Here is a 46,330-nt window from a genome sequence, read left to right as displayed (position 1 = left end):
AAATATAGATCCTCGATGTCGCTCAGGCTCCTCAAGGATGACAATTAACCTTCAATACTCGCTGTTACGCATAACTCGTAGTACACAATCTCAACAAAAAAACGTCATTCCTGCCGAGCCTCAGCGAGAGTGGGTATCGACTCTCCACACGCGAAATATAGATCCTCGATGTCGCTCAGGCTCCTCAAGGATGACAATTAACCTTCAATACTCGCTGTTACGCATAACTCGTAGTACACAATCTCAACAAAAAAACGTCATTCCTGCCGAGCCTCAGCGAGAGTGGGTATCGACTCTCCACACGCGAAATATAGATCCTCGATGTCGCTCAGGCTCCTCAAGGATGACAATTAACCTTCAATACTCGCTGTTACGCATAACTCGTAGTACACAATCTCAACAAAAAAACGTCATTCCTGCCAAGCCTCAGCGAGAGCGGGAATCTACTCACCACTAGCTGTAAACTATTACGGATTAAACGATTCGACACGCTTTTAGTCGATCCCCTATCTTCTTCGCTTTGGCTCATGTAGGGATGACGACACATTAAATTCCTAATTCACGCTTTCGCTTTTCCGAGCCACAAGAAGCGAAGCGCTCTAGCCACGAGAAACGAAACCGCCTTTTAACCTATCAAACCCATCGTTCAATTCGATTGTCATCTAGACTAATTATTAGGCATAATGCGCTCATAGCTTGAAAATTAGCGCCAGATAAATGTGACACTAAAAGGGTGAGACTAGTTAAATTGATCTTACCCTACAGTTTAGAGCGAAAAATGTAGTAAAATTACGCTCAGTGCAGTTTTTTAAATTAAACGAGGTTTGAACATGTCAAATAAGAAGCCAATGGCTCTAGTGATTCTCGATGGTTGGGGTTACCGCGAAGACAACAGTGATAACGCTATCGCAAACGCAAACACACCAGTTTTAGATGGTTTATTTGCTAACCAACCAAATACCCTAATCTCTGCATCAGGTTTCGATGTTGGTCTACCTGACGGTCAAATGGGTAACTCTGAAGTAGGCCACACTAATATCGGCGCTGGCCGCGTGGTTTACCAAGACCTTACTCGTATTACTAAATCTATCGCTGACGGTGAATTCAAAGACACGCCAGCGCTAGCCAACGCAATTGATAAAGCAGTAGCAGCGGATAAAGCCGTTCACATCATGGGACTTATGTCTCCAGGTGGCGTACACAGCCACGAAGACCACATCTACGCTGCAGTACAAATGGCGGCTGAGCGTGGTGCTAAGAAAGTTTACGTTCACGCTTTCCTAGATGGCCGAGATACTCCGCCACGTAGCGCAAACCACTCTCTGCAACGCTTCCAAGATTTATTTGCCGAGTTAAACCTAGAAGAAGGGCGTATCGCTTCTCTTATCGGTCGTTACTACGCAATGGATCGTGATAATAACTGGGATCGTGTACAAAAATCTTACGACTTATTAACTCAAGCAAAAGCCGAATTCACGTTTGATTCTGCGACCGCGGGTTTAGAAGCAGCTTACGCTCGTGAAGAAAACGATGAGTTCGTTCAAGCAACTGAAATCCGTGCTGAAGGCCAAGCAAGTGCCGCTATCGTAGATGGCGACGCAGTGATCTTCATGAACTACCGTGCTGACCGTGCGCGTGAAATCACTCGTACTTTTGTACCTGAATTTAGCGACTTTAAGCGTGAAGTATTCCCAAGCATCGACTTTGTTATGCTGACTCAATACGCCGCAGACATTCCACTGCTTTGCGCATTCCCACCAGCATCACTAGAAAACACTTACGGTGAATGGTTGTCTAAATGTGGCAAAACTCAGCTACGTATTTCTGAAACTGAAAAATACGCACACGTGACTTTCTTCTTCAATGGCGGTAAAGAAAACGAATTTGAAGGCGAAGAACGTCAATTGGTTGCTTCTCCAAAAGTGGCGACTTACGACATGCAACCAGAAATGAGTGCACCTGAGCTAACCGACAAGCTAGTTTCAGCCATCAAATCTGGCAAGTTCGATACCATCATCTGTAACTACCCAAATGGCGACATGGTTGGTCACACCGGTGTTTACGATGCGGCTGTAAAAGCATGTGAAGCCGTTGATGAATGTATCGGTCGTGTAGTAGAAGCGATTAAAGAAGTCGATGGTCAGCTATTAATTACTGCCGACCACGGTAACGCAGAAATGATGATCGACCCTGAAACCGGTGGTGTTCATACTGCACATACTAACCTTCCAGTACCATTAGTTTACGTTGGTAATAAAGATCTTGAATTCAAACAAGGCGGTAAGCTGTCAGATCTTGCCCCAACGATGCTTGAATTAACTGGTATGGAAATCCCTGCTGAAATGACAGGTCAGGTTATTGTTAATCTAAAATAATCCCTATCAATTGTATGTTTGTCTGATATATCATTAAGATTCATCAGGCTTTCTATACAATTTGTACCCAAAGAATTACCTTAATGTAGGCCTTCTTTCAGGTATAGAACAAGGCTCATCAACACGGTGAGCCTCATTCTTGGGAAATGTTTCGTTTATGACAATGACTTCGTCAATACCTAATTCAAGCGCCAGCTTACGTGTTTCGTTTTCTGGCGCTTTTCTCTACGCTCTACTTAGCTGTTTTTCTCTTTTCAGCACTTCCGCCCATACAGCATCTAAAGAAGAGTTAAAAGGCGTATCGGCTGAAATATCACGCCAAACCTCATCATTAAGCTCTCAGCAAAAAAAGCTAAACCAATTACAAAGCGAACTAAAAAAACATGAAGTCGCCATTTCAAAACTAGGTCAAGAAATCCGCAGTAACGAACGAGAACTATCACAAGTTCAAGCCAACTTAATCGAATTAAAATCTCAAAAGCGTCAGTTAGAACAAACCAAACAACAACAAACTGACACACTCGAGCAGCTCATAAAAACATACTACCTCACCAGTCGTAGCAATAACCTTCCGCAAATTATTCAAGGCGGTGAGGCAGAAAAGATGGATCGTATTAGCCAATACTTCCAGCATTTAGCCCAAGCACGAACTGAAGCAATTGAAGCCCTAGCAAAAACACAAAGTGAATTAACCGAAAAAGAACGTCAACTTTCAGAAGAAGAAAATCGCCAATCCACTCTACTGGCTAACAAAAAAGCCAAGCATAATGATTTGGTTAAAGCACAAAGCCAACGTAAAGGCACCGTTAATAAAATTCAAGGGAATATCCGTAGCAACCAAAGCAAACTGGCCGAACTACGTCGCAACGAAAACCGTTTAAGGGCCGAAATAGCGAAAGCGGCCAAACGTAATATTTCGCCAATGAATGGATTAGGATCATACCTAGGCAAACTTCCTTGGCCACTGAAAGGCAGCATCCTGCATAACTACGGCACCTCACAAAGCGGGCAAATCACCTGGAAAGGTATCGTGATCAACGCCAAACAAGGCGAAGCAGTTAAAGCCGTACATTCAGGTAAAGTGGTCTTTGCCGAGTGGCTACGTGGATACGGTTTAGTACTACTGATCGACCACGGTAAAGGTGACATGACCTTATATGGTTATAACCAAACCTTATTGAAGAAAGATGGTGATGTAGTTGCAACAGGAGAAACCATCGCTCTGGCCGGTAACACTGGTGGTCAATCTCGACCTTCACTGTATTTTGAGATCCGCCGTAATAGTCAGGCTCAGAATCCGAGGCGTTGGTTGAAGTAGAAAGGAAAAGATTGTTGCGAGATCCGAGTGCGCTTCGCTTCGGGTTACGAGTAAAAAACAATCGAATCTCGTAACTCGGGTGCTTCGCTTATCGTGGCTCGAATAGAAAGAAAGCCCCTAGACCCTAGTTTCTGGTCCCGAAGAAAAGCAAACAACGATCGCTTTGCTCTTCCACTCTACACGCAACTCGAAACACACTACCATCTTTTCGGCTCCCGAGTGAAACGTCCCCGTACCCCGGCTCTGCCCCTTAGCTTTTCCACTCTACACGCAACATGCTACTAGATCCTTAAACAAAGGCCGTCACTTTATTAGCAAGGTGAACGGCCTTTGCTTTATATAGGTCCTTTATTTTTTAATGTTTCTATTTCTACCTCATCGGCTTATACTCAAAAGTGCTTTCAATGTTATTCATACTTTAGGTGAATATAACCTTATGCCTCAGCTAGATACGACTTTTGATCATTTAGAAGAAGATGAACTTCAAAACCAACAAGTACAAACTAGCATCTTAAAGCGATTTAGATTTATCTGGACCGCCTTCAGTTTACTTTGCTTGGCGTTAGGAGCCTATTGGTATCATACCTACTCTCAAAACTTAGAACATAAGTTACTCGCCCACGAAGAAGCGTTTGTTGTCACGACTCAAAATGCGCTACAAAAAGAGATGAAGGTGCAACTCACCGTTTTACACATGGTATCTAAATCAAAAGTCATTGCTGATTATATTAATCACCCTACAGAACAAGACAGCAAAGAGGTCGTTGGATTATTTTCTAATTTAACTCAAGCATTTCAATATTATGATCAAATTAGACTTTTTGATCTCCAAGGTAACGAACTGATTCGAGTCGATTATCATGATGGCGTCTCTACACAAACTGATATCAACCAATTACAGAGCAAAAAACTCCGATATTACTTCCAAGAGTCATTATCATTAAAGCCCGGAGAGATCTATATCTCTAAAATGGATCTCAATATAGAAAACGGTGAAATAGAAGTCCCATATAAACCAACATTACGATTCTCTACTCAGGTTTTAGATAAAAAGGGAAAGGCGATTGCTGTCGTCATCCTCAATTACATGGCGAATGACTTACTTAAGAACTTTCGTCACCAAAGCAAATTACGTATCAATGGTCAGGGAATGATTATTGATAGTCAAGGCTATTGGTTAAGCAACCATGACCGAAGCAATGAATGGGGACACAGCCTGGGAGAACCTGAAAAAAATTTCAAGCAACGTTACCCATTAGCTTGGCCAACTATTTCAGCTAATGACAGTGGGTGGCTAAAAACACGCAAAGGTTTATTCCGTTATCAAACGATTGAACCATTAGATTTCAGTGCCATCGAGACCCCAGAACTTAACACCTTTACTACACAAAACTTTCCTGTATCTAAAAATTCAATTTCCAACACGAATTGGAAGTTAGTTATCTTCCTACCGAATGAAACGATTCATGAAAATTCTCTTTTTTATAACTCCATTTGGCAACTGATATTATGTTTATTCTATCTAGTAAGCTCTGTCTTGATCTTTCTATTGATCAGCCATTTTGAACAAAAGAAGTTTCGCCGTAAAACAGATCGTCGTATTAGTGCTGAACTTCACGACTTATATGAAAATGCACCATGTGGCTACCATAGCTTAGATGCAAATGGTATCGTCACACGTATTAACCAAACCGAGCTAAATTGGTTGGGTTATGACAAAAAAGAAGTCATTGGCCAATCATTTGAGCGCTTTCTAACTCCAGCCAGCCAAAAGACATTCCAAGCATTTTTAAAGCTGTTACCTAATGAACCAGAAATTATCGGTGTCGTATTAGAAGTCAAAACTAAGCAAGGGGAAACGTTCTTTATTTCGACTGCTGCTGTTTCACTCTTCAATGAAGGCAACTTTGCCGTCGCACGGACTTCAGCATTCGATATTACAGATCGGATTGAACTAGAAAAACGACTTGAATACATTGCTCATACCGATGTACTTACAGGGATCAGCAACCGACGACATTTTTTCGCACGAGTGACTCCTATTTTTAAACAACACTTGGCAAACCAAGAGCCATTATCATTATTAATGATCGATATCGATCACTTTAAGCAAATCAATGATGGTTATGGGCATGATGTTGGCGATATAGTTTTACAACAAATGTGCCTAACCATACAAGAACATATAAAGGACAGAGATATCTTTGCTCGCTTAGGCGGAGAGGAATTTTCGGTTGTCACCACTAAGACTCAAGAAGAAGCATTAAAGCTAGCCGAAAACATTCGAAAAGTGATATCTGAACAACCTATTGAAATTTCAGTCAGTGCTACATTAAGTGTGACTTTATCGATTGGAGTCGTAACGATGACACCAGAAATATCGAATATCGATGAGATGCTCAAGCAAGCTGATATAGCCCTTTATCAAGCAAAAGAAAACGGTAGAAACTGTGTGGAAGTGGTGGCATAGATTGAGTCAATATAATGAATTAGATCCCGGATAACTCGTCCCTCGTTTCCGGGATGACAAGTTTCTTCACTTTAATAAGTCACGAAAAAACCGTCATCAATAAGTCATGAAAAACCGTCATCCCTGAGGAGCCGAAGGCGACATCAGGGATCTAGCCAACTCAGATTTGGTCATACAAGTCTTTAAGTTCGGGATTAAACTTCTGAATTAATTCGACTTTCCAATCACGCTTCCACTTCTTTAGCCTTTTCTCTCTAGAAATAGCTAAAGATATATCATCAAACAATTCATAATAAACTAAACATGTCGTGTTATAGCGATTAGAAAATCCTTCAACTTGCTTTGTTCTATGTTGCCAGATCCTTTGCTTAAGTTGACTGGTTACTCCTACATAAAATACTTTTCGATTATTTGATGTAAGAATATAAATACATGGTTGCTTGCTCATTAGATATCCCCAAGAAATACCAACAAACAATATCAATAATTAGTATGAGTGAAGACTGAAATTAGATCCCGGATAACTCGTCCCTCGTTTCCGGGATGACAAGTTTCTTCACTTTAATAAGTCATGAAAAAACCGTCATCAATAAGTCATTAAAAAACCGTCATCAATAAGTCACGAAAAAACCGTCATCAATAAGTCATGAAAAACCGTCATCAATAAGTCACGAAAAAACCATCATCAATAAGTCATGAAAAACCGTCATCCCTGAGGAGCCGAAGGCGACATCAGGGATCTACTAACAACAGGCAGAAAACCTATTTACACCTAAAATAGCAAAGCCATGCTTATGTCTAGTAATGGAACCGTTTCTCCATCGCATGAATAAACAGCTCCAGATCCTCAAGAGGAAGCTTATTAATCCCTGCAGCCGCACGTCTTCCACCACCAGTTTCAAATTGACCACACACCTCATCCGCCCCTTCTCGACGATTTAATGGCGCACGAACACTCACCGTATAATCGGTTTGACTTTCATTAAGTGTTAACACCGCAAATGCTTTGTCTGGTTTGTGATTCGCTAATTGATTACCAAAATCACCACTGATACGTCTCGCCCAAGCAGCATTAGGCAATAAGAAAACTTCGTAATCTTCCGCTTTAAAAGTCGCTTTAATATCTTCAAGCTGAGCCAAATCTTGCTCGTACCCCACTTTTAATTGATAAAAAACCGATGAGGTATCTTTTTGTAAATCAAATGGATTGCTATAAGTAAGTAGTGTTTGAAAAAGCTTAGCAGGAGCAATATGAAGATCAGCTAAGCTTGCGCCATAACCATTATAATTAATCAATTTACCGAGTTCTTTTAAGAAGGCAACTTGAGAGCTTGATAAGCCACTTTGGTGAGATAAAGCCATGGCGCGCTTTGTCATATTATCACCAAAGGCACCAGCAATCGCCCAAGTTTGAAATTGGCCTTTCAAATGCAAATTGATCAACAAGCTGGTGCAAACCTCAGCATCAAGGTTGATTAAAGTAGTGAGATATGGAGACTGCGGAATATCACCACTTTGATGATGATCGCAATAAAAGGTAGGAATTTTTTGCTCAAGCAGAGAGTTAAGCGCAATAAGGTTCTTTTGTAGAGATATATCTAAGACTGTCACGGATGTCACATCTCTCTTTCCCACTACCTGAGAAAGTAGTTGAATATCACGCTTCACTCCCGTAATTAACTGAGTTGCCTTTGGTTCAGCTAAACGTAACTGTAGTAGCGCAATGATCCCATCCGCATCACCGTTAAATACATCGTAGTGCATAAAAATCCTTTTAAATGCAAAGAGGTTACTAGTTTCGAGTTCCTAGTCCCTAGAAAAAGCAGTTTTAAGATCGCTTTGTTTTGCGCCTACCCAGAAAAGCATCATTCCTGCCGAGCCTTAGCGAGAGCGGGAATCTACTCACCTAAAAATCCGTCATCCCTGAGGAGCCTAGGCGACATCAGGGATCTACTCACCACTCGTTGTAAATTCAATTGATTCAGCGCGCTTTAAGTAGATCCCGGATAACTCGTCCCTCGTTTCCGGGATGACAAGTTTCTTCACTTTAATAAGTCACAAAAAAACCGTCATCAATAAATCACGAAAAACCGTCATCAATAAATCACGAAAAACTGTCATCCCTGAGGAGCCTAGGCGACATCAGGGATCTACTCACCACTCGTTGTAAATCCAATTGATTCAGCGCGCTTTCAGTAGATTCCAAACAGTTCGTCCCTCACTTTTGGAATGACGGGATTGACTCTCGGCTCCCGAGTGAAACGTCCCCGCACCTCGGCTCTGCTCTTAGCTTTTCCACGCTACACGCAACAATCTTTTTCGCTTTTAGTCTGAACCAAACAAATCTCTGGTATAAACCTTACCCTCAACATCAGCAAGCTCTTCTACCATACGGTTTGAAACAATCACATCCGAGATTTGCTTAAACTCATCAAAGTCACGAACAACGCGAGAGTGAAAGAAATCATCTTCTTTTAAGACAGGTTCATAAACGACAACTTCAATACCTTTGGCTTTCAAACGTTTCATAATGCCTTGGATACTGGAAGCTCGGAAATTATCTGAACCGGCTTTCATAATTAAACGGTAGATACCCACAACTTTAGGGTCACGTTTTAAAATTGAATCGGCCACAAAGTCTTTACGAGTACGGTTGGCATCAACAATGGCACCAATAATATTATTGGGTACAGAATCATAGTTAGCCAACAACTGCTTGGTATCTTTTGGTAAACAATAACCACCGTAACCAAATGATGGGTTGTTGTAATGATTGCCAATACGAGGGTCTAAACCAACCCCTTCGATGATTTGACGCGCATCCAAACCATTGGCTTCAGCGTAAGAGTCCAATTCATTGAAATAAGCAACTCGAAGAGCCAGATAAGTGTTAGAGAACAGCTTCACTGCTTCTGCTTCAGTCGAATCAGTAAACAGCACATCAATATCTTGCTTAATCGCACCTTCAACTAATAAGTTGGCAAAGGCTTTAGCTCGTTCAGACTGCTCACCAACAATAATGCGAGATGGATGTAAGTTATCAAATAGAGCACGACCTTCACGTAAGAATTCAGGTGAAAAGATAATATTTTCACACTGCATTTCTTGCTTAATATTAGCGGTATAACCCACTGGCACAGTAGATTTAATCACCATCACTGCATTTGGATTCATCGCCATGACATCACGAATCACCGCTTCAACGGATGAAGTGTTAAAGTAGTTGGTTTGCGGATCGTAATCCGTTGGCGTTGCAATCACGACAAATTCTGCATCTTGATAAGCGGCTTGTTTATCTAACGTTGCGGTAAGATTGAGATCTTTTTCAGCGAGAAACTGTTCTATTTCAGCATCCACGATTGGTGATTGACGACGATTAATCATCTCCACTTTTTCAGGGATGATATCAACCGCAACCACTTCATGGTGTTGTGACAATAAAACAGCGTTTGAAAGGCCGACATAGCCGGTACCTGCGATAGCAATTTTCATAATACATTCTCATCAATTAATATGTAGATAGTATACTCAACCAACCTTAAGCTGCTAGTTTCAAATAAAAAATTCACATTTAAACAACACGATCCCCTGCTCCCTTTCCTAATATCGTTTGCATAATATAAGAAAAGTAATTATTTACCGTCATATTCTGAATCATCTGTTGATCCCACTCGGCCAATTTTTCAGGTTCAGACATATCTATTTCATTGACCTGAGCTAACCCGGTAATACCAGGGCGCACGCTATAAACATTTCTTTTATTTCTTTCTGCAATAAGCTCTTCTTGATTAAATAAGTTAGGTCTCGGACCAACTAAACTCATTTCCCCTTTCACGACATTAATCAATTGAGGCAATTCATCCAACTTGGTTTTACGTAAAAATGCCCCCAGTTTTGTCACCGAGCCAACACCAACCAAATGGGTTGCAACAGACTGCGTATTAACTGGCATAGTCCTAAATTTAATCAAAGTAAAAGGTTGTTGGTGTCTACCGACTCTAACCTGAAAAAATAATGGTGAACCGGTATCGAAATAACCAATAATCATAATGATCACAAGCACAGGCCAAAGAAACAACAAACCGAAAAAAGCAAAAATAAAATCAAATAACCGCAACATGAATGTCGTTCCTAATAACTACTTTGATTGGAGATGATATTTAACCGTTTCGAGCACACCTTGTTGCCAAGAAACCGGAGGTAGCCAGTTTAACTTTTTTTTAGTGTCAGAGATATCCACTTGAAGAGAACCACATAAACGTTGTGCAATTTGCGGCTTACCTATCAAGCTGGCAGCAAGTCTAAACCAGACCATTGGAATAGGAATTAATACGCAATGAGAATTGGAAGATTGTTTAATCTGCTTTAATAATTGAGTCGTCGAAACATCATAATCATCAGACACTAAAAAGGTTTGATTCGCTGCATTGGGATGCTGGCTACACACCATAATAAGATCGACTAAATTATCCAAATAAACCAAACTTCGCTGATTTTTAATCGCCCCTAATGGCAAAGGAACAGACCTACTCACCCATTTCATCATTGATTTAAAATTGGCTTTTACTTTTGGTCCATAGACTAGAGGTGGGCGAATAATAACAACTTCTAACCCTGTTTTTTGAGCAAGCTCCATCAAGGCCATTTCTGCTTTATATTTACTCAGACCATAAGGATCACTTGGTGGAAATGAGACTGTAGACGTAAAAGGGCTACCCGCCTCAGTTTGTTCTCCATTCACCTTAATCGAACTCAAAAAAAGAAACCGCTTCACACCTGCTTCAACCGCTTGTCTTGCTAAATGTAAAGTGCCGTGAAAATTAACCTCATCATAGACTGCTTGAATATCCTGAGCCTCTTCTTGCATTTGGTGGACACGTGCAGCACAGTGGATAACACATTCAATCCCTTTCAAATGTACTGACCAATCAAATTCAGGAGAAAGATGTCCAACACACCAGTGTATATTCGAATGAGACTTAACATTCTGTACATTGTCAGAACGCATGACAGCCGAAACCTGATGCTTTGCCGTTAATGCAACATCTACTAAGCGACTTCCCACAAAACCAGTTGCACCAGTGATTAATAAATTCATTAAAATACTCTTAATTTAAAAGATAGATCCTAGGTTCGAGTGCGCTTTACTTCGAGAGCCGAGTTATCCAAGATCGCTTCTCGTATCTCGAGCGCAGCGTACTCGCATCTCGAAACTCAAGTAAGCCATCATGCTGAACAAGTAAGGAACGAACGCGATTCAGTATCTCCAATAGCACGTTACTCACATTGTCTATACATTAAGTCTCAACGCGCTTTAGGAGATTCCGCATCTTCTTCGCTTAGGCTCATGTGCGGAATGACGTTTATTTCGTCATCCTCGGGCCGAGTCACAATATAATTCACAACATCAGTTCACTCAAACAAACGAGGAACCGGGGATCGACTCACCACGTGTTGTAGACCATTACGGACTTAACTATTCAGCGCGATTCTAGTAGATTCCTGCTCTCGCTAAGGCTCGGCTGGAATGACGTCCTATGCGTCATGTGCGAAATGACGATTATTCCGTCATCCTCGGGCGACACCTCTCGCTTTTTGTTTTTCGCCTCTCGCCTCTCATCTCTCCCCAAAATCCCATATAGAAAATTCCCACAAATCCGTTTACAATCATCCCTCATATTCTACCTACACAAGTTGCCTTCTTAATGCTCAACATCATCAAAAACTTGTTAAAAATTAATCGTCGTGAAAAGCGTATTATCAATGTTATATACGACATTACAGCAATTCTACTTTCTATTTATTTTTCTATTGTTGTACGCCTCGGACATAGTAACTTTCAAATAGGGCAAGAAGAAATTCTAAGCTGGTCAATCACAACATTAGTCACTGTTTTTATCTTTCTACACTTAGGAATGTATCGTGCGGTAGTCCGTTATATGGTGGTGGCTGCTTTAAGTCATATATTGATTGCTGTGATGGCCTCTAGCATCACTCTTATGATTACTAGCTTTATATTCCATTCTTTCTTACCTAGAAGTGTCCCTTTTATTTTTGCTGGTTTTGCTGTGATGACTCTAGGAACACCACGCATTCTTATACGAAATTATTATCATCAGTTTTATCGCCGCAATAAACCTAACGTCTTTATCTATGGCGCCGGCGCAACTGGTCGAGAACTTGCTTACTCACTGGCTCATGGTGAAAAATATAACCCAGCAATCCTGTTTGATGACGACCCATCTAAAGTCGGTCAGGTTATTCATGGTGTTAAAATTCACTCAAGCTCAGACTTCCACCGCCTTCAACCACTGTATCAACCGGTTAAGTTACTCTTAGCAATTAATAATATTAATAAAGGCGAACGATTACGCTTGGTTGATAGGCTTTCAAACTTACCAATAGAATTACAGTCGGTACCCTCTGTCGAAGACATCGCGACAGGGCGAGCGCAAACTGGCGAGATTAAAGACTTAGATGTCGCAGATTTATTAGGAAGAACCCCGGTAGACCCTGTACCAAAGTTACTCAGTCAAAACATCACCAATAAAAACATCATGGTCACTGGTGCAGGTGGCTCTATTGGCTCTGAACTTTGTAGACAAATACTCAAGCAAAACCCAAACTGTATCGTGTTATTTGAGCTCAATGAATTCAATCTATATAAAATTGACCAAGAACTACAACAAGCAAAAAAACACTTAAAATACGAGACAAAAATTGTCGCAGCACTTGGCTCGGTACAACGTCAAAATCGAGTAGAAAAACTAATGAGAGCTTACAAGGTTGAAACCGTTTATCACGCAGCCGCTTATAAGCATGTCCCCTTAGTTGAAGATAATATCGTCGAAGGCATACGCAATAATGTTTTCGGTACTTGGTGTGTGGCAGAGGCGGCAATCAATACCGGTGTGAAAAACTTCACCTTAATTTCAACCGATAAAGCAGTGCGCCCAACCAATGTAATGGGAGCCAGCAAACGCTTAGCAGAACTCGTATTACAAGCTTTATCTGATAGACAATCTGGTACCAGCTTTACTATGGTTCGTTTTGGTAATGTATTAGGTTCTTCAGGCTCAGTAGTACCACTATTCAAAAAGCAAATTCGGAAAGGTGGGCCTGTTACCGTCACTCATCCTGATATCACACGTTTTTTCATGCTCATTCCAGAAGCAGCACAATTAGTCATACAAGCTGGCGCAATAGGTCATAACGGCCAAGTATTTGTGCTAGATATGGGAGAGCCGGTAAAGATTCTAGACCTTGCTAAACGCATGATCCACCTTATGGGTATGACAGAAAAAGCCACTGAAGAAGGCAATAAAAAAGAAGGGGATATAGAAATTCGCTTTACTGGTCTAAGGCCGGGAGAGAAACTTTATGAAGAATTGTTGATTGGGGAGAATGTAACAGGCACTTGCCACCCTAAAATCATGACAGCAAGTGAAGAAAGCCTAAGCTGGCAAGAAATGGAGGTCGTGATCAAACAACTTGATAGTTGCTGCCACGACTTTGATTTGGAATGTATTAAACGTATTTTGCTGGAAACGCCGACCGGGTATAAGCCTAAACAGCCGTAGTGAGAATCAAAAGACTTCATTTAGGCATATACCCAAGCGACTTCAAGATGCAAAATTCAGAACTATCATCCAAACCTTTAGACAAGGAAGATTGGTGAAGGAATGTAAGCACCTTTCAAACCAATCTGATGCTGACTATCTCTTATAAAAAAGAAAGGGTTGGATGAAGCTCCCAAAAGGCAAGTTAAAACAAGCTTTATACTGCGTTAAATTGAACAGAGATAGAATCACACTATGATCATATTCAATTTGCCTTGCCTAAAGCTTGTTTTATTCTGACTGAAACTCGTAGCTTGAAGTTACTTGGGCATATACTTTTCGTGATACTTAAATCGATATGACATCGCATCCTCTAACGCATCAAGTATCACTCTAATTTTCTTAAACTCGAACCTGACACAACAATAAGCAACGACCAGACAAGCTATCAAATAAGGTCGATTACGTACAAATCTATTTTCACCATAAAGTTTTTGAATTCGAAAGAAGTTACGGTAATTAAAATAGGTTTTCCAACTTGCAACATCGTGACTATTACCACTCTCAACCCAGCGAGTCATTCCAGCCTTAGGTATGCATCGAATTTTAAAGCCTAATTTCCTTGCTCTTAACGCAAAATCTAAATCATCACTAAAAATAAAATAGAGTTCATCAGGCAAACCAGTAAACTTCAATACCGGGATAGGGACAATCGGGCCCTCGAAGGGCATAAAATCTATTTCAAATGGCTCTTTATTATACTTTTCGTGGGTATCTTTAATTGAGTTTCGTTTATGGTTAAGTATCCACACCGATTTTAAATCAACATCCGTTGAAGACTGTTCAGCATTCTGCCCTTTTATATCGTATCGCATCGGTTGTAATATCGTTTTTTTATCTAGATAGGGTGTCAGTTTTTCTAAACAGTCATGGTGAAAGGTCACATCATCATCAGAAAACCACACATGGGTAAACTTCTCTTCCGACTCCAAAGCCAATTTACAACCTAAAGCAAAACCACCCGCCCCACCTAAATTGGCACCAGTATTCACATATCGAACCCGACCTTTCGTCTTGTCAGCCCAAGCTGAAACTACATTATACGTTTCATCTTTACTGTTATTATCGATGACATAAATGGTATCTACGTTTTGTTTTACCAATGAAGCTAATGTTTTTGTCAAAAGGTGACAGCGATTATAAGTCACCACAATCGATGCAATTTTGTAAGGTTTCATAGACATTCACCTAGACAACATCAACAAAAAACGAAGGGATAGATGAACCCGTTCTAATGTTCGCTAGAATCCACTTTGAAGCATGAAGCGCTTCACGAATCGTCACATCCATATCAAGATAACGATAGGTCCCTAACCGACCAATAAAAGTCACTTTAGATTGCTGTTTCGCAAGTTCTACATAATTGGATAATTGCTCAACACCTTCACCACCAGCAAAACGAATTGGGTAATAAGGAATATCATTATCTTCAGCCAATCGACTGTATTCTTTATAGATCACAGTGTCGTCATGCTTTTCCCAAGGAGAAAAGTACTTATGCTCAGTAATTCGTGTATAAGGTACGGATTCATCTCCATAATTCATCACCGCTGTACCTTGATAATCCCCTTCATAAATTTCAGGTTTGAAATCTAAAGTACGGTAACCTAAACGACCAAATCTATAGTCAAAATACGTATCAATGGGGCCGGAATAGAACACATGGTCAAAGTCTTGTTCCATTGATTTATCAAAGCTCGTACTTAACTTCACTTCAATATTATCGTGATCTAAAATCTTCTCTACAATTTCGGTATAACCATTAACTGGCATGCCTTGATATTTATGATTGAAATAATTGTCATCGTAATTAAAGCGAACAGGCAGACGCTTTAAAATACTTGCAGGGAGTGTTGAAGGCTCAACACCCCATTGCTTTTTGGTGTAGCCTTTAAAGAAAGCTTCATAAAAATCTTTACCAACAAAGCGCATTGCTTGCTCTTCAAAGGTTTGAGGATCAACAATCGAAGTATCCGCTTGAGATTCAATAAATTCTTTTGCTTCGGTAGGCTTGAGTGTTTTAGCAAAGTATTGATTAATCGTATGTAAGTTAATAGGTAATGAATACACAGCACCCTGTGAAGTCGTTTTCACACGGTTTACATAAGGCTTAAACTCGGCCCATTGATTTACATAGTTCCAGACCTCTTCATCGTCAGTATGAAAAATATGAGGGCCATATGTGTGAACCAAAATATTGGTACTATCATGCCGTTGAGTATGGCAATTTCCAGCCACATGCTCCCGAGAGTCAATAACCACCACCTTAAAACCCTGCTCGGCAAGTTGTCTTGCAATAATTGCACATGAGAAACCAGCGCCAACACATAAATACATATTACACCTCATCCTTTAAGCTGACTTTTCCCTGTAACTTAGCCGTATAATTCTGGTTCAATTGATGTTCTTGAGATTGAAGAAGAAAGGCAACCTTAAGCACTTGTACCTCTTGCTTTAGTCCATGAGCCTCACGTTTAACATGCTGTAACTCTTTTAATAAACGTCGATTTGATACCCATAAAAAAGAATGCATTTTCAAGTTATATCGGTATTCCAAGTACGCTTTTATTTTTTTTAATAAAGCTCTAAAACCTTCCGTTTTATATGTATGTATAGATTGTGTGAATAGAGAATTTATTGAGGTATTTGGAGGGGGAAATTTATTATTTTGTTGCTTATTATCAAGTTTGAGCTTCTTCCCTTTTGCCACAACACAAAAAGCTTCATAATCATTTTCCAGAGCGGTTCTCACTAAATCAGAGCCGTAACGCCCCAACACTGGTGTATCCAATAAATTGGTTACCCAATCCAATGAATAAAAAGAGGTCTGTTGCTTGAATGCAATAAATAATTCTTGCATAAACTCAGCTTCCATCTTCCGCGCAATCCAGCATGTATTGCCGACTAACCAACCAAAACTTTGCTCATAAAATCGACTAGAATCAGTCGTATTTAAGATACTCAAAATAGTTTGATGATGCTCATACATCGCCAGTAACTTTTTGTCCGCCCTTGCCATTGATTGTCCAGGGCGGTTAATACGATGATAACAACCAATAAAGTCATCAAATACAATCTTGCTTGCTAAAATCGTACTCTGCCAATGAAAGGGGTTATCTTCAAAAAAATAATCGCCGACAGGGAAACGGATTTTGTGGCTTTCTAACCAAGTTCGTCGATAAATTTTTCTCCAAGGAACCGGGTTTAATCGCAACAATTTGCGCTTGAATTCGTCAGAATCATTAACTTGCCCCATAAATGAATGGATATCTGGCCATTTTTTTCCATCTGAAGGCACTTTTTTCTGGTTGTTGCTTTCATCAAACTCTAGGTAATTACAAAACGCGATATCGGCATCACCTGAACTCGCCAACTCAAACAAACGCTCGAACATATCCAGCTCATACCAATCATCACCATCAGCAAATCCAATATACTCACCGGTCGCGATATCAAGCCCAGCGTTCGCCGCACTCGATACCCCACCGATAGTATTTTTTTCAAAGTATATGGTTTTTATTCGATCGTCTTTTTTAGCAAATTCATCAATAATTTTTCGGGTACCATCCGTTGATGCGTCATCGACCACGATAATTTCAATATCACTTAAGGTTTGGTTCGCAATAGACTCAAGACACTGATGGATATAGTTTTCAATATTAAATGTGGTAACGATGATTGATAGTGTCATAGTCCATTCCTAATTTGAGCAACCCGGCTTGTAGAGCCGTAGCAGGATGATGCAAACTGGCTTCCAATACGGTTTGCGATGTGATGTCTTGATATGAATCTTGGATAAGCTGAGATAACTGTGGTTTCAATTCGGGTTGAATACGCTCATAGGCCCAACTTAAAACACTTCGTTTAAACTCTAAAAAAGTAGGATAGAAAACTTTAGAATGGTCTTTATTCTGGTAAAAATAAGCTTGAACTTCTTCCAGCACGGGAATAATGGCTAAGCGTTTCCCATTAAATATGTTGGTAATTTGCTGATTACCAGAGATCACAAAATGATGACAAACAGACTCGGAAAATAAACAGGGGGCTTGAGCATTAAGTAAAATGATCCAGTGTGCATAAATATCGTTATGGACAGGCGTCGTTGAAAATCGCAATTTAATTCGCTTCAAAAAATCATAACGAAGTAGTTTATTCCAAGGGTAATTAATCATTTTAAGAAGCTTGGAACGGTTAGCTTCATTAAATAGTGGCTGCTCAGAGTTAACCAATTGGTTCCAAAGTTTTTCATCGGCCTTATTCATACCAATACTAGCTGTATCAGAAACATAGTATTCATACTGAGCAATAGACACATCGCTTTGATTTTGTTCAAGTGACTCGACCCAACGGGACAATACACCTGCAGGCATAACGTCATCCGCGTCAAAAAATAAGACATAATCTGTATTTTCTGGGATATGAGATATACCTAAATTTCGACAAGCGCCAGCCCCTACCCCAGAAGAGCCATCATTCAATAACACCTTACCTTCAAAATCACCTGATGCTAGAGCGTCATTCGCAATAGATAACGTTGAATCGGTAGATTGATCATCGACAACAATGAAGTAGATTCGGTGAGAGTCACCAGATTGAATAGAACGAATACAGCGTAAAAGCTTATCTTGCTCGTTCTTCACAGGTATGATGATTGAAATGTGTGACATAAAAAAGCCCATTAAAGTTTTTTACAATAATGGGCGTTTTTTGTGTCAGTTATTTTACGGAACAATTAATAAAAGATGACAAACCTCATTTAATGAGTGAGATCATGGATTTATTATTGAAAATTTTTAAATACAGAGCCTATCGTCTACTTATAAAAATCCTAACTCCAGAAATTTTTCAATCATATTTACTCGTACTTGAATTAATATCAATGAAGCCTAATAAGGCTTCATTAATCGTTTACTTACTCTCTAATAACCCATAGAATTGCCCTAAAGCTTTAGCGTTATATTCATCCCAATCAACCTCTGCAGAAAACACACTCCCACCAAGGAAATCATTCATACCTTGATACAAACCATCTGTACTATTTTCTACAATAGTGCCATAACCTTTTTCTAAAAAAGCTCTCGGGGCAGGAATATCTGTAGAAATGACTGGTACTCCTAAAGAAATCGCCTCCAACATCACCAAGCCTAATCCTTCATAATGAGATGATAATAAAAATAGATCACACAACTTAAGAATAGGGAATGGATTCCGAATAGAATGGATAATCACAATTCGGTCACTAAATTCAGAGTTTTTTGCCAATTTTAGAGTTTCATTATAAGTTCTTCCAGGTCCACCTATAATAATTAGATATAAATTATTATCCTCAACACAAGCTTTTTCAAATGCAGATATAAGTCTATCGTGGCCTTTTTCTGGTGAGAACCTTCCTATATTAATGAATTTTTTATTTGAATCATCATTCAATATTAACTCTAATTCACTCTTAGATATATTAGATTTAGTTTCAGGATCAAATATTATAGGCATGCATGATTTATGTACAACTAAATCATGAGGATGTAGATTTTCGACAACAGTTAACTTCGAACGATCAACTTTAAACTTACCAAAACAATCAGCTAAAACCGGATTTACTAATGCAATATTATCATATGAGGTATAAGCATTATCCATCGTCGATTTATGAGCAAAACCTCTAGTTTTATATTCTTTCCACATATCATTATGTACATAAATTGTTTTGGTCATACGTGATGAACCAAATAAATTTATCACATGTCGATCATAACCACTAAACTGAATTAAGTGTGAAAATTCACAATTTGGGTATGCTTTTTTAAAGTTTTTACTGTATATGTTTTTTATCACTCTGCTCAAAAAAGAAAAGTGAAAATTAAAATACAAAAACAATAATAAGGCATCTGTATAAGTATAATTTAACATAGCCCTAAATGGTATGTAACCAATATCGCGATCAAAATTCAATATAATATCTTTGTTATTTTTCACTGCATTTTGAGAAAAAGTTAAAAACACATTAAACCGACTTCTATCAATCTCACCTAACAAACTTAAAATTGAGGTTGTAATCCCATTTTTAGCCAAATTCCCAGGGTAAATTAAAATATTTTCTTTATTATTACATTCTGGATAGCCGAAGGATATAGTGTTTTCTTTATTGTAAAATAAGAAGTCATTTACCTTTTCAGAACTATAAGCTGTTTCCCATTCACAAAATCTTAAATCTAAAGAGCTTTCTATATTGTCAACATTATCATCTTTAATAAAACTGATAACCTCATCAATATTTTTAGATTTAAAAAATGGGAGACTTTCATTATCAATAGTCACACCTCGATATTCATCATACTCATCATAATCGAACTGATACAACGCAATTTTTTTATTTGAATTTATAAAATCAAACATTACAGATGAATAATCCGTAATTAAAACATCGGCAACATTCAAAAAGTCATAGGTTTCAACGTACCCTGGGATATAAAATGTATTTTTAAAATCACCTATATTTATCCCTTTCTTCATTAAATAATGAAAACTGACAAATAAAACCTCATTATCTGAAAGCGATCTTGATAACTTTTCAATAAAAAGATATATGTTGGCCAACGTGTACATGTTATTATTTCGACCTAATTTCCCCCTCCATGTAGGCATATACACAAAAACTTTCTTTTCACTTAAGCCTAAATCATATTTTAATTGTTTGTTTCCAGAGAAAAAAACATCATTTCTAGGGTAACCTTCTAGGATGAATTTCCCTTTATATAAATTAGATAACATATATTCTTTCTCCATAACTCTTTTTGTATGAGCATTAGGAAATAGAATATAATCAGACATCAAAAAGTTTCTTTGTATATTTGTTATCATATGTGGCTCATCTACATCAGATCTGCCCATATTTTTTAATGGCGTACCATGCCAAGTATTCAAATATATTTGGCCTTCTCTTTTAAAGAAGTAATCAGGAAAACTAGTACTATTGATTAGAAACTTTGCGACACAAAGCAGATGGCAATATTCTTTAGAATGTATGCGAACAAGCTTAACATCTTCAATGCCATAATAACTTAATCTTTCTTTAATTCTTCCTTCGGAAGATTTTGTGCACGCAATAAAAATATCTACACTTCTATCGCCTCTAAAATATAAATCCTTCATTAAATAAAATTCATTACTAGATATTTGACTACCATGATAAGATTCAAACAACACAACATTTTCCAATGTTAGGTTTTTATTTCTTTCAATTGTATAAATTATCTTTGCTTTTTTATTTTCTTTTTTTATGACAGATTTAAAAAATTTTTTTATTTTATTATACATAGAAACCAACAATTATTTATATTTATTCATAACTTCATCAACAGAACCATCTAGAACCACTTTCCCTTTATCTAGATATATCGCTCTATTACACATATTTTTTATATCTGAATCCGAATGCGAAACAATAATAATAAGGCGTGATTGCTTCATAATTTCTTGCATTCGTTTTTTACACTTTTCCCGAAAATACTTATCACCCACACTTAATACTTCATCAATGATCAAAATATCGCTGCGATAAGTAGTCGCGATCGAGAAAGCCAAACGTGAAACCATACCACTTGAGTAAGTTTCAATGGGCTTATGAATCGATTCTTCTAATTCAGAGAAATCGATAATTTCTTCAATTTTATCTTCTATTTCTTTTTTATTCTTACCTAATAATGCACCAGCAAGATAGATATTATCTAATCCGCTGAGCTCTTTGGCAAAAAAAGAATTCAAAGAAAGTAACGAGCCTACATCTAACTTTGAGTAAAACTGACCACTGGTTGGCTCAAGCACCCCAGATAACACCTTACATATTGTCGACTTTCCCGCACCATTACGCCCGACAATACCAACAATATCGCCCTCATAAAATTTCAGAGACACATGACTCAAAGCCGCTTCACGATTGGCATTAGAGTTAGATACTACTCGCTGCCTTTCATGTTTCGATAAGAACAATCGCTTTAAATTAAAGCTGGTACTATTTGCATACTTAAGTGTGACATCATCAAGCTCGACGACTAAGTTTTTTTCACTCATGTTATACATTCCTGATGATTTGAGGGGCTAGCTTCTTACACATTCTAATTAATACGACTAAGACTAACGATGAAAAAGCTAAGCCATAAAACATATTATCGTATTGAACTTTATCCGTATAAATCAAAGCATTATTATAATAATCAATTAAGTATGCAAATGGATTCAGATCGACTAAAAAACGAAAGTTCTCTGGTACTCTGCTAGAAGGGTAGATAATCGGAGTAATGTAAAAAAGGATCCTTAGACCAAAGCCCACCAAAAATGCGGTGTCTCTTACAAAGACATTTAACATTGCCAAAAATAAAGACAAAGCCGTCACTGCCACCATTGAGGTTACAAATGCCATTATTAAAGCGAATATGTCAGGAGTAAAACCTAGGTACAAAAGTACAGTTTGCAAAATGACATAAGCAAAGAAGAACATGTAACTCTCACCAAATACTTCAGAGGTTGGTAAGATAGGCAATGGCATCTTCACTTGGCAAACAATCCCTTTATAACGCCTAAAAGAGGTGGTTGCTGTCGACATACTGGAGCTCCACCATTTCCAAAGTGTTACCCCTATTGCAATCATAAGTATTTGATCAGCTCCCCTGTGCCCAAAGATCATTCCTACAACATAACTGTATAAGGCAATGAGCATCATAGGTTCTATGATCCACCATAAATAGCCTAAAAATGTGCCACGAATATTGGCTTTTTTCTTCAAATGCGCCAATGTGTAGAGAATATACAAATTTCGAGAGATGGCTTTTGTATTCAATTGAGTACCTATTTAATCATTAACTCTTCATGAGTTGGAATATTAAGTGTGCATTTTGCTTCGCTTGATCAACTTGCACAGAATTAAGCCAATCATTGGCATCTTCACGCTCTTGCGAGTAATACTCAGAATTAAAGAGTAATTGTTCCACTTCTTGTAAAAATTGTTTCTGTGTTTTTGGCTTTGGCCCTGGCGTGGCTTGTTGATATGGAATGGTAAAACCGATGTTAGATTTATACATTTCATAATCATAAGGCAAAAATAACATCGGTTTTTGCGTTAATAAGTAATCAACATAAATGCTCGAATAGTCTGTAATGAGCAAGTCAAATTGCCCAAGCACTTCATTAATATCTGTAATACATGCACGAGATAGGATATTAACACCCTTTATATTTTGTATTTTTTTAGGCATGTTTGATTCAAAATTCGGATGAACTCTCAAATGTAATATACAGTTATACTTGTGTAAAAATGCTTCGATTTTCTCTTCATTGAAATCTAAAAAAGGGAAAATCACCGTATCATCAAATGGCCGCCAAGTAGGTGCATAGAGTATGTTTTTTTTCGATGAATCAAGCTTTAATACTTCATTGTAATGCTGATAATCACTTCTCAATGCGTCATTTCTCGCTTGACCCGCAATGACGACCTGTTCTTTTCTCAAATTCAAACACGCTCGCCAAGTTTCAGAGAAAGCTTCTGAAGTGGAAAAAAAGTAACTAAAGTTCCCTTTAATTAATCGATAATATAAGGATTTTTTCCAGTTCAAATACTTTTCAGCTCGACCAATCCGTTTTAAAGGTGCACCATGACCTAGATGAAAAACATTTCGTTTATAAGCCTGACAAAACCCACCTATAGGTGTTTCTAAAGAAGATGTAATCCACGTTTTTGCTTGTAAGATGTACCAACGGCTTTTGATGCTGTAGGTGTCTATAAAGTATGGTCCAATCTCTTGATTAAGAGACTCTTTAAGCTCAAGATCATTAATGACAAAACGTACATCATATTCTGGGTGATGTTTTAAGATATATAGAAACAGATACTTAGAGTTATGGTTAAACTCAGTATTAAATTCCGAATTGAAAATAATCCGTTTAGACTTTCTACTAACAAAAAAACCAAGCAGAGAAAAAAGCGCGCCTTTGATGAAGAGCGCACTTCTTAGCTTTAAGTAACGGTTGCGGTTCTTATTCAAAACTGTATACAACCACTAGATATTTTTAGCTATTTCAATGATTTCAGAAGTGGAAATCGAAGGTGTGCGAGGAAAATACACCACTTCGCAAATATCTGAAAACTCATCAAAACGGCCTTTCCAGTCATCTCCCATCGCTAATACATCTGCTTTATAAAATTCAATATACTCACGTTTTTTTTCTAAAGAATGCTCAATGAATACTTCATCAACAAAAGAAAGTGATTGAATGATCTTAAGTCGGTCTTGCTCTGAGTAGATTGGATTACGTTGTTTTTTAGAAAAATTCAGTGCATCACTGGATACTCCAACCACTAAGGTATCTCCCAATGTGGCACAACGCTCAAGAATGTTAATGTGTCCCACATGAAAAACATCGAAAGTACCAAATGTAATAACTCGCTTAGACATAGATTAATTACCTAAAATTGTTTGAATGACACGTTGAGCAGACCGCCCGTTTTCGTGAGGATTATAGATCTGATTAAATTGCTTTCGTTGTACTAATGATTTTTCTGGTTCTGTTAATAGCTGAACTAAATCATCCTGCCGTTCAACAACAGGCCCTGGCATATCTGTTTCGACATTCAGATAAGTGCCCCGTAAGTGATTCAGGTATTTATCTTTGTCGTACATATAAAAGTATAGAGGGCGCTCTAATACTAAATAATCAAAGAATAGACTTGAGTAATCGGTAATCACTTCATCAGAGATAAGTAGTAAATCATTAATACTAGGATAGTCAGAAACATTGATAAAAAAGCCATCTTTAGGCTGTTCTACCTGAGCAAAGTAATGCCCTCTAAATAAAAATTGAACATCTGAACCAAAATGTTTTTTAAACTTCTCGTTATCTAATTGATTCACGGCAACATGCTTACCGGCAATAAAGTCATCATCTCTAAATGTTGGCGCGTATAAAATAACTTTTTTATTCTGCTCTATTCCAAGGCTGTCTTTTATTTGGTTCTGATAAGATTTATCGTCTTTGTAATTAACTAAATCATCATTTCTAGGGTAACCCAGTTCCAAAACTTTAGATTTATCTAAACCAAATGATGTAATGAAACATTGTGATGCATAAGCGCTAGGAGATAAAAAATACTTACAGCGCTTTCCTTCCCAGTGATATGCAAAATGCATAGCCTTTAAACTCGAAGTAGGGTGATTCTCAACTTGAATATCTAAACCTAATTTTTTTAACGGCGTACCATGCCAACATTGTAATAAGGTTTGGGTTTTTCTTGGCAACAAACGGTATGGTAAACGGCAATTTACAATCCAGTATTCGCTTGAAGCGTAAGCATTGAAGTAATCTTTACTCCCTCGTTTTACGCACACTGTGTTTGATTCTTGTGAAAGTTTAGAGCAGTCAGAGTGTTTAAGGTTATCAAATACCCATATAAATTTAGCATCAGGTTTAACTTTCTTAAGCTCAAGATAAAGGGCGTAAGGTGAGTCAGAAGCAGATTTACCTTGAAAACTTTCAAAGACAAACTGATTTGATTGAGTTGCTATGCCAATGTGCTTTAATTTGTATATGTACACCGTTAGATGGATGTAAAGCTGCTTAACATAGAGGTCTAAAGCTCCTGTTCTGGATAAAAACTGCTTTACTAACATCTTAAATTGCTTCATTTCACTTACTAGGTCACCAAAATTGGCCGAAATTCTACCACTAACGAGGGCTCTGCGCGAGCGCACGTAGGACAAATCTTCATCAAGATACTATTCTTACTTATGACATTTTAATAACAATTACTAATAACAAAGGATAACTTGATCGAAAACAATACGCCCTATCCAGACTTTCTAACATTAAGCCTTTAGTATTCATTTAAATCAGCAGGTTAAACTTTATTGATAAGGCTTACTTATGACGACTCGCATGTATCAATTACACGATGAATACCAATATTTTCTTCTCCATCATGGCGGTAAAAATACGGTTACTGGATCATGTCATGAATTGCGTATTGATCAGTATGGCATCTTAATTGATTGTGGGTTGTTTCAAGGTAAAGATGCCGCCTCGGACCCCATTACCGCACTTAATATTGATTTTGATATTCAGCACATTGAAGCCTTACTAATAACCCATACCCATATCGACCACATCGGCCGCCTACCTTGGTTGCTCGCTGCTGGGTTCGATAAACCGATTTATTGCACCAAAGCAACTGCGGCACTTATTCCATTAATGTTGGATGATGGTTTAAAGCTTCAACTGGGGTTGAATAAGAAACAGAGGGCGGTGGTTTTAGAGCGGATTGAAAGGCTTATTGTGCCGGTGGAGTATGGAGAGTGGGGAAAAATAGAGCCGAGATCTGAGGACGTTTCACTCAAGAGCCGAGGAAAAGTGTCTCACTCGGCAAGCGAAGCGCACTCGCTTCTCTTCAGGTTCCAGCCTGCTGGGCATATTCTAGGTTCGGCTTATATCGAGATTAAACTACCAAATGGTGAAATTATTGTCTTTTCTGGTGATTTAGGGCCGAGTAATACGCCATTATTACCGGATCCTATTCCACCGAAACAAGCTGACTATCTAGTCATTGAAACTACTTATGGTGATAAACAGCACGATAATGTAAGTACTCGCTCACAGCGGTTGGAACAGATCGTTCAAAAATCATTACAAGATGGCGGCGTGATTTTAATTCCGGCTTTTAGTGTTGGGCGCACGCAAGAGATTTTATTTGATATCGAACGTTTGATTGAACACAGCATTAAAACCAAAACTACTTCCGATGATTTTTGGCAACAACTGCCTATCATTTTAGATTCTCCACTGGCATTAAAAGTCACCAAAGAGTACGAACGTTTCAAACAGCTATGGAATGATGAATGCACTGAGTTTGATGAGAATATCGATAGGCATCCACTTTCTTTTGAGCAACTCATCACGGTTGATAACCATAAAGAACATACCAAACTCGCCAATCGACTTGCTTCTACGAACGAACCCGCCATCGTCGTCGCTGCCAGCGGCATGTGTCATGGTGGTCGTATTATGAACTACCTACAAGCGCTACTTCCTCACCAACAAACCGACGTGATTCTCACAGGCTTTCAAGCTTATGGAACGCTTGGCCGCGAGCTACAAGAAGGTGACAACTATGTTTATATTTCGAATCAAAAAATAGAGGTAAATGCTCAGATTCATTCGATGTCTGGATATTCAGCTCATGCGGATCAAAAAGATTTACTGCGGTTTATTGAAGGGATTGAAAAATTACCGAAGAAGGTATTTTTAATTCATGGAGAGCCAGAGGTGAAGGATGAATTCAAAGCGTTGCTTAAGGCAAGGTTTACAAGCGACGTTATTGTGTAAATTGAGAATAGATCTTCGATGTCTCTTAGGCTCCTCAAGAATGACGAGTTAATAACAACCTCAAAAAGGAATGATAGCTCTGTGAAGCCTTTACATTACTGTCATAGCCTTAATGAATCCGTCATTTCTGCGAGCTTTATTCCATCCGTCATTCCTGCCGAGCCTTAGCGAGAGCGGGAATCTACTCACCACGCGCTGAATGTAGATCCTCGATGTCGCTTAGGCTCCTCAAGGATGACGGTTAATAACAACCTCAAAGGAATGACGACTTGATACAGACCTCAAAAAGAAATGACGGCTTAATGCAAACCATAAAGGAAAATCAATGATGAAACAGCCTTGTGTGTACATCCTTTCATCCAATAATAAACAATCGTTATATGTTGGTGTCACCAGTCAACTAAAACAGCGTGTATGGCAGCATAAAAACAAACAAGTCAATGGGTTTTCATATAGATATAACACTATCAATCTAGTTTATTACGAAATTCATAATGTAATGGAGTCAGCAATTTCAAGGGAGAAACAATTAAAACATTGGAAAAGACAATGGAAAAACAACCTAATTACAGAACACAATAAAGAATGGGTTGATTTATACTATCAACTGTAAGTTCCCTGCTATCTGTAGGAGATCCTGAACTACACTCGTGACTCGCTATTCAGGATGACGCATATTTTTAGCCTTAGTGATAAAAGAAGCGTCCTCGAGTCTCGGATCTTGAAGTTCGCTTTTATTTCCTCTCTCAACTTATCTTCTGATATACTTCGCCCTGTCTGTTTTTTAAATTCTTTAGGAAGTAAATATGATTATCGTTACTGGCGGTGCTGGCATGATTGGCAGCAATATTGTTAAAGCACTAAATGAAGCTGGTTACAACGACATATTAGTAGTCGACAACCTAAAAAACGGTAAAAAGTTCGTTAATTTAGTCGACTTAGATATCACGGATTATATGGATCGTGATGACTTCCTAACTCAAATCATGGCTGGCGATGATTTCGGCCCGATTGAAGCGATTTTCCATGAAGGTGCATGCTCTGCAACGACTGAGTGGGATGGTAAATATATGATGCTCAACAACTACGAGTATTCTAAAGAGTTACTACACTACTGCGTTGATCGTCAGATTCCATTCCTTTACGCCTCTTCTGCTGCAACCTATGGCGCACAACCTTCTCGTTCGCAAAAGCCAGAATTCATTGAAGAGCGTGAATACGAAGGTGCACTGAATGTTTACGGTTATTCAAAACAGCAATTTGATAACTACGTGCGCCGCCTATGGGCAGATGCAGAAGTGCACGGCGAAAAACTGTCTCAAATTACCGGCTTCCGCTATTTCAATGTTTATGGCCCACGCGAACAACACAAAGGCAGCATGGCTTCAGTCGCTTTCCACCTAAACAACCAATTACTTGCTGGCGAAAATGCAAAGTTATTTGAAGGCAGCGACGAGTTCAAACGTGATTTCATCTATGTGGGTGATGTGTGTAAAGTCAACCTTTGGTTTATGGAAAACGGTGTATCAGGCATTTTCAACTGTGGTACTGGAAAAGCCGAACCTTTCCGCGCAGTTGCTGAAGCGGTAGTGAAACATCACGGTAAAGGCACGATTGAATCCATCCCATTCCCCGAGCATTTAAAAGGCGCTTACCAAGAATACACTCAAGCGAACTTAGATAAACTTCGCGCTGCAGGTTGCGATGTTAAGTTTAAAACCGTTGCAGAAGGTGTGGCTGAGTATTTGGCTGAGATTAATAAGTAAGCAGCAGCCCTTAATCGAACAACACCTTGATTCCAAAAACGAGAATAAAAGCACTGTCATTCCGGAAACGAGGTACGAGTTATCCGGAATCTACTTAAGAATAATGAATTCTTTACGATAACAGACCCTGAACTGCGCTCCTGCGTCGCTTTTCAGGATGACAGATTAACACTTTAACATTGCCTTCATATGATAGATAAGTTGATAGAGTATTTATGACCCAGCAACGTAATGACTTTGATGAGAAAGCGTATAACCCAACCTTTGAATGGTCGTTTCTAGCCCCTAAATATTGGGGAACTTGGGTTGCTCTGTTCTTGGCTTGTCTATTCGCATTTTTTCCTCGTTCAGCCAAATTAGCATTATCAAAATTTGTTGCTAAACAAGCAATAAAACTTAAATCTGGGGCAACTCATCGCGCTCGGGTTAACTTGTCTTTATGCTTTCCAGAGAAATCAGAATCAGAACGTCAAGCTATTCTGTATAAGCTATATGTCACCGCTTCTATGTTTATGCTGACATTCCCGCTTCTTACATTAAGAAGTAAAGAGTGGTTAGAAAAAAACACAACTATTCGTGGTTTTGAGCACCTTCAAAACGTACTCGACAACGATGAAAATGTTATTTTATTGGTCCCTCATACTTGGTCTATTGATATCCCTGCGGTACTTCTGGCCTCTCGTGGATTACCTGTTTCTGCCATGGCAAAAGGCCAAAAAAATAAAGTGGCAGACTGGTTAATGCATAAACAGCGAGTTCAATACGGCGGCCGTGTTTATGATCGAAGTGTAGGGATCAAACCTTTCATTAAATCAGTACGTAAAGATAAGTACCTAGGTTACTATCTACCCGATGAAGATCTTGGCCGTGAACACAGTGTCTTTGTCGATTTCTTTGCAACAAAAAAAGCTACGATTTCAGGGTTAGGTCGTTTATCGAAACTAAGCCAGGCTAAAATCGTTCCTCTATTTGCTATGATCAACACAGAAACAGGTCAGTTCGAATTAGATTTCTACCCTGCCCTACCCTTTCCAACCGGTGATGAATATCAAGATGCTAGAATGATGAATGAGTGTATTGAACATTATGTGACTGAAAGGCCTGAGCAGTATATGTGGATTTTGAGGCTATTAAGAACTCGTCGAGACCCTGATATTAATCCTTATAAAAAATAATACCAAAGAGTACTCGCCGTAATGTCGACTCGCTACCAAGAACAATCCACATTTAAAACTCAACTGGTGAATCTAAGTGTGCTATGTGCCTTTACTTCATTATTAATTATCGGAAAAGGCCATAATGTTTCCGGTGTTTTCCTACTACTTCCTGCTCTATTTTTAGCTTTCCCAATAAAAAAGACTGACCTTCCGAAAAACTTTTGGACTTTGACCGCTATCTTTATTGCCTTTTTTAGCATATCGGTATTATCTTTTTTATTTAAAGGTGGTAATACTTCCGATTTTGATCAGCCTAGTCGTTTTATATTTGTACTCTTAGTAATACTAATGCTGATAAAGTACCCACCAAAAGTAAACTTTATTATCCTTGGTGTCACTTTATCTTCTATTCTCGCCCTTATCGTTGCAATAATTCATACTCAATATTATGGGATGAACCGTGCTTTTACTGGAATAAATGATATAGCTTGGATGAAAGGTTATATGCCGATACAAGATGGCGGCATTGTCATGACCATGGGACTACTTTGTGGCAACTTTTTTATTTATTCACTTAAAAACCAACAATATAAGATTGCCACCTTTACCTTTATCGGCTGTCTTTGTGGCCTTGCTGCAAGTCTTATGTCTGGCTCTAGAGGTGCCTGGATTGCCTTACCCGTAGTATTCATATATCTCGTTTATTCTCATCGTCATTACTTTAGGAATAAAGCCATCATTCTTTTACCCATGTTATTTCTCTCTCTGTTCATCTTTTCGGCTCTGCAATCTGAGCATGTTATGAACAGAGTTAATCAAGCTTCTCAAGATATACAAAAACTAGAGAGTGGCAATCTAAACTCTTCGGTGGGTGTAAGGGTTATGTTATGGAAGAGCGCCATACTAGCCACAAAAGAATACCCTATTTTTGGTTCGGGTTATCCACAAAGATTAGAGATTAGAAAAGAACAAGTTAACACAGGGGTTATGCCTAAATTACTCAATAAATGGCGAAATATACATGCTCATAACCAGTTTTTAGAGTATTTATCTGTTTATGGTATTGTAGGGTTTATCAGTTTGATCTCAGTTTTTCTATATCCATTATACTTATTTAAAAGAATGGAACAGACCTCACCAGAACATAATATTTTAAAAGAATGTGGCGTGATTCATATTTTAGCGACCATGAGTTATTGCTTAACTCAGGTATTTTTCGCTCATAATTCTGGTACTATTTTTTATCCATTAATTTTATCCATATTTTTAATATCAAGTGGTGCAATTAAATTAAACCACTCTCAAGGTAACTGATGAATATCTTAATTTTTAGTTCCTATAAAGATACCTGGAACAGTGTTCGCCCAGAAGCAGAAATGTTCATTGAAATGGCTAACTTAGGCAATAATATCACTATTGTTACCCAAGGAAAATCCGAATACGTTAAGCGCTTTAAAGCAAATGGAATCAAGGTTATCGACTGTTATCCAAGTAAAAAAGTTTGTTGTAAGACTATTAAAACTTTACGCAATGAACTTAAAGCTACGCATTACGACATTGTTTATGCCATGAACTCCAAAACCATACCAAATGCCGCTTTTGCCTGTATTGGATTTAAAAACACAAAGATGGTGACATACCGAGGAACTGTTGGTGGTTTGTATAAACATGACCCAAGTGCCTACTTGACTCACTTACATCCAAGAGTAAATGGCATAAGCTGTGTCGCTCAGGCTGTAACTGATGATGTACAAAAGCATGTTTGGATGGATGCAAATAACGTAGTAACTATCTATAAAGGACATGATATTTCTTGGTATCAAGCCAAGGCGATATCACGAGAAGAATTAAACATCCCAAAAGATGCGATCATCGTAACTTGTATCGCAAATGCTCGCCCTAGTAAAGGTGTTCATGTGCTGTTAAAAAGTGCATCTCAACTATCTGACCTCGACAGATTACATATTTTACTTATTGGCCGTGATATGGATACCGAAGCTAACCTTGCTCTCGCTAACGCGAGTGGGATGAAAGAACGTATCCATTTTCTAGGTTATAGAAAAGATGTCCCTGAAATTCTAGCGACTAGTGATATACAAATTCAACCATCAGTTAGCGGAGAAGGCTTACCTAAAACCATTATCGAAGCAATGGCAATGGCAGTGCCTTCTATCGTCACAACAACTGGTGGTGGTAAAGAATTAATCATCGATGAGGAATCCGGCTACATTATTCCCGTCAATAATCATATGGCTATTGCAGATAAAATCCGCTTACTCTGTGGCTCGAAAGAAAAACGTCAAAAAATGGGATTACTTGCTCAACAACGTATGATTAACAAGTTTTCCGTTCAAAACACAGCCCAACAACATCTAAACTTTTTTCAAACGTTACTCACTAATAAATAGCGACGATCTTCTATTATGTTAAAGATCCTTAAAAACAAAAATCGCGCCTTTAGAAATAAAATCAAAGCTTGGAAATTAGCTCGAACTTCTCAAAAATACGATAAAGATCCACTATCGGGCAGATCTCCTAAAATAGCTCATGTACGCTCATTAGCAATCCTACGCTGGGATAATAAACTCGGTGATGCGATAATGTGTGGTGTATTTATTCAGGCTTTACAGCAATATAGACCAGATATCAAAGTTACCGTTATCTCACCTGACTTTTGTGCCAACTGGCTGAAAAATGCAACCCATTGCGACATACTTTTATGTGGTAAAAGAAGTCAAAAAACAGCTCTAGAGTTTAAACAATATCGTGGACAATTTGATGCAACTATAGAACTGGGTAGTAGTTTTGATTTTAAAGAATTAACTGCGCTATACCAATTAGGATCACCAATAAATATTGGCTACGAAAAATTTTCTCACCCAATTTTTAATATTAATATTGACTCAAGTGCCGTTCACTTTAAAGACCGTTATTTAGCCGTCGCTAAACTATTTATTCCAAAAGCTTCACTGAAGAATATCAAGATTCCGATGATTCCATTTAATGAATCCATCACGTTGCCCAATCTTTCAAATAATAATAACATCGCTATCAATCTTTTCGGTTCCAGTAAATATAGACAATTCTCAGAAATAGAAGCGATAAAACTACTCACTCGCTGGCTAACAGAGTTTCCAACAGATAATCTTTATTTAATACCGGTACCTGATAAAGTCCCTGTTTTAAAAAGCATCGTAAAGAAAATCAATCATGATAGAATTTTACTCGTATCTGAAATACCATCTCTAGAATTGACTCTAAAATTACTTTCTGAAGTTGATCTATGCTTTACTCCTGATACCTCTGTTGTCCATATGGCAAGTGCTTTAAACACACCAATCATAGGCATTTATGCTGATGACCCGATAAACTTAAAAGAATGGCATCCTTTATCATCACGATATGAAGTGCTATTAAACACTAAAGCAAAAGATAACAATGATCGTGTCTATGTGCATGATTTTAAGTGGCAAGACTTAAAAGAAAAACGCCTAAAACTTTTACAAGAATAACTGGATTACATTATGAGAATTCTAATCATCAGCCCTTCTTGGATTGGCGATATGGTGATGTCACAATCACTCTATATCACATTAAAGCAACAATACCCTGAAGCCTTGATTGATGTGCTTGCGCCCGCATGGTGTAAACCCATTTTAGAACGCATGCCTCAAGTTCATCAGGCAATAGAAATGCCGCTCGGCCATGGTGACTTTAATTTTCTAGGTCGTCGTGCATTGGGTAAAGAACTTGCACTACAACACTATACTCATGCTTTCGTTTTGCCTAACTCAGCTAAATCTGCCTTAATTCCCTGGTTTGCAGGGATCCCAGTCCGTACTGGATGGAAAGGTGAGATGCGTTATGGCTTATTAACCGATTTAAGAAGTAATAAAAAGGATTTTCAGTACATGGTCGAGCGTTATGTGGCGCTTGCTCACCCAAAATCAGACATGCAAAGCTCTGCTTCTTTACCTGGTCTCGAACAGCTCCCAAAACCAAAACTGCATATTGATGCTTTTACTCAGTCACGTAGTATCGACAAGTTCGATCTCAACCAAGACCGTGCCATAATCGGGTTATGTCCGGGGGCAGAATTTGGTCCAGCCAAACAATGGCCTGTAGAGCATTATGCAGCCGTTGCAGATGAATTCATCTCACAAGGCAAACAAGTATGGTTATTTGGTTCCGCTAAAGACCAAATAACTACCGATGCTATCAAGCAAAAGATCTCAGTTGAAAATCAAGTTCATACCTATGATTTAGCGGGGAAAACTAACCTTATTGAAGCCGTAGACTTACTTGGCGCTTGCGAAACTGTTATCAGTAATGACTCGGGTTTAATGCACGTTGCAGCCGCCGTTGGTTGCCAGGTGATAGGTGTTTATGGCTCAACGTCACCACAATACACGCCACCTTTGGCTGATAAAGTGGCCATTGTTCATACTGATATTGAATGCCGCCCATGTTTTAAGCGTGAATGCCCATTAAAACACTTAAAATGCTTAAAAGAGCTCGCACCGGAACAAGTTCTGAATGCTTACCGTAGCTTATAGGATAAAGTACACATGATCCGATACGTCTACACGTTTCTATTATGCTTGGCAGCCCCTTTTTTGCTGTTTGGACTATATAAGAAAAAACCGGGGAAACCTGCATTTGGCTCTCGTTGGAAGGAACATTTTGGACGAACACCGCCGCTAAAAGATCAATCTACAGCTCCAATCTGGATTCATACCGTTTCGGTTGGTGAAACAATCGCAGCCACGCCCTTTATCAAGCAATTGAAAGAAAAATATCCAGATACACCCATAGTGATTACGACAACAACAAGTACTGGTGCTGAACAAGCTGAAAAACTCAGTGATATTGCCGAACACCGCTATATGCCACTGGATTTACCTTTTGCGCTCAAAAGCTTTCTGCGCTCTATTCAGCCTAAAATGATGCTAATTATGGAAACGGAACTCTGGCCGAACACGATTCATTATGTCGCCAAATCAGATATTCCTATTACAGTCATTAACGCTCGCTTGTCTCAGCGTTCGGCCGAGCGTTATGCGAAGTTTCCATCTATATTCAATTTACTATCAAATGGTATTACTCGTATATTGTGTCAACATCAAGCTGATGCTGATCGATTTAAACAACTAGGGGTATCAGCTGAAAAGCTTGCAGTCACCGGTAGTTTAAAGTTTGATATCACCATTCCCCCAGCAACGATTGAAGCCGGTAATCAATTAAGAGAGCAACTTGGTACGGAAAGACCTGTCTGGATAGCAGCCAGTACTCATCATGGGGAAGATGAGCAAGTTTTAGCGGCTCATCAAGCATTATTAAAGACTCATCCCAATGCTTTATTAATCTTAGTTCCTCGTCATCCTGAGCGATTTAATGACGTTTATCTGCTATCAAACACATTGGGATTTAACACAGCAAGACGAACACAACCCCAACCTGATTTTTCTCAAACGCAAGTCTACTTAGGCGATACCATGGGCGAAATGCTTATTTTAATGCAAGCTACTGATGTCTGCTTCATGGGCGGAAGTTTATTGGGAGATAAAGTTGGAGGGCATAATGTGTTAGAACCAGCAGCATTGGGAATACCTTGTCTTATTGGGCAGTCTTATTACAACTTTTCAGATATTACTCATCAATTGACTCAGGTTAAAGCTGCCTTTATTTGTCAGGGGGCAGATGACATATATCATAAATTAATTAAACTGATTGAATCTGAATCAATAAGAAAACAATGCCAAGAACAAGCATTAGCTGTGATTAAAGGAAATCAAGGCGCGGTAAAAAAGACAATTAAAAGTATTTCTATTACGTAACTTTTTCTCTTAGAGGTATTTATTGCTGATAACCTAACAACAACTGAGCCCAATTTTGCTCCACCCATTGAATATTACGTTTATTCCTTTCCTTTTTAAAAGAACGTAATAGGCGGTCTAAATTAGACTTTTGCCAAACTGAAATATTGCTTTCAAATCTATTCGACTCTAAATGACACTTATCAAAATCAATGATCCATACCTTATTAGCTTCATCTAGTAAGATGTTATGAATGTTGAGGTCGGTATGATTTACATTCGCTTCATGCAACTTTTTAATTTGCTGGCCGATAAGTTGATACGTCGCTTCACTCAAGCTGCTCTTTTGCAGAACCGACACTAAATCTTGAGCCCCTTCAATTTTTTGGGTCAGAATATCCGCTTGATAACAGATTGATCGTTTGACCGCTCTTGCCGCAATCGGCTTGGGAACATTCACCCCCGCATCAACCAGATGCTGTAATAGCTGAAACTCTTCACAACTACGGGTTTTATGCCATTGTCTAAACCAATAATGGTCTTTAACTAGCTTGCCAAATAACCCACCACGTCGGTAATGACGTAACGCCGCTGGTAATCGCTCGGTTTGCACAAACCACGTCGTGCCGCGGCCTTGTGCCGAACCAATCACTTTTCCTTGAGCGTGCCAATATTCAGGGTCAAACACCTGCTCAACAGAGTTGGTAATTAAGGTTTCGTCATACCAGATGACTTGTTTATGAGATGTGAGTGTTTTCATGTGAGTAGGATACCGTGTCTCGTGTCTCGTGTCTCGTGTCTCGTGTCTCGTGTCTCGTGTCTCGTGTCTCGTGTCTCGTGTCTCGTGTCTCGTGTCTCGTGTCTCGTGTCTCGTGTCTCGTGTCTCGTGTCTCGTGTCTCGTGTCTCGTGTCTCGTGTCTCGTGAAGAAGTTTTTCAGCTATATATTTCACGTCAATATATTTCTTTTTTCTCGGCTCTCGAAGCGAAGCGCCCCCGATTCCCGACTCAATTTGAGTTACTTTTCACAAATATAGGGCTTTGCATTATAATCAGCAGAATTTCTTACAAAAATGAATTCTATATGCCCTTATTTACTTCTGCCCCTGAGTCTCTATGTTTCTTGCGCTTATCCGCTATTGGTGATGTATGCCATGCGGTCGCGGCAGTACAAGCAGTACAAAGGCATTGGCCTGAAACAAAAATCACCTGGATTATAGGCAAAGTTGAAGCTCAGTTACTTGAAGGGTTAGAGGGCATTGAGTTTATCATTTTTGATAAGAAAGCAGGTTATGCCGGCATGAAGTCGGTTTGGCAAAAACTTAGTGACCGTCACTTCGATGCTCTCGTTCATATGCAACTCGCCTTACGCGCGAGCCTTCTCACGCTCGGCATAAAAGCTAAATACAAAGTAGGCTTTAACAGACAGCGTGCCAAAGAAGGCCAATGGCTATTTACCAATAAAAAAATTGATGATGTTGAATCACAACATGTTTTAGATAGCTTTTTAGCATTTGTCGAATATTTAGGGGTTCCCAAGTCTGAGCCTAAATGGAATATGCCAATTTCACAGTTGGAGACAGACTGGGTAAATCACCAGATTCCAACACAGCAAAAGGTTCTTGTTATCAGCCCTGCGGCCAGCAAAGATGAAAGAAATTGGCTGACCGAACGATATGCACAATTTGCAGACTATGCCATAGAACAGGGTTATCACGTTATACTATGTGGTTCACCAAGTGAGCGAGAGATACAGCTTGGTGAGAATATTCGTCAATTTATGTGTCATCAAGCCACCAACCTTATTGGTCAAACATCACTCAAGCAGTTACTCGCGGTTTTAAATCGAGCAGATATTGTATTAGCACCAGATTCTGGCCCTGCCCACATGGCTACAACTCAAGGCACACCGGTTATTGGTTTATATGCTCACAGTAACCCGAAGCGAACAGGCCCATATTTAAGTTTAGATACAACTGTAAGTGTTTATGATGAATGCTTGTTCAAACAATATGGAAAATCAGCGTCAGAATTATCTTGGGGAACTCGGGTAAAAGGCTCTGATTTAATGGCGACTATCACTTTAGAAGCCACTATTAACCAACTTAAAAAAATCATTACTAAGCAAAAGGTTGAAGTTTTATGAGCACTCCTACACTGACAGTCGCATTAATTGTTAAAAATGAAGAAAAACACTTAGCGAATTGTTTAGATACAGTAAAGGACTGGGCTGATGAAATTGTTATCTTAGACTCTGGAAGTACTGATAAAACCGAAGAGATTGCTCGTCAATATACGGATAAGTTTTATGTTAATTTAAAGTGGCCGGGATTTGGCCCTCAACGTCGTTTAGCTCAAAGTTATATTTCAAGTGATTATGTATTATGGTTAGATGCTGATGAACAAGTAACCCCTGAACTAAAGCAACAAATACAGAAAGTAGTTAAAGAAAACCATCAACATTGTGTTTATAAATTAGATCGCCTAAGTACGGCTTTTGGAAAACAAATTAAATATTCTGGATGGTCGCCTGATTGGGTTACTCGATTATACAGAACTGAAGATACCCAATACAACCAAGCACTTGTACATGAAAGTGTCGAAATACCAAGCAGCCATAAGGTAATAGCGCTTAAAGGCAAACTATTACACAACACATTTGATGAGTTAAGCCAGTATACTCGAAAAACGTCCCTATATATGAAATCATGGGCAGATCAACGTGAAGGAAAAAAGAAAAGCTCACTTTTTTCAGCCATATCACACGCTTTTTTCCGATTTTTTAAAATGTACATTATTAAACGTGGCTTTTTAGATGGTCGACATGGGTTATTACTAGCAATATTGAGTGCGAATACAACTTTCATTCGCTACGCCGACTTGTGGCTTAGAGAGCGAAATAAGAAGATCAGTTATGATATGAATAACGCTAAAGTTTGTTTTGTCAACACATCGGACTCTTGGGGTGGGGGAGAAAAATGGCACCATACTGCTGCTGTTCAATTATCTAAAACCGATAATGTTAGCGTCATTTCTCGGCCTAATAGTAAGCTACTCAACTCTTTAGTCGATTCAAATATAAGCCTTTTTGAGTTTAGTATTACCAACACTAGTTTTGTTAACCCGCTTAAAATGTTTCAGCTTTATAGACACTTTAAGCGTTATCAATATTCTTCTATTGTGTTAAACCTCCCTGCCGATGTAAAAAGTGCAGGTATTGCGGCTAAATTGGCCGGAATTAAAAAGATTATCTATCGACGAGGAATGCCACACCCTATAAGAAACACTATACTCAATCGTTATTTATTTGGTAAAGTTGTGACTGATGTGATCGTAAATTCAGATGAGATTGGTCGGTCTATTGTCCAAAATAACCCTAATATTATTCCCTCGGATTCAATACATACGATATATAATGGGGTGAATATTCAGGAATATAACAAAGAAAATATCACACCTCTATTCTCTAAGAAAACAGGGGACGTACTTTTAGGTACTGCCGGTCGCTGTGTTAATCAAAAGAATCAATTAATGCTTATCGATATGATGGTACACCTGAAAAAAAGTGGACATAGAGTCAAACTCTATATTGCGGGTACAGGTCCACTATATTCACAATTAGAATCTGCTATTGTAGAAAATAAACTCACTAATGATGTCTTCTTGCTGGGTTTTGTAAAAGACACTAAAGCATTTTTGGCTAGTTTAGATATATTTGTTTTCCCTTCTCACTACGAAGGTTCTTCTAACGCGATTATTGAAGCTTTGGCGACGGGCTTGCCAACTGTCGCCTTCGATATAAGTAGCATGCCAGAAATGGTGATTGAGGGTGAGACAGGTAAGTTAGCTCAATATAATCATCTAGAGAGCTTTACCGCTGCAACAGAGTCTTTAATTCTTGATGTTGACCTCCGAAAAAAAACTTCACACCAAGCAAAAGTATTGGTCAGTGAGAAGTTTAATAATAAAATAATTTTCCAGAAAATCAAAACTTTACTATCAGAGTAATTTATAACGAAAAAATGGGGGATGACTTACCCCCCCATTGAATCCACATTCTTCGCTTTAGTTTTTATAAAATTCTTTATACCACTCAACAAAGTTAGCAACACCTTGCTTCACTGACATTGATGGCTTATAGCCTGTGACATTAAATAAATCTTGTGTGTCAGCGTAAGTCGCATAAACATCGCCCGGCTGCATTGGCATGAAGTTTTTCTTAGCCTCAACACCGAGAGCATCTTCAAGTGCTTCAATATACTCCATCAATTTAACCGGATTACCATTACCGATGTTATAGACTTTATAAGGGGCTGAACTGGTTGCTGGTGATCCTGTTTCTACTGTCCATTGTGGATTTTTTTCAGGTATCACATCCTGAATTCGAATGATACCTTCTACAATGTCATCAATGTATGTAAAGTCACGTTGCATATCGCCATTGTTATAAACATCGATTTCCTCACCTTCTACTATCGCTTTAGTAAATTTGAACAGAGCCATATCAGGACGCCCCCAAGGACCGTATACCGTGAAGAAACGTAAACCAGTCGTTGGCAATCCATATAGATGGGAATAGGTATGCGCCATTAATTCATTCGCTTTTTTGGCTGCCGCATACAAAGATATAGGATGGTCTACAGTATCGGAGGTATTGAATGGCATTTTTTTATTTAAGCCATACACTGAACTTGAGGAAGCATAAACAAGGTGTTCAATATTATGGTGGCGGCAACCTTCTAGAATCGTTAAGTGCCCCACTAGATTACTATCTGCATACGCCATTGGATTATCAATTGAATAACGCACTCCTGCTTGTGCCGCTAAGTGAATCACTCTTTGAAATCCTTGCTCTGCAAATAATGTAGCCACCCCTTCACGGTCAGCTAAATCCAATTCGATAAAAGTAAAATTATCATGATTAGCACGGTTTAAACGTGCATGCTTCAATTCAACTGAATAGTAGTCATTAAGATTATCAACACCAACAACTTGATGACCTGCTTGACATAAACGCTCTACCACTGCTGAACCGATAAAGCCCGCCGCACCCGTTACTAAATATTTCATATCGCTTTCACCTAATTACATTAATGCAGTGATTTTATGCCAATCTCCTTGTAATAGCCAACAACAGAAAACCTTAATCAATAAACTTAATAATGCAGATAGATTTACAGGCTATATTTTGAAATACTGCCGTTAGATCTAAATATAGTAATCATTAGATTCTTGGTTTATAAATAACAAATCAATGATTTACACCCAAATAGCGAGCAAATCAATATGACTAAGCTAATCACACCAGCCATTTACCCAGGTACTTTTGATCCCATCACTAACGGTCACTTTGATTTAATCAAACGTAGTGCTTGCCTATTTGACAGTGTCGTCGTTGCAGTTGCAGAAAGCCCAAGTAAAAACACCATGTTTAGCCTGCAAGAACGCGTTGATATGGTGAAAGAAGTCACTAAAGATCTGAAGAATGTCACTACGGTGGGCTTTTCTGGTCTACTTGTTGATTTTGCTAAGCAGCAGAAAACTAATATTTTGATCCGTGGCCTACGTACAACGATCGATTATGAATATGAGTTTGGCTTAACCAGCATGTACCGCAAATTAATGCCAGAGTTAGAAAGTGTCTTTTTAACTCCCACCGAAGAGTTTGCTTTCCTGTCTTCGACTATTGTTCGTGAAGTGGCCATTCATGGCGGAAATGTTGATCAGTTTTTGCATCCGTATGTGGTGGAGAAGGTTAAAGCAAGAACGTGACTCGTTTATCGGGCGCTTCGCTGCTCGTGGCTAGAAAAAGATAAGACCATCCTGCCGAGTCTAAGCGAGAGCGGGAATCTACTCACCACGTGCTGTATATAGATCCTCGATGTCGCCAAGGCTCCTCAAGGATGACGCCTAACTTTTAGTATTCGCTGTTACACTCGCCCTATAACACGAAACTCGCAACCATCTTCTAATATTTTCAGCTCCCTAGCGCAATCCCCCACCTCTCGGCTCTGCTCTTCCAAGTTACGAGTAACGAAATGCCCTAGAAACGAGTTACGAAAACGCTTTCCCCTGACACCCTTCACAATAAAAACTATTCCTCTGTCCAATTTTTTCTTCAATGATCAATTCGCTACAAACTGGACAAGGCTTATCGGCTTTGCCATATACCAATAGTTCTTGAGCAAAGTAACCAGGCTTACCATCGGCCTGATTAAAGTCTTTTAACGTAGTACCGCCTTGAGTAATCGCTCTTGCTAACACTTTTTTAATTTCATCCACCAACAAGGCAATTTGCTCTAGCGTTAATGTACTGGCGATTGCTTTAGGATGAATTCTGGCACTAAACAAAGATTCACTAGCATAAATATTACCCACCCCAACCACGACTTTATTGTCCATGATGAATTGCTTAGCCACTACTTTACGTTTCTGAGCTTTTTCAAATAGATACTGTGCATTGAAGTCATCAGTTAAAGGCTCAGGTCCAAGGTGACTCATCACGTCATGTTCAATGCCAGTTTCACACCACAACCAAGCCCCAAAGCGACGAGGATCGTGATAACGCAACACTTTGCCATTGGTTAAAATAAGATCCACATGATCGTGCTTATTCGGCTCGATCCATTGATCTAACACTCGCAAATTACCCGACATGCCCAAGTGAATAATCGCTGTACCTTGATCAGTTTCAATTAATAGGTACTTTGCCCGACGTCGAATAGAGCGAATCACTTGCCCTTGAAGTAATAAGATGTCTTCAGGCACAGGCCAACGCAATTTCGGTTGTCTAACGTCAATTTTTTGAATCTTCTGGTCGAGAAGGTGTGGGGTGATCCCCATTCGGCTCACTTCAACTTCGGGTAGTTCGGGCATGATATATCCGGGTAAATAGTTCCTAGTTCCTGGTCCCTAGGAAAAGGTTAGAGACCACCTAGTCGTTGAAAGTGCATCAAAGCCGAAACCAAGTCAAGAAGGATATAAGTTCCTGGTTCCTAGCTCCTAGTCCCTGAGAAGAGCAAATTGTGGGCGCTGTTTTTTACTCGAACTCCATAGATCTCGGCAAACTAACCGTCATTCCTGCCGAGCCTAAGCGAGAGCGGGAATCTACTCACCACGTGCTGTATATAGATCCTTGATGTCGCTTAGGCTCCTCAAGGATGACAACTTTTATCACTTTCAACTACCTTTTTAAACACAGCAACATACAAAATTATTTTTAGACCTACAGTCTTCCAGCACCCACCTCTAGGAACCAGGAACTAGATACCAGGAACTTTGTTAAAAAAAAACCCAGCCTACCGAAGTAGTCTGGGTTTTCAATTTCTAAAGAGGAAAACCAATTACTTGATTTTAGCTTCTTTGTACATAACGTGCTGGCGAACTACTGGATCAAATTTCTTGATCTCAAATTTGCCTGGCATGTTGCGTTTGTTTTTGTCAGTTGTGTAGAAGTGACCTGTTCCAGCAGATGATACTAGACGGATTTTCTCACGAATGCCTTTAGCCATTGTTCAATTCCTCTTATACGTTCTCGCCACGAGCACGGATATCAACAAGAACAGCATCGATGCCTTTCTTATCAATAATACGCATACCCTTAGCAGTTAGACGTAGTTTAACAAAGCGTTTTTCGCTTTCGACCCAAAAACGGTGAGTTTGTAGGTTCGGCAGAAAACGACGCTTGGTAGCATTTCGTGCGTGTGAACGGTTGTTACCCGTTACAGGACGCTTACCAGTTACTTGGCATACTCGGGACATGAATGTCTTCTCCAAATCGTTTCAGCTCGATATCACCTTGGGGCAAAAACCGCTATGGAAAAAACCATACCAAGGCTATCAAAGGTCGCGCATTATACTAACTTGACATGCATTGCTCAAGACCTGTGCGGATCCTTTTTAGGAAAAACACGATCTTTTTTTGAGCAGAGCAGTTTTTAAACGCTTTTTTTTGCACAAGAACACAGAGCTGAATAAGGTTCTATAAAATTAGTGCGCGGATTGTAGCAGATTTTCGGCAAAAGCTAAGTGATTTTTTTAATAAAAGAGTAATCGTCGCTCGGAATCTCGTTGCTAGTGGCTCGAAAAAGAAAAAAAGCCATAAGAAACAGCGCTATACCTAGTATTGAATTTTCACCTTTAACCTATTTTTATCTTAATCCCCCTAGAACTAATAAGACCAGCTAGCATCTTAGAAATATCACGTACGAGTAGTTCATACTCATCTGCTAGTTCATCATCAAGATACCCAAATTCACGATCCAGCATTAATTGAGTTAAAACTTCTCCTGCCGAGCCTTTGGCAATGTAAAGAAATCTAATGGATTCTTTTAATGTTTGTCGCTCTTCCCCTTCTGCAATATTCGATACTATGGACACAGTGGCTCTGCGAATTTGATCTTTTAAACCGTAATCTTTCCATTTCTCTGATTGTTTATAAATTTTCTTGGTAAGATCAAAACTAAATTGCCATACCCTTAATTTTTCATACCGCATAATCGCCCTATCAATTAGTTAATTGAGATTCCCAGTGTCTTTTCCGAAATACGAGAAACGAAGCGCTCTTAGTCACGAGCTTCGTTTGCTCACATCCATCCCCTTTCCGCAAATGACACCACTTCCCCATCACCAATGACAAAATGATCCAGTATTCGTATATCCACCAATCCCATTGCTTCAACTAAGCGGCGAGTGATTCTTCGGTCGGCATCACTCGGTTCGGCTATTCCAGATGGGTGGTTATGGGCGAGAATTAATGCAGCAGCATTGTGGTGCATGGCGCGTTTAACGACTTCTCTTGGATACACAGAGGCCGCATCAATCGTGCCTTCAAACATGACTTCATCGCTGATCACTCGGTTCTGGTTATCTAAAAACAAAACATAGAAAGCTTCTCTATGACGGTCTCGCAGTACACTACTAAGGTAATGCTTGGTGTGCTCTGGGCTGGTTAATGCATCGCCACGTTTGATGGTTTCAGCTAAATAACGCTTGGTCATCTCAACCACAGCTTGCAGCTGCGCGAACTTGGCACTGCCGAGTCCTTTATGGGAGCAGAATTGTTGTTGTGAAGAAGAAAGCAACGCACGTAGTGAGCCAAAGTTTTTTAATAAATGGTCAGCGAGTTCTATCGCATTCATGCCTTGTAGGCCGGTACGTAGAAAAATCGCTAATAATTCTGCATCCGATAGCGATTGAGGGCCTCGTGCGAGTAGTTTTTCACGAGGGCGAGATTCTTCAGGCAATAGTTTTAAAGACATGATAAAGGCTTATATTGAGCAAAACTCGATAACAACAAGCTTTCTCTCATCACTCAAATGGATAAAGCGAAAAAACCGATAAGATCTTAACAATGGGTGAGTAAAAAAAAGGTTACAATCAAAATGTTAATTGGATCGAAGTTACCTAAAATAAGTTTATCGATGCTGAATTATTCTCAATTTATAAACTTATGGTAACTTATACCCATCGACTTCATGGTGACACTCTCTTTTATCGTTTTCTAGCAAGTAATGTCGAGGAAGCAAAAAGATGTAAATCGTGTCAATTGAAGCTTAACTTCATTTCATTCAGGTACGGTTATTGTGATTGAACAAAGCTTAGCAGGAAAAAAAATCCTTTTAGGAATCAGTGGTGGTATTGCGGCTTACAAATGTGCTGACCTCACTCGTCGTCTCATTGAACGCGGTGCACAGGTTCAAGTAGTGATGACACCTGCGGCCAAAGAATTTATTACGCCACTAACCATGCAAGCCGTTTCAGGGCGTCCCGTTTCCGATAGTTTATTAGATTCTGCAGCAGAAGCTTCAATGGGCCATATTGAATTAGCCAAATGGGCTGATTTAATTTTACTCGCCCCCGCCACTGCCGATTTAATTGCCAGAATGCGTGCGGGCATGGGCAATGATTTGCTTACTACATTGATTCTAGCCTCTGATGCTCCAATAGCGGTGGCTCCGGCGATGAACCAACAAATGTATGCCAATGTTGCCACTCAAGAAAACCTGTCTGCTTTAACTCAACGTGGCATGATGATTTGGGGCCCAGCAGCAGGACAACAAGCTTGTGGTGATGTGGGCTATGGTCGCATGCTAGAACCAATGGAGCTTGTCGCCCATTGTGAAGCCTTTTTGGGCCCTAAGCCATTGCAAAATATTAAACTCGCAATTACCGCAGGCCCGACTCGCGAAGCCATCGATCCGGTGCGTTATATCTCTAATCACAGCTCAGGTAAAATGGGCTTTGCAATTGCAGAAGCCGCCGCCAATATGGGCGCAGAAGTAACATTAATCAGCGGCCCAGTGGTATTAGCGACACCTACCAACGTCACACGCATTGATGTCGAAAGCGCAGAGCAAATGCACAAGGTAGTGATGGAACATGCGACAATCAATAATATTTTCATCAGTTGTGCGGCAGTTGCCGATTATCGACCAAGTAACGTCG

At 39.1% G+C, this 46,330-nt stretch carries 39 protein-coding genes and 1 pseudogene (1 of these 40 only partly in view); 18 read left to right on the top strand and 22 right to left on the bottom strand.

Annotated features, from left to right (window positions below; genetic code table 11):
* The first annotated feature begins 830 nt into the window (after positions 1–830).
* From gpmM to ACN0T8_RS05500, 3 genes are all read left to right on the top strand, one after another.
* Positions 831–2,375: a 2,3-bisphosphoglycerate-independent phosphoglycerate mutase gene (gene gpmM / locus ACN0T8_RS05510; protein ID WP_417879650.1), complete on the top strand. Its 1,545-nt coding sequence runs from the start codon at positions 831–833 to the stop codon at positions 2,373–2,375.
* Between the two features lie 163 nt (positions 2,376–2,538).
* Positions 2,539–3,693, top strand: coding sequence for a murein hydrolase activator EnvC family protein (locus tag ACN0T8_RS05505; RefSeq protein WP_417879718.1), 1,155 nt, complete (start codon positions 2,539–2,541; stop codon positions 3,691–3,693).
* 436 nt (positions 3,694–4,129) lie between these two features.
* The gene (locus ACN0T8_RS05500) at positions 4,130–6,163 is read left to right on the top strand and encodes a GGDEF domain-containing protein (RefSeq protein WP_417879649.1); all 2,034 of its coding nucleotides are present in this window, start codon (positions 4,130–4,132) and stop codon (positions 6,161–6,163) included.
* Positions 6,164–6,323: 160 nt separating this feature from the next.
* On the opposite strand, the gene ACN0T8_RS05495 is transcribed toward ACN0T8_RS05500, so the two are convergent.
* From ACN0T8_RS05495 to ACN0T8_RS05475, 5 genes are all read right to left on the bottom strand, one after another.
* Positions 6,324–6,611 carry a GIY-YIG nuclease family protein gene (locus ACN0T8_RS05495; RefSeq protein WP_417879648.1) on the bottom strand — a complete coding sequence of 96 codons (288 nt, stop codon included), beginning with the start codon at positions 6,609–6,611 and terminating at the stop codon, positions 6,324–6,326.
* Positions 6,612–6,961: 350 nt separating this feature from the next.
* Entirely contained in the window at positions 6,962–7,927 is a 966-nt protein-coding gene (locus tag ACN0T8_RS05490; RefSeq protein ID WP_417879647.1) for a DHH family phosphoesterase, read from the bottom strand.
* Between the two features lie 561 nt (positions 7,928–8,488).
* The gene (locus ACN0T8_RS05485) at positions 8,489–9,655 is read right to left on the bottom strand and encodes a nucleotide sugar dehydrogenase (RefSeq protein WP_417879646.1); all 1,167 of its coding nucleotides are present in this window, start codon (positions 9,653–9,655) and stop codon (positions 8,489–8,491) included.
* Positions 9,656–9,734: 79 nt separating this feature from the next.
* The gene (locus ACN0T8_RS05480; RefSeq protein ID WP_417879645.1) at positions 9,735–10,283 is read right to left on the bottom strand and encodes a sugar transferase; all 549 of its coding nucleotides are present in this window, start codon (positions 10,281–10,283) and stop codon (positions 9,735–9,737) included.
* 18 nt (positions 10,284–10,301) lie between these two features.
* Positions 10,302–11,261, bottom strand: a complete 960-nt coding sequence (locus ACN0T8_RS05475; protein ID WP_417879644.1) for a UDP-glucose 4-epimerase family protein — start codon at positions 11,259–11,261, stop codon at positions 10,302–10,304.
* Between the two features lie 607 nt (positions 11,262–11,868).
* Between ACN0T8_RS05475 and ACN0T8_RS05470 the strand changes: the two genes are divergently transcribed.
* On the top strand, positions 11,869–13,743 hold the full coding sequence (locus tag ACN0T8_RS05470) for a polysaccharide biosynthesis protein (RefSeq protein WP_417879643.1): 1,875 nt from the start codon (positions 11,869–11,871) through the stop codon (positions 13,741–13,743).
* 299 nt (positions 13,744–14,042) lie between these two features.
* On the opposite strand, the gene ACN0T8_RS05465 is transcribed toward ACN0T8_RS05470, so the two are convergent.
* From ACN0T8_RS05465 to ACN0T8_RS05420, 10 genes are all read right to left on the bottom strand, one after another.
* Positions 14,043–14,960, bottom strand: a complete 918-nt coding sequence (locus ACN0T8_RS05465) for a glycosyltransferase (protein ID WP_417879642.1) — start codon at positions 14,958–14,960, stop codon at positions 14,043–14,045.
* 10 nt (positions 14,961–14,970) lie between these two features.
* Positions 14,971–16,119, bottom strand: coding sequence for a UDP-galactopyranose mutase (gene glf / locus ACN0T8_RS05460; RefSeq protein WP_417879641.1), 1,149 nt, complete (start codon positions 16,117–16,119; stop codon positions 14,971–14,973).
* Between the two features lies 1 nt (position 16,120).
* Positions 16,121–17,473: a glycosyltransferase family 2 protein gene (locus ACN0T8_RS05455; RefSeq protein WP_417879640.1), complete on the bottom strand. Its 1,353-nt coding sequence runs from the start codon at positions 17,471–17,473 to the stop codon at positions 16,121–16,123.
* The gene (locus ACN0T8_RS05450) at positions 17,442–18,449 is read right to left on the bottom strand and encodes a glycosyltransferase family 2 protein (RefSeq protein WP_417879639.1); all 1,008 of its coding nucleotides are present in this window, start codon (positions 18,447–18,449) and stop codon (positions 17,442–17,444) included. The genes ACN0T8_RS05455 and ACN0T8_RS05450 overlap by 32 nt, the downstream gene beginning before the upstream one ends.
* 241 nt (positions 18,450–18,690) lie before the next feature.
* Positions 18,691–21,096: a CDP-glycerol glycerophosphotransferase family protein gene (locus tag ACN0T8_RS05445; protein WP_417879638.1), complete on the bottom strand. Its 2,406-nt coding sequence runs from the start codon at positions 21,094–21,096 to the stop codon at positions 18,691–18,693.
* A 12-nt stretch (positions 21,097–21,108) separates the two neighbouring features.
* Positions 21,109–21,849, bottom strand: coding sequence for an ABC transporter ATP-binding protein (locus ACN0T8_RS05440; protein ID WP_417879637.1), 741 nt, complete (start codon positions 21,847–21,849; stop codon positions 21,109–21,111).
* Between the two features lies 1 nt (position 21,850).
* Entirely contained in the window at positions 21,851–22,615 is a 765-nt protein-coding gene (locus ACN0T8_RS05435; RefSeq protein ID WP_417879636.1) for an ABC transporter permease, read from the bottom strand.
* A gap of 19 nt (positions 22,616–22,634) precedes the next feature.
* Positions 22,635–23,816 carry a CDP-glycerol glycerophosphotransferase family protein gene (locus ACN0T8_RS05430; RefSeq protein WP_417879635.1) on the bottom strand — a complete coding sequence of 394 codons (1,182 nt, stop codon included), beginning with the start codon at positions 23,814–23,816 and terminating at the stop codon, positions 22,635–22,637.
* A 15-nt stretch (positions 23,817–23,831) separates the two neighbouring features.
* On the bottom strand, positions 23,832–24,227 hold the full coding sequence (locus ACN0T8_RS05425; RefSeq protein ID WP_417879634.1) for an adenylyltransferase/cytidyltransferase family protein: 396 nt from the start codon (positions 24,225–24,227) through the stop codon (positions 23,832–23,834).
* A gap of 3 nt (positions 24,228–24,230) precedes the next feature.
* On the bottom strand, positions 24,231–25,439 hold the full coding sequence (locus tag ACN0T8_RS05420; protein ID WP_417879633.1) for a CDP-glycerol glycerophosphotransferase family protein: 1,209 nt from the start codon (positions 25,437–25,439) through the stop codon (positions 24,231–24,233).
* A gap of 253 nt (positions 25,440–25,692) precedes the next feature.
* Between ACN0T8_RS05420 and ACN0T8_RS05415 the strand changes: the two genes are divergently transcribed.
* From ACN0T8_RS05415 to waaA, 9 genes are all read left to right on the top strand, one after another.
* Positions 25,693–27,147 carry an MBL fold metallo-hydrolase RNA specificity domain-containing protein gene (locus tag ACN0T8_RS05415; protein ID WP_417879632.1) on the top strand — a complete coding sequence of 485 codons (1,455 nt, stop codon included), beginning with the start codon at positions 25,693–25,695 and terminating at the stop codon, positions 27,145–27,147.
* A 325-nt stretch (positions 27,148–27,472) separates the two neighbouring features.
* Positions 27,473–27,760, top strand: a complete 288-nt coding sequence (locus ACN0T8_RS05410; protein WP_417879631.1) for a GIY-YIG nuclease family protein — start codon at positions 27,473–27,475, stop codon at positions 27,758–27,760.
* Between the two features lie 193 nt (positions 27,761–27,953).
* Positions 27,954–28,913, top strand: coding sequence for an ADP-glyceromanno-heptose 6-epimerase (gene rfaD / locus ACN0T8_RS05405; RefSeq protein ID WP_417879630.1), 960 nt, complete (start codon positions 27,954–27,956; stop codon positions 28,911–28,913).
* Between the two features lie 215 nt (positions 28,914–29,128).
* Positions 29,129–30,088: a lauroyl-Kdo(2)-lipid IV(A) myristoyltransferase gene (gene lpxM, locus ACN0T8_RS05400; RefSeq protein ID WP_417879629.1), complete on the top strand. Its 960-nt coding sequence runs from the start codon at positions 29,129–29,131 to the stop codon at positions 30,086–30,088.
* Between the two features lie 21 nt (positions 30,089–30,109).
* Positions 30,110–31,384 (top strand): O-antigen ligase family protein, encoded by a 1,275-nt coding sequence (locus ACN0T8_RS05395; protein WP_417879628.1) that lies wholly within the window; start codon positions 30,110–30,112, stop codon positions 31,382–31,384.
* Entirely contained in the window at positions 31,384–32,478 is a 1,095-nt protein-coding gene (locus ACN0T8_RS05390) for a glycosyltransferase family 4 protein (protein WP_417879627.1), read from the top strand. Before ACN0T8_RS05395 ends, ACN0T8_RS05390 begins: the two co-directional genes overlap by 1 nt.
* 15 nt (positions 32,479–32,493) lie before the next feature.
* Positions 32,494–33,582, top strand: a complete 1,089-nt coding sequence (locus ACN0T8_RS05385) for a glycosyltransferase family 9 protein (RefSeq protein ID WP_417879626.1) — start codon at positions 32,494–32,496, stop codon at positions 33,580–33,582.
* Between the two features lie 12 nt (positions 33,583–33,594).
* Positions 33,595–34,626, top strand: a complete 1,032-nt coding sequence (waaF, locus tag ACN0T8_RS05380) for a lipopolysaccharide heptosyltransferase II (protein ID WP_417879625.1) — start codon at positions 33,595–33,597, stop codon at positions 34,624–34,626.
* A 12-nt stretch (positions 34,627–34,638) separates the two neighbouring features.
* Complete coding sequence (waaA, locus tag ACN0T8_RS05375; RefSeq protein WP_417879624.1) at positions 34,639–35,907, top strand: lipid IV(A) 3-deoxy-D-manno-octulosonic acid transferase; 1,269 nt, start codon at positions 34,639–34,641, stop codon at positions 35,905–35,907.
* A 19-nt stretch (positions 35,908–35,926) separates the two neighbouring features.
* On the opposite strand, the gene ACN0T8_RS05370 is transcribed toward waaA, so the two are convergent.
* Positions 35,927–36,646 carry a 3-deoxy-D-manno-octulosonic acid kinase gene (locus ACN0T8_RS05370; protein WP_417879623.1) on the bottom strand — a complete coding sequence of 240 codons (720 nt, stop codon included), beginning with the start codon at positions 36,644–36,646 and terminating at the stop codon, positions 35,927–35,929.
* 322 nt (positions 36,647–36,968) lie between these two features.
* Between ACN0T8_RS05370 and ACN0T8_RS05365 the strand changes: the two genes are divergently transcribed.
* From ACN0T8_RS05365 to ACN0T8_RS05355, 3 genes and pseudogenes are all read left to right on the top strand, one after another.
* Positions 36,969–38,030, top strand: a complete 1,062-nt coding sequence (locus ACN0T8_RS05365) for a glycosyltransferase family 9 protein (protein WP_417879622.1) — start codon at positions 36,969–36,971, stop codon at positions 38,028–38,030.
* Positions 38,027–38,791: pseudogene (locus tag ACN0T8_RS05360) on the top strand (glycosyltransferase family 2 protein); the annotation flags it as partial. The gene ACN0T8_RS05365 and the pseudogene ACN0T8_RS05360, both read left to right, overlap by 4 nt.
* A gap of 12 nt (positions 38,792–38,803) precedes the next feature.
* On the top strand, positions 38,804–39,892 hold the full coding sequence (locus ACN0T8_RS05355) for a glycosyltransferase (protein WP_417879717.1): 1,089 nt from the start codon (positions 38,804–38,806) through the stop codon (positions 39,890–39,892).
* Between the two features lie 57 nt (positions 39,893–39,949).
* On the opposite strand, the gene ACN0T8_RS05350 is transcribed toward ACN0T8_RS05355, so the two are convergent.
* Positions 39,950–40,954, bottom strand: coding sequence for an NAD-dependent epimerase (locus ACN0T8_RS05350; protein WP_417879621.1), 1,005 nt, complete (start codon positions 40,952–40,954; stop codon positions 39,950–39,952).
* 216 nt (positions 40,955–41,170) lie between these two features.
* Here ACN0T8_RS05350 and coaD point away from each other — a divergent pair, with 216 nt between their 5' ends.
* The gene (gene coaD / locus ACN0T8_RS05345) at positions 41,171–41,656 is read left to right on the top strand and encodes a pantetheine-phosphate adenylyltransferase (protein WP_417879620.1); all 486 of its coding nucleotides are present in this window, start codon (positions 41,171–41,173) and stop codon (positions 41,654–41,656) included.
* 282 nt (positions 41,657–41,938) lie between these two features.
* Here coaD and mutM read toward each other — a convergent pair whose 3' ends face one another.
* From mutM to radC, 5 genes are all read right to left on the bottom strand, one after another.
* Positions 41,939–42,760, bottom strand: coding sequence for a bifunctional DNA-formamidopyrimidine glycosylase/DNA-(apurinic or apyrimidinic site) lyase (gene mutM, locus ACN0T8_RS05340; RefSeq protein WP_417879619.1), 822 nt, complete (start codon positions 42,758–42,760; stop codon positions 41,939–41,941).
* A gap of 467 nt (positions 42,761–43,227) precedes the next feature.
* Positions 43,228–43,395, bottom strand: a complete 168-nt coding sequence (rpmG, locus tag ACN0T8_RS05335; protein ID WP_002535344.1) for a 50S ribosomal protein L33 — start codon at positions 43,393–43,395, stop codon at positions 43,228–43,230.
* 13 nt (positions 43,396–43,408) lie between these two features.
* On the bottom strand, positions 43,409–43,645 hold the full coding sequence (gene rpmB / locus ACN0T8_RS05330) for a 50S ribosomal protein L28 (protein WP_004728407.1): 237 nt from the start codon (positions 43,643–43,645) through the stop codon (positions 43,409–43,411).
* A 378-nt stretch (positions 43,646–44,023) separates the two neighbouring features.
* Positions 44,024–44,380 (bottom strand): four helix bundle protein, encoded by a 357-nt coding sequence (locus ACN0T8_RS05325; RefSeq protein ID WP_417879618.1) that lies wholly within the window; start codon positions 44,378–44,380, stop codon positions 44,024–44,026.
* Between the two features lie 89 nt (positions 44,381–44,469).
* Positions 44,470–45,144 carry a RadC family protein gene (gene radC, locus ACN0T8_RS05320; protein WP_417879617.1) on the bottom strand — a complete coding sequence of 225 codons (675 nt, stop codon included), beginning with the start codon at positions 45,142–45,144 and terminating at the stop codon, positions 44,470–44,472.
* 327 nt (positions 45,145–45,471) lie between these two features.
* Between radC and coaBC the strand changes: the two genes are divergently transcribed.
* Positions 45,472–46,330 carry the 5' portion of a bifunctional phosphopantothenoylcysteine decarboxylase/phosphopantothenate--cysteine ligase CoaBC gene (gene coaBC, locus ACN0T8_RS05315; RefSeq protein WP_417879716.1) on the top strand. It continues 350 nt past the right edge of the window, so 859 of the gene's 1,209 nt are visible here — the first part of the coding sequence; the start codon lies at positions 45,472–45,474; its stop codon lies off the right edge, out of view.

It is taken from the genome of Vibrio sp., assembly GCF_048266485.1.
Classification (GTDB): Bacteria; Pseudomonadota; Gammaproteobacteria; order Enterobacterales; family Vibrionaceae; genus Vibrio.
This window is presented reverse-complemented; position numbering and strand designations above follow the sequence as displayed.

Bases quoted from the DNA above. Each gene is read 5' to 3' on its own strand.
- rpmB (WP_004728407.1), bottom strand. From the start codon at position 43,645: ATGTCCCGAGTATGCCAAGTAACTGGTAAGCGTCCTGTAACGGGTAAC.
- ACN0T8_RS05325 (WP_417879618.1), bottom strand. From the start codon at position 44,380: ATGCGGTATGAAAAATTAAGGGTATGGCAATTTAGTTTTGATCTTACC.
- ACN0T8_RS05485 (WP_417879646.1), bottom strand. From the start codon at position 9,655: ATGAAAATTGCTATCGCAGGTACCGGCTATGTCGGCCTTTCAAACGCT.
- ACN0T8_RS05450 (WP_417879639.1), bottom strand. From the start codon at position 18,449: ATGTCACACATTTCAATCATCATACCTGTGAAGAACGAGCAAGATAAG.
- radC (WP_417879617.1), bottom strand. From the start codon at position 45,144: ATGTCTTTAAAACTATTGCCTGAAGAATCTCGCCCTCGTGAAAAACTA.
- waaA (WP_417879624.1), top strand. From the start codon at position 34,639: ATGATCCGATACGTCTACACGTTTCTATTATGCTTGGCAGCCCCTTTT.
- rfaD (WP_417879630.1), top strand. From the start codon at position 27,954: ATGATTATCGTTACTGGCGGTGCTGGCATGATTGGCAGCAATATTGTT.
- ACN0T8_RS05370 (WP_417879623.1), bottom strand. From the start codon at position 36,646: ATGAAAACACTCACATCTCATAAACAAGTCATCTGGTATGACGAAACC.
- ACN0T8_RS05455 (WP_417879640.1), bottom strand. From the start codon at position 17,473: ATGACACTATCAATCATCGTTACCACATTTAATATTGAAAACTATATC.
- glf (WP_417879641.1), bottom strand. From the start codon at position 16,119: ATGTATTTATGTGTTGGCGCTGGTTTCTCATGTGCAATTATTGCAAGA.
- waaF (WP_417879625.1), top strand. From the start codon at position 33,595: ATGAGAATTCTAATCATCAGCCCTTCTTGGATTGGCGATATGGTGATG.
- ACN0T8_RS05395 (WP_417879628.1), top strand. From the start codon at position 30,110: ATGTCGACTCGCTACCAAGAACAATCCACATTTAAAACTCAACTGGTG.
- ACN0T8_RS05355 (WP_417879717.1), top strand. From the start codon at position 38,804: ATGAATAACGCTAAAGTTTGTTTTGTCAACACATCGGACTCTTGGGGT.
- coaD (WP_417879620.1), top strand. From the start codon at position 41,171: ATGACTAAGCTAATCACACCAGCCATTTACCCAGGTACTTTTGATCCC.
- lpxM (WP_417879629.1), top strand. From the start codon at position 29,129: ATGACCCAGCAACGTAATGACTTTGATGAGAAAGCGTATAACCCAACC.
- ACN0T8_RS05390 (WP_417879627.1), top strand. From the start codon at position 31,384: ATGAATATCTTAATTTTTAGTTCCTATAAAGATACCTGGAACAGTGTT.
- ACN0T8_RS05415 (WP_417879632.1), top strand. From the start codon at position 25,693: ATGACGACTCGCATGTATCAATTACACGATGAATACCAATATTTTCTT.
- rpmG (WP_002535344.1), bottom strand. From the start codon at position 43,395: ATGGCTAAAGGCATTCGTGAGAAAATCCGTCTAGTATCATCTGCTGGA.
- ACN0T8_RS05410 (WP_417879631.1), top strand. From the start codon at position 27,473: ATGATGAAACAGCCTTGTGTGTACATCCTTTCATCCAATAATAAACAA.
- ACN0T8_RS05505 (WP_417879718.1), top strand. From the start codon at position 2,539: ATGACTTCGTCAATACCTAATTCAAGCGCCAGCTTACGTGTTTCGTTT.
- ACN0T8_RS05445 (WP_417879638.1), bottom strand. From the start codon at position 21,096: ATGTATAATAAAATAAAAAAATTTTTTAAATCTGTCATAAAAAAAGAA.
- ACN0T8_RS05495 (WP_417879648.1), bottom strand. From the start codon at position 6,611: ATGAGCAAGCAACCATGTATTTATATTCTTACATCAAATAATCGAAAA.
- ACN0T8_RS05465 (WP_417879642.1), bottom strand. From the start codon at position 14,960: ATGAAACCTTACAAAATTGCATCGATTGTGGTGACTTATAATCGCTGT.
- gpmM (WP_417879650.1), top strand. From the start codon at position 831: ATGTCAAATAAGAAGCCAATGGCTCTAGTGATTCTCGATGGTTGGGGT.
- ACN0T8_RS05470 (WP_417879643.1), top strand. From the start codon at position 11,869: ATGCTCAACATCATCAAAAACTTGTTAAAAATTAATCGTCGTGAAAAG.
- ACN0T8_RS05490 (WP_417879647.1), bottom strand. From the start codon at position 7,927: ATGCACTACGATGTATTTAACGGTGATGCGGATGGGATCATTGCGCTA.
- ACN0T8_RS05420 (WP_417879633.1), bottom strand. From the start codon at position 25,439: ATGTTAGTAAAGCAGTTTTTATCCAGAACAGGAGCTTTAGACCTCTAT.
- ACN0T8_RS05365 (WP_417879622.1), top strand. From the start codon at position 36,969: ATGCCCTTATTTACTTCTGCCCCTGAGTCTCTATGTTTCTTGCGCTTA.
- ACN0T8_RS05480 (WP_417879645.1), bottom strand. From the start codon at position 10,283: ATGTTGCGGTTATTTGATTTTATTTTTGCTTTTTTCGGTTTGTTGTTT.
- ACN0T8_RS05350 (WP_417879621.1), bottom strand. From the start codon at position 40,954: ATGAAATATTTAGTAACGGGTGCGGCGGGCTTTATCGGTTCAGCAGTG.
- ACN0T8_RS05385 (WP_417879626.1), top strand. From the start codon at position 32,494: ATGTTAAAGATCCTTAAAAACAAAAATCGCGCCTTTAGAAATAAAATC.
- mutM (WP_417879619.1), bottom strand. From the start codon at position 42,760: ATGCCCGAACTACCCGAAGTTGAAGTGAGCCGAATGGGGATCACCCCA.
- ACN0T8_RS05425 (WP_417879634.1), bottom strand. From the start codon at position 24,227: ATGTCTAAGCGAGTTATTACATTTGGTACTTTCGATGTTTTTCATGTG.
- ACN0T8_RS05440 (WP_417879637.1), bottom strand. From the start codon at position 21,849: ATGAGTGAAAAAAACTTAGTCGTCGAGCTTGATGATGTCACACTTAAG.
- ACN0T8_RS05500 (WP_417879649.1), top strand. From the start codon at position 4,130: ATGCCTCAGCTAGATACGACTTTTGATCATTTAGAAGAAGATGAACTT.
- ACN0T8_RS05475 (WP_417879644.1), bottom strand. From the start codon at position 11,261: ATGAATTTATTAATCACTGGTGCAACTGGTTTTGTGGGAAGTCGCTTA.